The 57,671-nt window shown below is 41.1% G+C and carries 45 protein-coding genes (2 of these 45 running past the window's edge); 25 read left to right on the forward strand and 20 right to left on the reverse strand.

Features of this window, described 5'->3' with window-relative positions; all coding sequences use genetic code 11:
* Positions 1–46: the start of a retropepsin-like aspartic protease gene (locus CXF81_RS17105; RefSeq protein ID WP_101182533.1), read on the reverse strand. Its footprint begins 1,136 nt before the window's first position; only the first 46 of its 1,182 coding nucleotides appear in the window; its start codon is at positions 44–46; the stop codon falls past the left edge of the window.
* A 36-nt stretch (positions 47–82) separates the two neighbouring features.
* Positions 83–658, reverse strand: a complete 576-nt coding sequence (locus CXF81_RS17110) for a thioesterase family protein (protein ID WP_101182534.1) — start codon at positions 656–658, stop codon at positions 83–85.
* A 36-nt stretch (positions 659–694) separates the two neighbouring features.
* Here CXF81_RS17110 and CXF81_RS17115 point away from each other — a divergent pair, with 36 nt between their 5' ends.
* From CXF81_RS17115 to CXF81_RS17140, 6 genes are all read left to right on the forward strand, one after another.
* Positions 695–1,282, forward strand: a complete 588-nt coding sequence (locus CXF81_RS17115) for an elongation factor P hydroxylase (protein ID WP_101182535.1) — start codon at positions 695–697, stop codon at positions 1,280–1,282.
* A complete protein-coding gene (locus CXF81_RS17120; protein WP_101182536.1) occupies positions 1,279–2,412 on the forward strand; it encodes an ATP-NAD kinase family protein in 1,134 nt (377 codons plus the stop codon). Before CXF81_RS17115 ends, CXF81_RS17120 begins: the two co-directional genes overlap by 4 nt.
* 159 nt (positions 2,413–2,571) lie before the next feature.
* A complete protein-coding gene (locus tag CXF81_RS17125) occupies positions 2,572–2,865 on the forward strand; it encodes a YfcL family protein (protein ID WP_232771978.1) in 294 nt (97 codons plus the stop codon).
* A gap of 95 nt (positions 2,866–2,960) precedes the next feature.
* Positions 2,961–3,602: a FlgO family outer membrane protein gene (locus CXF81_RS17130; RefSeq protein WP_101182537.1), complete on the forward strand. Its 642-nt coding sequence runs from the start codon at positions 2,961–2,963 to the stop codon at positions 3,600–3,602.
* Positions 3,599–4,348: a FlgO family outer membrane protein gene (locus CXF81_RS17135; protein WP_101182538.1), complete on the forward strand. Its 750-nt coding sequence runs from the start codon at positions 3,599–3,601 to the stop codon at positions 4,346–4,348. Before CXF81_RS17130 ends, CXF81_RS17135 begins: the two co-directional genes overlap by 4 nt.
* Before the next feature lies 1 nt (position 4,349).
* Positions 4,350–5,126 carry a FlgO family outer membrane protein gene (locus tag CXF81_RS17140; protein ID WP_101182539.1) on the forward strand — a complete coding sequence of 259 codons (777 nt, stop codon included), beginning with the start codon at positions 4,350–4,352 and terminating at the stop codon, positions 5,124–5,126.
* On the opposite strand, the gene mnmC is transcribed toward CXF81_RS17140, so the two are convergent.
* Positions 5,109–7,202: a bifunctional tRNA (5-methylaminomethyl-2-thiouridine)(34)-methyltransferase MnmD/FAD-dependent 5-carboxymethylaminomethyl-2-thiouridine(34) oxidoreductase MnmC gene (mnmC, locus tag CXF81_RS17145; RefSeq protein WP_101182540.1), complete on the reverse strand. Its 2,094-nt coding sequence runs from the start codon at positions 7,200–7,202 to the stop codon at positions 5,109–5,111. The genes CXF81_RS17140 and mnmC overlap by 18 nt on opposite strands.
* 524 nt (positions 7,203–7,726) lie before the next feature.
* Here mnmC and fabB point away from each other — a divergent pair.
* The 5 genes from fabB to CXF81_RS17170 all read left to right on the forward strand — a co-directional run bounded on the left by fabB (position 7,727) and on the right by CXF81_RS17170 (position 15,823).
* Positions 7,727–8,941 (forward strand): beta-ketoacyl-ACP synthase I, encoded by a 1,215-nt coding sequence (fabB, locus tag CXF81_RS17150; RefSeq protein ID WP_101182541.1) that lies wholly within the window; start codon positions 7,727–7,729, stop codon positions 8,939–8,941.
* Positions 8,942–9,097: 156 nt separating this feature from the next.
* Positions 9,098–10,246: a 4-phosphoerythronate dehydrogenase gene (locus tag CXF81_RS17155; RefSeq protein WP_101182542.1), complete on the forward strand. Its 1,149-nt coding sequence runs from the start codon at positions 9,098–9,100 to the stop codon at positions 10,244–10,246.
* Positions 10,247–10,294: 48 nt separating this feature from the next.
* Complete coding sequence (locus CXF81_RS17160; protein ID WP_101182543.1) at positions 10,295–11,311, forward strand: aspartate-semialdehyde dehydrogenase; 1,017 nt, start codon at positions 10,295–10,297, stop codon at positions 11,309–11,311.
* Positions 11,312–11,466: 155 nt separating this feature from the next.
* Positions 11,467–14,706, forward strand: coding sequence for a FimV/HubP family polar landmark protein (locus CXF81_RS17165; RefSeq protein ID WP_101182544.1), 3,240 nt, complete (start codon positions 11,467–11,469; stop codon positions 14,704–14,706).
* 28 nt (positions 14,707–14,734) lie between these two features.
* Positions 14,735–15,823: a GGDEF domain-containing protein gene (locus CXF81_RS17170; protein WP_157825582.1), complete on the forward strand. Its 1,089-nt coding sequence runs from the start codon at positions 14,735–14,737 to the stop codon at positions 15,821–15,823.
* A 7-nt stretch (positions 15,824–15,830) separates the two neighbouring features.
* Here CXF81_RS17170 and CXF81_RS17175 read toward each other — a convergent pair whose 3' ends face one another.
* Positions 15,831–16,187, reverse strand: coding sequence for an outer membrane protein assembly factor BamE (locus CXF81_RS17175; RefSeq protein WP_101182546.1), 357 nt, complete (start codon positions 16,185–16,187; stop codon positions 15,831–15,833).
* A 110-nt stretch (positions 16,188–16,297) separates the two neighbouring features.
* A complete protein-coding gene (recN, locus tag CXF81_RS17180) occupies positions 16,298–17,971 on the reverse strand; it encodes a DNA repair protein RecN (protein WP_101182547.1) in 1,674 nt (557 codons plus the stop codon).
* A 638-nt stretch (positions 17,972–18,609) separates the two neighbouring features.
* Here recN and purT point away from each other — a divergent pair.
* Entirely contained in the window at positions 18,610–19,800 is a 1,191-nt protein-coding gene (purT, locus tag CXF81_RS17185) for a formate-dependent phosphoribosylglycinamide formyltransferase (RefSeq protein WP_101182548.1), read from the forward strand.
* Positions 19,801–20,251: 451 nt separating this feature from the next.
* Complete coding sequence (gene nei / locus CXF81_RS17190; RefSeq protein WP_101182549.1) at positions 20,252–21,094, forward strand: endonuclease VIII; 843 nt, start codon at positions 20,252–20,254, stop codon at positions 21,092–21,094.
* Between the two features lie 140 nt (positions 21,095–21,234).
* On the opposite strand, the gene CXF81_RS17195 is transcribed toward nei, so the two are convergent.
* The 6 genes from CXF81_RS17195 to CXF81_RS17220 form a co-directional block, all read right to left on the reverse strand.
* Positions 21,235–22,422 (reverse strand): anhydro-N-acetylmuramic acid kinase, encoded by a 1,188-nt coding sequence (locus CXF81_RS17195; protein WP_101182551.1) that lies wholly within the window; start codon positions 22,420–22,422, stop codon positions 21,235–21,237.
* On the reverse strand, positions 22,422–23,297 hold the full coding sequence (gene nadK, locus CXF81_RS17200; RefSeq protein WP_101182553.1) for an NAD(+) kinase: 876 nt from the start codon (positions 23,295–23,297) through the stop codon (positions 22,422–22,424). Before nadK ends, CXF81_RS17195 begins: the two co-directional genes overlap by 1 nt.
* Positions 23,298–23,393: 96 nt before the next feature.
* Complete coding sequence (locus CXF81_RS17205) at positions 23,394–24,173, reverse strand: 3-hydroxybutyrate dehydrogenase (protein ID WP_101182555.1); 780 nt, start codon at positions 24,171–24,173, stop codon at positions 23,394–23,396.
* Positions 24,174–24,330: 157 nt separating this feature from the next.
* Positions 24,331–25,371 (reverse strand): PHB depolymerase family esterase, encoded by a 1,041-nt coding sequence (locus tag CXF81_RS17210; protein WP_101182557.1) that lies wholly within the window; start codon positions 25,369–25,371, stop codon positions 24,331–24,333.
* A 13-nt stretch (positions 25,372–25,384) separates the two neighbouring features.
* Positions 25,385–26,680 (reverse strand): homoserine O-acetyltransferase, encoded by a 1,296-nt coding sequence (locus CXF81_RS17215; protein WP_101182559.1) that lies wholly within the window; start codon positions 26,678–26,680, stop codon positions 25,385–25,387.
* Between the two features lie 12 nt (positions 26,681–26,692).
* Positions 26,693–27,988 (reverse strand): GntP family permease, encoded by a 1,296-nt coding sequence (locus CXF81_RS17220; RefSeq protein ID WP_101182561.1) that lies wholly within the window; start codon positions 27,986–27,988, stop codon positions 26,693–26,695.
* 220 nt (positions 27,989–28,208) lie between these two features.
* On the opposite strand from CXF81_RS17220, the gene CXF81_RS17225 reads away from it, so the two are divergent.
* The 4 genes from CXF81_RS17225 (at position 28,209) to CXF81_RS17240 (ending at position 32,817) form a co-directional block, all read left to right on the forward strand.
* Positions 28,209–30,500 (forward strand): TonB-dependent receptor, encoded by a 2,292-nt coding sequence (locus tag CXF81_RS17225; protein WP_369828722.1) that lies wholly within the window; start codon positions 28,209–28,211, stop codon positions 30,498–30,500.
* 148 nt (positions 30,501–30,648) lie between these two features.
* A complete protein-coding gene (locus CXF81_RS17230; RefSeq protein ID WP_006010478.1) occupies positions 30,649–31,290 on the forward strand; it encodes a response regulator transcription factor in 642 nt (213 codons plus the stop codon).
* A gap of 122 nt (positions 31,291–31,412) precedes the next feature.
* A complete protein-coding gene (locus CXF81_RS17235) occupies positions 31,413–32,102 on the forward strand; it encodes a crotonase/enoyl-CoA hydratase family protein (protein WP_101182564.1) in 690 nt (229 codons plus the stop codon).
* 160 nt (positions 32,103–32,262) lie between these two features.
* Positions 32,263–32,817, forward strand: coding sequence for a DUF1439 domain-containing protein (locus tag CXF81_RS17240; RefSeq protein WP_101183106.1), 555 nt, complete (start codon positions 32,263–32,265; stop codon positions 32,815–32,817).
* A gap of 90 nt (positions 32,818–32,907) precedes the next feature.
* Here CXF81_RS17240 and CXF81_RS17245 read toward each other — a convergent pair whose 3' ends face one another.
* Both CXF81_RS17245 and CXF81_RS17250 read right to left on the reverse strand, forming a co-directional pair.
* Complete coding sequence (locus CXF81_RS17245) at positions 32,908–33,813, reverse strand: GGDEF domain-containing protein (protein WP_198556423.1); 906 nt, start codon at positions 33,811–33,813, stop codon at positions 32,908–32,910.
* A gap of 263 nt (positions 33,814–34,076) precedes the next feature.
* Positions 34,077–37,487, reverse strand: a complete 3,411-nt coding sequence (locus tag CXF81_RS17250) for a PAS-domain containing protein (RefSeq protein WP_101182567.1) — start codon at positions 37,485–37,487, stop codon at positions 34,077–34,079.
* A 237-nt stretch (positions 37,488–37,724) separates the two neighbouring features.
* Here CXF81_RS17250 and grpE point away from each other — a divergent pair, with 237 nt between their 5' ends.
* The 4 genes from grpE (at position 37,725) to CXF81_RS17270 (ending at position 42,499) form a co-directional block, all read left to right on the forward strand.
* Complete coding sequence (gene grpE, locus CXF81_RS17255; RefSeq protein WP_101182569.1) at positions 37,725–38,348, forward strand: nucleotide exchange factor GrpE; 624 nt, start codon at positions 37,725–37,727, stop codon at positions 38,346–38,348.
* A gap of 213 nt (positions 38,349–38,561) precedes the next feature.
* Positions 38,562–40,487: a molecular chaperone DnaK gene (dnaK, locus tag CXF81_RS17260; RefSeq protein WP_101182571.1), complete on the forward strand. Its 1,926-nt coding sequence runs from the start codon at positions 38,562–38,564 to the stop codon at positions 40,485–40,487.
* Positions 40,488–40,611: 124 nt separating this feature from the next.
* Positions 40,612–41,730: a molecular chaperone DnaJ gene (gene dnaJ / locus CXF81_RS17265; protein ID WP_101182573.1), complete on the forward strand. Its 1,119-nt coding sequence runs from the start codon at positions 40,612–40,614 to the stop codon at positions 41,728–41,730.
* A 301-nt stretch (positions 41,731–42,031) separates the two neighbouring features.
* Positions 42,032–42,499 carry a cytochrome c gene (locus CXF81_RS17270; protein ID WP_101182575.1) on the forward strand — a complete coding sequence of 156 codons (468 nt, stop codon included), beginning with the start codon at positions 42,032–42,034 and terminating at the stop codon, positions 42,497–42,499.
* 627 nt (positions 42,500–43,126) lie between these two features.
* Here the strand turns inward: CXF81_RS17270 and CXF81_RS17275 are convergent.
* The gene (locus CXF81_RS17275) at positions 43,127–43,816 is read right to left on the reverse strand and encodes a cytochrome b/b6 domain-containing protein (RefSeq protein ID WP_101182577.1); all 690 of its coding nucleotides are present in this window, start codon (positions 43,814–43,816) and stop codon (positions 43,127–43,129) included.
* 210 nt (positions 43,817–44,026) lie between these two features.
* On the opposite strand from CXF81_RS17275, the gene dapB reads away from it, so the two are divergent.
* The 4 genes from dapB to greA all read left to right on the forward strand — a co-directional run bounded on the left by dapB (position 44,027) and on the right by greA (position 50,286).
* Entirely contained in the window at positions 44,027–44,830 is an 804-nt protein-coding gene (gene dapB, locus CXF81_RS17280; RefSeq protein WP_101182579.1) for a 4-hydroxy-tetrahydrodipicolinate reductase, read from the forward strand.
* Positions 44,831–45,212: 382 nt separating this feature from the next.
* Positions 45,213–46,355 carry a glutamine-hydrolyzing carbamoyl-phosphate synthase small subunit gene (gene carA / locus CXF81_RS17285; RefSeq protein WP_101182581.1) on the forward strand — a complete coding sequence of 381 codons (1,143 nt, stop codon included), beginning with the start codon at positions 45,213–45,215 and terminating at the stop codon, positions 46,353–46,355.
* 14 nt (positions 46,356–46,369) lie between these two features.
* On the forward strand, positions 46,370–49,600 hold the full coding sequence (carB, locus tag CXF81_RS17290; protein WP_101182583.1) for a carbamoyl-phosphate synthase large subunit: 3,231 nt from the start codon (positions 46,370–46,372) through the stop codon (positions 49,598–49,600).
* 209 nt (positions 49,601–49,809) lie between these two features.
* Positions 49,810–50,286 carry a transcription elongation factor GreA gene (gene greA, locus CXF81_RS17295; RefSeq protein WP_101182585.1) on the forward strand — a complete coding sequence of 159 codons (477 nt, stop codon included), beginning with the start codon at positions 49,810–49,812 and terminating at the stop codon, positions 50,284–50,286.
* A gap of 115 nt (positions 50,287–50,401) precedes the next feature.
* On the opposite strand, the gene CXF81_RS17300 is transcribed toward greA, so the two are convergent.
* From CXF81_RS17300 to miaB, 6 genes are all read right to left on the reverse strand, one after another.
* Positions 50,402–52,093 (reverse strand): SulP family inorganic anion transporter, encoded by a 1,692-nt coding sequence (locus CXF81_RS17300; protein ID WP_101182587.1) that lies wholly within the window; start codon positions 52,091–52,093, stop codon positions 50,402–50,404.
* 99 nt (positions 52,094–52,192) lie between these two features.
* Positions 52,193–53,722 carry an apolipoprotein N-acyltransferase gene (lnt, locus tag CXF81_RS17305; RefSeq protein WP_101182589.1) on the reverse strand — a complete coding sequence of 510 codons (1,530 nt, stop codon included), beginning with the start codon at positions 53,720–53,722 and terminating at the stop codon, positions 52,193–52,195.
* A gap of 9 nt (positions 53,723–53,731) precedes the next feature.
* On the reverse strand, positions 53,732–54,592 hold the full coding sequence (gene corC, locus CXF81_RS17310) for a CNNM family magnesium/cobalt transport protein CorC (protein ID WP_101182591.1): 861 nt from the start codon (positions 54,590–54,592) through the stop codon (positions 53,732–53,734).
* 33 nt (positions 54,593–54,625) lie between these two features.
* On the reverse strand, positions 54,626–55,192 hold the full coding sequence (gene ybeY / locus CXF81_RS17315; RefSeq protein WP_232771979.1) for an rRNA maturation RNase YbeY: 567 nt from the start codon (positions 55,190–55,192) through the stop codon (positions 54,626–54,628).
* On the reverse strand, positions 55,176–56,282 hold the full coding sequence (locus tag CXF81_RS17320) for a PhoH family protein (RefSeq protein ID WP_101182593.1): 1,107 nt from the start codon (positions 56,280–56,282) through the stop codon (positions 55,176–55,178). Before CXF81_RS17320 ends, ybeY begins: the two co-directional genes overlap by 17 nt.
* A 94-nt stretch (positions 56,283–56,376) precedes the next feature.
* On the reverse strand, positions 56,377–57,671 hold the 3' portion of the coding sequence (gene miaB / locus CXF81_RS17325; RefSeq protein WP_101182595.1) for a tRNA (N6-isopentenyl adenosine(37)-C2)-methylthiotransferase MiaB. It continues 133 nt past the right edge of the window; only the last 1,295 of its 1,428 coding nucleotides appear in the window; the start codon falls outside the window, past its right edge — the gene reads right to left on this strand; the stop codon is at positions 56,377–56,379.

Genomic DNA, 57,671 nt, shown 5'->3' on the forward strand with positions numbered 1-57,671 from the left:
TTAAACTTAAAGAGAGCATCAATATGACAGCAAAGAATTTTTGCATTACTTTGTATCCTATTCCTTTAGTACGTTAACCACATTAGCCTAATTGATGAGCAGATACAGCATTACCGTATATTGCCATAAACTCTCGAGGCATCTTTTTGGGAGAGCCGGTTGAGAGGGCTACGCAAACAAAATGAGTTTGTGCCGTAAATACGGTCTTCTGAGTCCGTATTGAAATAAACTGAAATTCACGGCTTAATCTACATTTGTTGTCACACGACACTATCCAAGTGGCGCAGGCAATTTCATCATGCAAATGCGAAGCCCGTTGATAATTCAATACATGTTGTTGAATAACCATGCCTCGGTCGAGACTTTTATATTCTTGCATGCGCAAACCCAAATAATTGGAATGCTGCCAAGCCAGCGTTTCAAGTTGAGAGACATATGCGACGTTGTTTACATGCTTATACTGATCGATGTGTTGTTGTTGAATATGCCACGTGTTAACAAACGGCAGGTTTCGTTGCCATGCTAGTGCAGATAAGCGCTCGTCGCTGGCATTTTGTATTTGTTGTACCGGTTTGTTCAATTTTGCTTCCTGTTGCTGGATAAAAATTTGCAATCCAGTGCCCAGATTAACTCGATTTACCGTACAATAGGAATTCATTTGTGAACATTCTGTGAATTCAATGAGTTTGTATTTTTGAAAGATCTACTTTTTCCGGTTAATTGCAGCACGATTAAACAAGCCAACGATTTAGTTAAGCTATTTCATTATTGTTTTGCACATACACAAAATACAATTTTGGTTGGCGACGCTGAAGAGCCAATGTATAAACCGAGTAATGACGATTGTCAGTATAATCAGGTAATTTTTACACGTGATTATTTTTCCAGTGCTCTGCATGAAATTGCACATTGGTGTTTAGCCGGAACACAGCGGCGAACCCAAATTGATTATGGTTATTGGTATCTTCCAGATGGTCGCGACCCTAGCCAACAAGCACAATTTGAAACTGTTGAAGTAAAACCACAGGCGGTGGAATACGCCTTTTCACTGGCCTCGAATATTACATTTCGGGTAAGTATAGATAATCTGAAAGGCGGGCAAACGTCTAGCGAAAAATTTGAACGTGCGGTAGAACAACAATTGGCAAGGTTTGTTCAATCGGGCTTTAACGCAAGGACTCAACGGTTTTTAGAGGCACTTCATTACTTTTATGCGACGGCCTCTTTGACTACTCAACAAATTCCTGAACATAAAAAGATCGACTATGGAGCACAAGGTTGAAACGATTATTTAAACTAGGCTTAATAATTAACCCCTATTCAGGCATTGGCGGAGCACTTGCATTAAAAGGCAGTGATGGTGCTGATATTCGCCAACAGGCGTTGATCGGAGGTGCTGAAAAGTTATCAGGCAAAAGAATGGCAATTGCGCTACAAGCGTTATTGCCGCTCAAAAACGAACTTTGTATTTATACTGCATCTGGTGAAATGGGAGAAGATATTCTTGCTTCAATGGGCTTTAATCATGTGGTTGTCTATCAACATCAAGCGCAACAAACTGAATCGGCTGACACAAAAGCGGCCGCACTTGAATTAATCGCGCAATCGGTTGATTTAATTTTATTTGCTGGGGGCGACGGGACTGCCAGAAACATTTGCGAAGTTGTTGAAAATCATTGCCCTGTTGTAGGCGTGCCTGCAGGGTGCAAAATACACAGCGGTGTTTATGCTATTACGCCAAAAGCGGCAGGTAAAGTTGCTGCACAAGTGATCCAAGGCGAACTAGTCAGTTTAATGTCAGGTGAAGTTAAAGACATTGATGAAACTGAATTTAGGGCCGGTAGAGTCATCGCAAAACACTATGGTGAAATGCTGGTGCCTGAAGAATTAAGTTATATTCAAGCAGTAAAAATGGGCGGCAGAGAGTCAGACGAGCTCGTATTGTCAGACATTGCAGCGCATGTGATTGAATTGATGGACGATGAGCCTGATACATTGTTTATCATGGGGTCTGGTTCGACGGTGGATAGCATTATGCAGGAAATAGGCCTTCCAAATACGCTACTTGGCATCGACTTAGTGCAGGGCCAGCAGTTGCTCGCGAACGATCTGACCGCCGCGTCGTTACTAGGTCAGTGTGCAAATAAGCCGGTTAAAATAGTACTTACCCTGATTGGTGGGCAAGGTCATATTCTTGGGCGCGGTAATCAGCAACTATCACCTGAGCTAATTAAAATGGTAAGTAAGCAAAATATCTTAGTCGTTGCTACAAAATCAAAATTACAAAGTTTACAGGGTCGACCTTTAGTTTCTGACTCAGGGGATACTGCACTGGATGAAATGCTAGTAGGTCCAATTCCTGTTATTACGGGTTTTCATGACTTAGTATTATATTCAGTAGGCTCGGTATAAAACTCGAATATGTGCTTTACGGTTATCTATTGCAGTTTGACACTGGATGCCAGAACCTGTTTACCTTGCAAGCGTTGTACATAAGTTTTAGCATCAACAATTACTGACAGGTAAGCTAAATTCACGCACAAAATCCGTTAATATAAAAAGGAGTAAGTTTTGAGTCAAGATTCGATTTTCATCGACAAAGCCGATAAAATGCAAGCACATTTAGATTCATTCATCGTGGACGGTAGCGATCATGAGTTATTCATAGCAAGTTACTTGCATGGCCATTTTGATGTCGCTGTTGCGAATGTTGAAAAATTAATCGAACAGGGCGAAAATAATCCTATTTCAACCTTGCGAGTGACCCTTGATAAACAATTACAAAATGCGTTTGAGAATAATGAACTCAGCACTCCAGATGCTGAACAAGTCAATACCTTGTTCAATTCATTATTCCAATTATAAGTTTTTTCAGTTATAAAATAAATTTCTGCAAAGTGGAACCCTTCTTGCAAACCTGCAAACAAATACAAGAGTTTGCCACTTTGTGAGAAATCGTTTTGAAAAATTCATTTACACCTTATGCCATTTTTATTCTCAGCATGTTAAGTCTGCTGTTGCTGCTAAGTTTGTCGGGCTGTTCGATGATCAATCCCGCGGATACAGAGGCTAAAAACCCAACACCAAGAGCGCTTGGAAATGTTGAATATCATACCAATCAATTGGCAAATGAGCTATTTGCTACCTTGAGACCTGACCGCAACTATCGCTTCGCGGTCGCTGGTTTTGTTCCTGTGGACACATTTAAATCCAATCACAAACTTCAAGAACCGCTTATGCTACTTGGCCAACAGCTGGAGCAAGGCCTAATGACTGAAGCCGTGAAGCGTGGATTTGTTACTCAGGATTACAAAGCGGCAAATACCATCACCATTACGGAAAATTCTGACCGCATTTTGTCTCGTGATGTCGATAAGTTAACCGCAGTGCAACGCGTGGATTTCTTTATTACCGGCACAATCACACAGCAACAACAAGGCGCTGTGGTCAATGCCAGAATTATTAACGCAAGAAGTAAAAATGTGGTTGCCGCTGCAACAAAGTTCTTTCCAGGAGACATGTTTTGGGAAACAGAGCAAGTAACGACTCGCGGTGGAAAACTATACAGAATCGAAAATCAATCTAACGGAGCAGCCCTATGAAGCTTTTAATCACCACTCTTGCACTTGTGACTCTATCAGGTTGTTCAGTGTTGCCAGACATTAGTCTTTTTCGCGGCAACACTAATAAAGATGTGACTGTATCTGAAACCCAAAACGGTATTATTAATATTCAAGGTATAGAAAATACATTAGTAGCTCAAGAGACTCAAGAACAAGGTATTGACGACTTTGGAGCGATTGTAAAACCCACGGTCTATTCTAGCGCGAATGGCGCTTACAAAAGCCGTCCGTTGGCTAAGAATATCGGTGATTATGTGCGTAATATGGCGCAAGACCTAGTATCAAATATGGAATACGTAACGGAACGCACTCCTGTGGCTGTGACGCATTTTTCATTAATTGACAGTGACCTAAAAGAAACCAACCTTTTGGGTTATCAAATTGCCGAATCGTTTGCTCATGAATTTCATAAATTTAGAATGCCTGTAGTGGAGTTTAAAGCGACCCAGTTTATTCGAGTTACTGATAGCGGTGATTTTGTATTATCACGTGATTTTCTTGACCTAACTAGCGCAACACCGATTCAGTATGTATTAACAGGCACAATGACTAAGCATCAGGGCGGTTACATCGTGAATGCAAAAATGCTGGGCATGGAGTCTAGCGTGATCGTGGCAAGTTCACAGATGTTCATTCCATTTTATGTTGTTGACGCCTTGATACCAAGTGAATCAAGTAAGGCGACTCAAATTATTGATGGCGTTAGATTGATAAAAGGTGAGTAATATGACTATCAATAAAAAATTGATTCTAGCAGCAGCGAGTATTGTGTTCTTAAATGGTTGTGCTGTGAGTAAAATGCTAATGGCGGGTTATACGCCACCGCGAACTATCGCTGATCTTTTGCTTGAACAAGAGGGAGGTGAACTGCAATTAAAAGACGATATGCTGTCCAAAGGACGTTTGGGTATTTCACTCGAAAATTATAATGGGGATGCCGGATCATCAATGAACAATGGTATAATAGACGATATGGGTAAAGCAGATTATATGCAGCCATGGCAGGCACCTTCTACGTTGTTTCGCCCTAGTTTTTCGCACAAGTCACTTGCAGATTATGCAGGTCAACTATCCATGCAATTATTGCGCAATAGCGCCGGCATGAAAAAAGATGACTTAATTGGCGTCGCTTCATTTGTGCGTTTAGACAGAAGTTTACAACAAACCAATATTTTGGGTAACCAACTTGCTGAATACTTTATATCGGAAATGCAGAAATTTGGTTTAGCGGTGGTTGATTTTAAGATGACAAGTACAGTTAATATTACGCAACGCGGCGATTTTGTATTTTCGCGAGATTCACTCGCACTCGCCAAAAACATGAAAATGGACCATATGTTGTCAGGTACTATGATTGATAAGTCAAAAGGAGTTCAGATAAATGCCCGGATTATCGCAATTGAGAATGGACGCGTCGTAGCTAGTGCGTCAGTGCTAATTCCGCACTTTATTGCACAAAGCCTGCGTCCCGACCATATTACACGACTACCTGCGACGGATTAAATCCCGCACTACAAAGCGGTTAGGATTAATTGCATTGAGCAATCGATTATCTAGCGGCAACGGCGCTGAACACAGCTGACTTACCAGTATTTCAGCCATTAGTGGGGCGGTTGTTAAGCCCCTTGAACCTAAGCCTGTGAGTAAGTAAACGTTAGACTGTACCGAAGGGATTGGATAGTAATCATCGGCTTTTGCTTTATATAGTTCGCCTAATTCGGTCTTTTGTTTTTCAATTAGCGGAAAAGCCCCAACTACGGGTAGATGATCAGGAAGGCTGCAGCGAATAGCGGCTCTGCCGCGTAAATCATTATCCGGTAAATCATGGCTTAAATTATCGTCACTGACCGCTTTATTTAATGCGAGCTTATTTGACCAAGAAGTATTATTTAAGGCTTGCTGGTGCATGCGTAAATTTAACTCACCTTCACTCTCTCTATACTCAGTATTCATATCATTTTTTACATAAGTTGAGCCCATTGCATGGTGCTCATTATGTGCGGGCGTCATATAACCCTTGTGACATAAAACGGTACTGAGGCCCGACAAACTTGTGTTGGTTGGAACACGTTCTACTTGTCCGCGAGTCATACGAAATGGCAAATCCAGACCGCTTAATAGATGTGATTCGGCTCCGCAAGCAAGTACAACAACATCTGCTGTTGTATCTACAGTAGCCTCAGAGTTATCTTCAAGGTGCTTAAATATCAGTTGCTTCTCCAGTTGGCTCTCAGTTTCCACGATACTGACGAGTCGATGCTGCAGGTAAAGGTTAAAATCACCTTTACCTGCAGCATCGATGCACGCACTCACTAAATCCGGTGGTGATAACCATCCGCCTAATGGCAAATACAAGCTGGGGCTAGTAATGGGTAAATTAGCAATGCTTGAGGCTTGCTCTGGTTCGACCCAATCGACAAGGGATTGAGGCCAAGTCTGTTTGCGCATCATATTTTGATAACGTGCAGTCACACTATCACTGAAGCATAACTGCAAAACCCCGCACCATTGATGTCCAAAGCAATAGCCTTCTAACAATAACTGGTCGTAAAACTGACGAGCATATAAAAAGCTATGGGCATGAATTTGACTGGCAATGCCGGCTTCAGCATTAAGTTGCGGGTAAAAACCGCCTTGTTCATTCCCTGAAGCGCCTTGGGCTAGGGTTTTGTCAGCACAAAATAAACTCACTTTTTTGCCGGCTCTAATGAGTTTTAAGGCACAAATAGCAGCAGCGATACCACCGCCAATGATGGCAACATGTTGTTGTTTTAAGGATTCAGTGCCGGCTGTTGGCGGGTGGCGATGGAATACGGGCGTTTGTCTTGGAGTAACTTGCTCGTTCTTTTCAAGCGTTAAACTACCAACTAGCATTTCCGGTTTGGTGGCAAGCCCTTTGCGTTTTTGTAAAGCAAAACCAACATCTTTGAAGCCTTGTTTGACAATCTCTGTAGTGGCTAATGTCGCAAAAGTCGCCTCGTTTCTACTCAATCGCTTAATTTGTTTAAAAAAAGAAGGTTGCCACATCGATTCGTTATTACTAGGGGCAAAGTCATCTAAAAACCACGCATCAATACGACCTTCTTGGTGTGCATGGGCATGCGTAAATCCTTCAGTGGCATCACCTAACCATAAATCTAAGACAACTTGATTAGCAAACAAGTGGATCCGATGCAAGCCAGATAACGGCATAGGGTAAAGGGCGACCAATGACTCACTTAATGTTGCTAGTTCAGGCCATAACGCCAACGTTGTTTTTAAATCTGCCTTGGTTAAAGGGTATTTCTCAGTGCTAAAAAAATACAGTTGGCTTAGTTGCGACGCGGGATGGTTTTTTCTAAATGTGATGAACTGTTGCGCGGCAACTAGAAAATTGAGCCCTGCACCAAAACCGGTTTCACCGATGTGAAAGCTAGGAAGAGAAGAAGCAGTCCAACGTTCGTTTAGTTTGTTGCTTTCTATAAATACGTGCTGAGTTTCTTGGGTACCGTTTTTACCCGAAAAGCAGACGTCGTTTATTTTACTAGGGGCCGAGGCTCCTTTCTTGTTAACAGCAATGTTGGCATTGGATATTTTCAAAAAATACTTCTCACTCGTCAAATAGAACGGATAGGTTGGTGTTAGATAACGTTAAATTGAATAAATTTCGTTCTTAATTCAGTAAGTCCACCTTTAACTTTCCATATGAATTGCAGGTGTATCCTCGGCGTAGTCAAGCATTAAGAGTATACCATGTCAAAACTTCCTGACACAGTCATGCAGACGACTTAAACCAGCAAAGACGGCACGCCATAAACAGGTTACACTGACTGATGAAGATAATGTTATCGGCTCGTCGCTAGGGCCGTTGTAGCATATGTGACCCTTTTATTTAAGCGATGTTAGTCGAAGGAGCACCGGAAGTTGTAAATATCGGACCAGTTTAGCCACTAAAACCGTTACTATAGCTGACAAAGTAGTGACTACGCTAAATCAAAGTTTACAGATTAACGTCTTCACAGCACAACAAGGCGCGCGAGTTGATTTTAGATGCAGGCTTGCGAAAACTTGCACCGCGCAGTATAAAAATAATAATGAGTTTGCAACAATAAATTAGGTGAAAAATGAGAAGAGCAGTGATTACTGGCCTTGGCATCGTATCGAGCATAGGCAATAACAAACAAGAAGTGACCGATTCATTAAGAGCTGGTCGTTCGGGTATTACCTTTTCCCAACAGTTCGCTGATATGGGGCTTCGTAGCCAAGTTTGGGGAGACCTTAAAATAGATTTGTCCGAGCACATTGACCGTAAAGCTCTGCGCTTCATGGGCGACGCTGCAAGCTATGCGTATATAGCGATGAAGCAAGCGATAGAAGATGCCGGATTGACAGAAGAGCAGTATTCCGATGAACGAGTGGGTATCATTGCCGGTTCTGGTGGAGCATCTTCTGAAAATCAAGTGATATCAGCAGATATCTTGCGTGAGAAAAGTGTAAAACGCATTGGCCCTTACATGGTAACTCGTTGCATGGGCAGCACAGTTTCAGCTTGTTTGGCAACTCCCTTTAAGATCAAAGGCGTGAACTACAGTATTTCTTCTGCCTGTGCAACAAGTGCACATTGTATTGGTAATGCGCTAGAAATGATTCAGTTAGGCAAGCAAGACATGGTTTTTGCGGGTGGTGGAGAAGAATTGCATTGGGCTCTATCAAGCCAGTTTGACGCAATGGGTGCGCTATCAACTAAATATAATGATGATCCAACAAAGGCATCGCGAACATACGACGCTGAGCGCGATGGTTTTGTCAGTTCTGGTGGCGGTGGTATGGTCGTTGTGGAAGAGTTAGAGCATGCATTGGCGCGCGGTGCAAAGATATATGCTGAAGTTGTAGGCTACGGTGCTACATCTGACGGTCATGATATGGTTGCACCATCCGGTGAGGGTGCTGTTAGATGCATGAAACAAGCATTGCAAGGCATTGACCAACCAGTAGATTATTTGAATACTCACGGCACATCGACACCCGTTGGAGATGTAAAAGAGTTAGAAGCAATTCAGACCTTGTTTGGCGAAAATAGTCCGCCGATGAGTGCAACAAAATCACTCACCGGTCATGCATTAGGGGCTGCGGGTGTAAACGAAGCTATTTATAGTATGCTGATGATGGAAAACGACTTTATCGCACCTTCAATTAACATTGAAAACTTAGACGAAGCTGCAAAAGGGTTGGACATTGTGACCCAAACTAGGGAAGCAAAGTTAGAGCTTGTTATGTCTAATAGCTTTGGTTTTGGTGGCACTAATGCTACCTTGGTATTTAGAAAATATCACGCTTAACTGCCTTTTAGCCTGCTCGCACACTTTGGGCATGTTTAAACAATGAATAAAAAAACCATTCAATATTGAATGGTTTTTTTATATCATTTTTAGTTGGCAATTTTTACCAACCGTAAGCATTATTTTTATTAATGTATAAAGCATGGAGAATAGTAATTGAAGATCTTGTACGATACAGCAATGCCCTATGCCGATGCTTTTTATTCCAGCTTAGGCGAAGCAAAAGCGTTTGAATCAGGCAGCTTAACGTCCGAAATGCTGGTTGATATTGATGCCTTATTTGTGCGTTCAACAACCAAAGTGGATGCTGAATTATTACAAAAAGCCAATAAATTAACATTTGTCGCGACCGCAACAGCAGGTTTCAATCACCTAGATATTGATTATCTAGAGCAAAATAATGTGAAATGGTATGCGGCGGGTGGTTGCAACGCGACGGCCGTAGCGGAGTATGTAATGAGCGCTATTTTTCAGCTTGCGTCTGAAGATAAATTCGATCCGTTTATTAAAAAAGTAGCTATTATTGGGGCCGGAAATGTAGGAACAGCGCTAGCTGATATCTTAAAGGGCTTGCAGATAAACTGTGTTTTGTGTGATCCACCTTTACAAAAAACGGGTGACCAAAGGTCATTTATAAATTTTGAAGCTGCAATGCAGGCCGATATTATTTGCTTGCACACCCCACTTGTAACGAAAGGTGATTTTTCTACCTTGCATATGTTCGGTAATGACGAATTATTAACGCTATCTGCGCATCAATATCTTATTAATGCTTGTCGAGGTGAAGTCATTGATAATGACGCGTTGTTAAGCTGTTTTGAAATGGGTAAAAAATTAAATGTTGTCCTCGATGTGTGGGAAAATGAACCCTTAATCAAACATGAATTAATCCCTCATGTTCGCATAGCAACAGCGCATATTGCTGGGCATACCTTGGAAGGTAAAGCGAGAGGGACATCAATGGTTTATGACGCATTTTGTCGTCACGTCAATAAACAAAATGTGCTTAAACTAGAACAATTCCTACCTGATTTCAAAAAGAACCTGTGCGTGGATCCATCATTTTCAACTTTTAAACAATTATTTCAGATGGTTAAGTATATGTATGACATCAAAAAGGATGATGGTATTTTCCGCGCTCGCATGGCAAAATCAGAGGCGTTTGCTGACATTCGAAAACATTATCCAATGAGACGAGAATTTAGCGCAGCACAGACTGAGTTTACTGCTGGTATAGGACAAAAAAAGAATAACAAGAACGTGGCACAAATAGCTGCGTCAATAGGGTTTAAAATAGCCAACTAACGATACTCGTTTAATCTAGTCATAATTTTATTTTGGAGATATTTACTCATGCCGCAAGCGTTCGACGTTGCTGTTTTAGGTGCCACCGGTTTAGTTGGTCAAATAATGATAGAGCTGTTGGAAGAACGAAATTTTCCTATCAATAAACTATATCCGCTTGCTAGCGAACGTTCAGCAGGTGGTAGCATTAAATTTAAAGGCGAAAAAATAACGGTTTTAAATGCTGATGAATTTGATTGGTCAACAGTTCAATTCGGATTTTTTTCTGCTGGAGGTAGTGTTTCTGCAAAATACGCGCCTATAGCCGCTGAAGCAGGTTGTGTTGTTATCGACAATACTTCTGAGTTTCGCTACGAAGCCGACATTCCGCTAGTTGTGCCAGAAGTCAATCCACATGCTCTAGCTGACTTTAGAAATCGAAATATTATCGCTAACCCTAACTGTTCAACTATTCAAATGATGGTTGCATTAAAACCGATCCATGATGCAGTTGGTATAGAGCGTATTAACGTGTGTACATATCAATCTGTTTCCGGTGCGGGAAAAAGTGCCATGGAAGCGTTGGCTAAACAAACTGCAGAGTTGTTAAATGCAAAAGCCATTACGGGAGACGACTTTTCCCGTCAAATCGCGTTTAATGTTATTCCGCAAATTGATGTTTTTTTAGATAATGGCTACACCAAAGAAGAAATGAAAATGGTGTGGGAAACGCAAAAAATTATGGGTGATGACAGTATCTTAGTCAATGCGACGGCTGTGCGAGTGCCTGTATTTTATGGCCATGGTGAAGCTATTCATATTGAAACACGTCAACAAATTGATGCTGAAGCAGTGAAAGACTTACTGCGCAATGCGCCGGGTGTCACATTGTATGACAAACCTGAAGATTTTCCGACTCAAGTTTCATCAGCAAGTGGCAATGATTCAGTGCACGTGGGCCGGGTTAGAAATGATATTTCCCATTCACATGGAATTAATCTTTGGGTTGTCTCTGACAACATTAGAAAAGGTGCTGCGACTAACAGTGTGCAGATAGCAGAGACATTAATTAGGGATTATCTGTAAATTTAAGTAATTAGATGCCGATAGGTTATTGTGGTTATATCAATAGTTAATCGTGTTATTGGTACAATAATTTTCTTTGTCAGTTACTGAGTAGTATTTATTAACTGGACGCATTTGGTATACCAGCCTTAATTTGGAGAGTGGAAACAATTACTATGAAGTGGTCTTTATTACTCATTCGTGCAATTTTTGTTGCTGTTTTATGTTTTACAGCAGCATCAAATGCAGTCGCTCAAGGAACCCAAATCCAAGGTCCTCGTGACGCCGCTGATGTTTATTCAGGGGTTGTTTATGGTCCCATAGACCGCTCGGATACATTATGGGCTATTTCCAGTCAATATCGAAAAAGTCAGCAGTTCACTGTTTATCAGGTGATGCTAGCCATCTATGAACTAAATCCTCAGGGATTTGTAAATCGTAACTTTAATACGATGGTCAATGGCACAACGTTACAACTTCCGACCGACCGTTATATTGCTAGAATCGATCCTCAACGAGCAAGAGTAAAAGCACAGCAAGATGACCTTGCATTTACGCAATCTGCAGGTCGCCAAGGACAAAACACAGATAACACGTCTGGCGCTCAGCCTGAACCAACCAACTTAAAGCCTGATGTACCTCTAGTTAATAAAAAAGAGTTAGATGCGGCAGAAAAACAATTTCAACTGCAAATAAATTCACTTAAGCGACAACAAGCAGGCATTGTTAATGATTTTAAACAACAGCTTGAACAATCAATACAAGCGACCCAAAGTATTGTAGATGAAAACAAACTGGTGCTTGGAGAGTTAGCTAAAAAAGATGAAGAATTCATTGCGCTTAAAACTGAACTATCCGAAAGTTTTCAAGCAAAATTAGATGACCAGGCGGCACAAATTCAAGAATTACGTGAATTTGTAGCGTCAGCAAAAAGGCAAGATAAAGCGGAACAAGAAGATTCATTTGGCACGCTAATAAGAAAACCCATTTTTATTATTATCGCCACTACAGTGGCCTTTTTTCTTGTCTTTGTATTGGTGGCATTATTACTTCTACGTAAGCCAAAAAATGAAAATGTAGACACTGAAGAAAAAGATGCGGAGAAGATCTCATTAGATGATCCAGTATCAAAAGATGCCGATGAATTACTGGCAATATTAAATGGAGATGATATTTCTGATGATGACTTATTAGACGATATTTTATCTGATGAGTTAGAAGAATCTATTGATGAAGTTGCGCTAGATTCGAATGATTTCGGCGAAATTGATGATAAAATGTTGGTGCCTAATCAAAGAACTAAAAAGTCACAAGACGAACTTAATGATGCACTATCAGACCTCGCCAGTGACGACATAAGCCTTGATGGTGACATGCTCAATGAGTTAGATGTCGATGACATTGACCTCGATAGTCGCGACAGCAGCATTGATGAATCAGCCGCTTTTGATGGCTTAGACGATGAGCCTAACGAAGTTGATATTGACAGTATACTTGAAGAACAGAATGTTGATATTAGCCAAGTTGAGGCGGATGCGAGTAAACAGCTCCGTGAAGGTGATGATCTATCTGACGACGGTACGTCATTTGCTGAAAATTTAGCAGAAGCGGATTTGCTGCCAATACAAGATGATGATGAGCAGTCTGAAATTGATATTGATGATTTGTTAGAACAGTCTGCGCTAGATGGAGACGTGCCTAGAGGTCTATCACTAGGACGTTCCGGTGAGATAGACGAAAAAGTTATCGAGCAAATTGAAGCTGAAATTGCAGAAAAAAATATTGAACTCAATACGTTAACCGAGAGTTTTGATGAAGAGTTAGCGAACAATGATTTTGTGGATGACGAATCTGATATAGACGATGATGACCTTGAGTTGAATATCACAGGCGCATCGAATTCTGATACCCAAAAAGCAATAAGGCCATTAGACGAACTTACTAAAGGACTTGAGGAAGATATAGCGGACGCGATTGCGAATCAAGACGACGATTTGGTTGAGGTCTTGGATAGCCAAAATCTTGATGATCCGCTAAGTGACGAACTACTTATAAACCTAGGCGCTGAACTATCTGACGACGATATAGACGCAGATATTGAACATTTATTAACTCAGCCTCTTGCAGATGAAATCGATGACGTAGATATCGATTCAGCTTCAGTATTAGAAGATAGTCTAAATGAGTTGCAAACAGGCACGATTGATTTTGAGCAACACGAAGAATTAACTGATGATCTCGACGATGCCTTGTTAGATGAAAATAGTCGATTAGCTAGCGACTCGGCTGTTCTTGAATTGACCGACGATGAAGACGAAGATCCAGAAGATATCGATATTGATTCGGTGCTAGATGACAGTTTAAATGACTTGATTAATAACCAACTCGAAGACAGTGACATTGATTTAGACGCGGATGACAGCTTTAAGCTTGATGAGTTAAAATCAGAGTCAGAGTCAGAAGCTAAACATAATCACCATCTTGATTCTGAGCGCGCACTTGAAGATCCCATCGCTAAGGTTGAAAGTAGAGAAGATAAGCATCAAGAACTAGATGACTTCTCGCCCGATATGCTGACGGAATTAGACTCAGCTGATGCTTTAGATGAAATTGACTTAGATGATATTGAATTAGATGATATCGAATTAGACAATTTACCTGATTTAACTATACCTGATTTATCCTTAATTGAAGCAGATGAATCAGAGTCTGAAAATGGCCTTGGCCTTGATGATATTCCTAGTTTTGCTAATGCAGAAACGTCATTTGACCCTGAACAGGGGAATGCTTCTACTGGATCCGACGACGGTTTGTTAGATTTACCGGGGCTAGATGATTGGCTCGAAGATGGCGACGGTGATGACGAGCTTGCGCAAGCATTGGATAAGTTCAAGGAAACAGATTCAGAAGAGGACGTTTTGCGTGAGATTGAAGATTCGGATTTTGACTCATTATTGGCAGAAATGGGCAATTTTTCTGACCAAAAAACTGCTGCTGAAATAGATAAGCGGATTGATGAAGATCCCATTGAAGCCGGCACGGACAAGATAAAGACTGATACAATAGATAATCCGGATCTAGATTTGACGGCCCTGTTTGATGAATCGACTGTTGATAATTCAAAGGACTTTATTGATGTAGACAGCCTGTTACAAGAAAGTGAGCACTTAACGCCAGCAACAGATGATGAGTTAGCACTTGATCTCGATATGTCACTGGACAAATTTTTAAATAAAGAACCCGAAATTGATGTTGATTTAGATGCTGATCAATCGAGTAATCTAGACTTAGCTCGAGTTTATATCGATATGGAAGATAATGAAGCTGCTATAGAAGTCTTAGAAGAAGTCTTGCAAAAGGGTAATGAGGAGCAAAAGGAAGAAGCTCAAGGACTATTGCAACGGCTGACGGACTAATTAAGTGGTTACTGGAGTATCAAATAGCGTGATCACTCATAGCCCTGATTTAGAACTAGATATCTTTTTAGCAAAGTCGACTTTAGTATTCAAGAAATGGTCGTTTCTGATGAGTTTGATTATTTATTGCGGCTTTACTGCAATGGATCTGTTTCGATTTCCACCCGAAATTTTTATGACAACCATTCCGGTTAGGTTTTTGTTTGTTATTATTCCCCTCACTATTGCCGTTTTTGTTCACTGGACTAAGCCCATATTAAGAACCCGAGATTACCTTGGTCTAAATTTAACTGTTTATCTAAATGCAGGTGTGGTGCATATTTTCGTGTTTGCCTTAGTAAGAGCAAATATAGACACTCAGTATTCTGAATTAGGCTTCGTGTTATTGATTTTATTTGGCTGCTTGATGGCTGCACTGCCACTTGTACCGACCGCAATAGTGAGTACCTTGTTGCTAATAATTATGTTTTTAGTTAACTCCCAAGGTAATGGAATAGCATTAGAAGTTGGTTTTCAAGTTGCTGTTTATGCGAGTGTCATTGTCATGTGCCTGATTATTAATGCCAGCTTGAAACGTCTGTTGACAGATAATTACAATGTTATCCAGCAATTTTATGGTGACTCGATAACTGACGGGCTTACCGGCCTAAAAAATAATCGCTACTTTGTAAAACAAACACTGCTTCTCATACAGCAAGCGAAAACAGCAAATAAAGAAGTGTCGCTAGTTATCATTGATATCGATAATTTTAAAGACATAAATGATAAATACGGGCACGCTTATGGTGACGACTGCTTATCAAACCTGGGTATTATATTAGGCTCAGTGTGCAATAGGAAATATGACTTTCCATGCCGCCTCGCGGGCGATGAGTTTACGATTGTCATGTACGATGCAACGCAAGAAGACATTAAGAAAGTGTGTCAAGATATATTAACTGATATTCAACTTCACGATGTGGAGGTGTCAATTGGCACTGCAACCACACTTATTACCGATGACATGCCTGCCATAGCGATTAAAGATATTTTATTTGAACAAGCAGACAGGGCGCTTTATAGAGCCAAGGACAATGGCCGAAATATGTTTTTTTCGGCCGCTGATTTGGTGACTTAATTATTACTTAGGCATCAAGGGGTATGTCGAATTCTTCGGATAGCTCAAAATCACCTTCAACCTTAACTAGTTTCCCGTCTATAAAATCAATAATCAGGTCTTTTTTGAAGTCTTCTCCACGCACGCTCATGCCACGCTTCATTTCATACACATAATACCAAGTGTTTTTATCAAAGGAGTCTTCAACAACAGGGCGTCCCAATACATATATTACCTGTTCTTTTGTCATACTGATCCTGAGCTTTTTTACGTCTCTATCATCAAGATAATTACCCTGAGGTATATCGATCCGATATATCCAGTTTTTACAAGCAGAGGTAGTCAATATCATTGCAATGATAATCAGTAGTTGTGTTAACTTCATTTAATAATCCGAATTAGTAGTACTTTTATATTGGAAGGCAGATGCCCAAATTCATAGGCACAGATGCTACCCACTAATATGAGACCATTCAACTTTTAATTAGTTCTTATTTACAATTTTAAAAGATCTTTAGCGTTTGCAATAGCGGTATCGGTTAATTTATCACCAGCGAGTAGTCGTGCTATCTCATTTACACGGTCATGTTCAGTTAACCTCAACATTTTTGTTTCGGTAGTATCACCGTCGGTTAACTTAGTAACAAACAATTGATTATGACCATGCGCAGCAACTTGAGGTAAATGTGTTACGCAAACAACCTGAGATACTTCTCCGAGTTTTCGCAATAAACGCCCAACAATAGACGCGGTCGGTCCACTGATACCAGTATCAACCTCATCAAATATCATTGTAGGAACCTGATTGCCGCTTGATGTAATAACTTGGATCGCTAAACCAATTCGAGAAAGCTCGCCACCAGATACCACTTTGTCTAATGCATCAGCCGGTTGGCCAGGGTTAGTGGTTACCTTAATTAGCACGTCGTCCTTGCCGTTGGGGCTAGGTGTTGCGGTTTCGTCATAATCAACATCAATAAATATTTTTGCGTGCTGCATGTTCATGTCTTTCACATGAGATTCAATCTTACTGGCAAGGCCCTTCGCGCTCTCTGTTCTGGACTCATGTAACTTGCGAGCCGCCGCTTCATATTCTTGGCGCTGTGCCTCGCAGTCTTTGCTTAATGCAGACAAGTTATTTTCGTCTTTAAGCAGTTCAGCATACTCTTTAGCTAGTTGCATGTGCGTATTGTATAAATTCTCTGGTTTAACATGATGCTTTCTGGATAGGTCCATTGCTTCAGAATAGCGCTGCTCAACCTGTTGTAATTTCATTGGATCTATTTCTAACTGATCACAATATTGGCGAATTTCCTGAGATGCTTCTTCAATTTGAATAGCCGCCTCGCTGAGCATTTCTACAATGGGACCGAGTGTTGGATCGTGTTCCTGTAACTCAGATAAATTATCAACGCTGCTTTGTATTGCTGAAAGTGCGTTGAAGTCCTCGTTTTCATATAATTGATAGAAACTGATTTGGGCTTGCTCTAACAAGGTTTGACTGTTGCTGAGGCGCTTATGCTCTAGTTCTAGTTGCGAAAACTCTTCTTCGCCAATGCTATATTCGTCCAATTCTTGAACCTGATACTCAAGTAAATTTTTACGGTCGGTTCGTTGCTTCTGCGCAGAGACCAATTGTTTTAATAACTGCTGTTTTTGCTTTAAGTTATCGTAAGCCATACTGACGTCAGTTAAGAGCGGTTTGTGCCCCGCGAAATTGTCTACTAGCTTGCGTTGATTATCCGGTTTTAACAACTGGTAATGCGCATTTTGTCCATGAATACTGACCAAATACTGACCAAGCGACTTGAGTTGATTTAAAGAAACGGCGACACCGTTTATGAATGCTTTTGAACGACCTTCGTTGCTCACTAGTCGCCGAATAAAACATTCGTTCGGATTGTCTTCTTGAAGTAATTCATTTTCTTCTAGCCAAGCTTTCGCTAATGGTACTTTCTTAATGTCAAAATGCACGACAACTTCTGCTTTTTCAGCTCCTTTTCTTACAGATGCAGCGTCCGCGCGATCCCCAAGACAGAGGCTTAAGGCATCTATTGCAATTGATTTACCCGCACCGGTTTCGCCAGTAATGACGGTCAAACCGTGCGCGACATCGATCCCAATTTGTTTCACAACGGCGAAGTTTTTAACTGAAATATGAGCAAGCATTTTAAATATACCTAAAAGAATAAACACTGGTAATATATACAGTGTTTTGAGCAGTGTAAAGACCAGTTTATCTGTGGGCACCGAATTAAGTTTGCGAGTGGAGAATAAAGTTTTTGAATCGAATGAAGTTTGTGAATAGAATCAAGGGTGCCCATTCATTTTCAAGGTTTTCGCATCAGTAATATATTACTGTTTAACTTATATTATTTGAAAAATAAACTGTCAAGCAATCCAGCCGATGGTATGCCTGTTTTTTGAGTTTTTAATAATGGAGTCGCCTTTATTGCATTGTTTTGTGCTTCATTCCAATGGCTAAAACCTATATTAAACTCAGATTAATAAGCTAACGCTTCAATTGCATTTTGCATGTAACTATTTTTTATATGTATCGATTGATGTTTGTCATATTTCGATTGCTTCGGCACTTTTGCAAACGCACGCCACACGCTACTGTGACGGATATACCGGCAAAATTGGTTTTTTTGAGAGGGGGGTGAGCTTATCCGCACGCCATCGACATCTGAGTCCTTAATAACACCAAAGGCCAGATAGGCCTTTTTTCACCAACCCGTCCTTCCTTTTCTGATATTATGTTGTCGTGAATAATCCCTTTTAATGTCAACAATGAGTTCCATATCATGAGTGTATCTATTTTCGGTAGTGCAAAATCAAATAGCGCAACAAAAGCCCTTTTATTAGGGTCCGGCGAACTTGGTAAAGAAATTGCCATTGAATTACAACGACTGGGCATTGAAGTGATTGCTGCAGATAGCTATGCAAATGCACCTGCAATGCAGATAGCACACTCTTCATATGTACTGAATATGCTTGATGGGGAGCGCTTAGAAGAAATTATTCGTAAAGAACAGCCTGATTTTATTATTCCTGAAGTTGAAGCGATTGCGACACCGTCGTTAATAAAATTAGAGGCCGAGGGCTTTAATATCGTGCCGAGTGCGCGTGCAACAAAGCTAACAATGGATAGAGAAGGTATCCGGCGCTTGGTCGCCGAAACACTGGTGGTGAAAACATCCCCTTATGTCTTTACTGACAGCAAAGAAGAATATCTGCGAGCCGTTAAAGAGCTTGGTATTCCCTGCGTTATTAAACCGGTAATGAGTAGTTCAGGCAAAGGTCAAAGCGTTATTAAGTCAGAAGCTGATTTAGAGTCCGCGTGGACTTATTCTCAAGAAGGTGGTCGCAGCGGCGCTGGACGTGTCATTGTAGAAGGTTTTGTACCCTTTGATTATGAAATTACATTACTAACCGTCAGTGCTGTTGATGGCATTCATTTTTGCGCTCCTATTGGCCATCGTCAAGAAAATGGTGATTACCGTGAATCGTGGCAACCACAAATAATGTCTCAATTGGCACTGCAAAAAGTACAACAAATCGCTGCAAAAGTAGTTAAAGAACTCGGTGGCTATGGCCTCTTTGGTATGGAGTTTTTTGTCAAAGATAATGAAGTCTACTTTAATGAAGTTTCACCACGTCCCCACGACACAGGCTTAGTTACACTGGTATCTCAAGATCTATCGGAGTTTGCCTTGCATGTCCGAGCTATTTTAGGTTTGCCAATAGGCGCTATCAAGCAATATGGCCCAACAGCGTCAAGTGTCATTTTAGGTAATGGTAAATCTCAAGATATTAAGTTTGCTCAATTAAGCCAAGCGTTAGGTTTAGTGGCCGGTTCTCAGGTACGTTTATTTGCGAAACCAAATATCAACGGCACACGCCGCTTAGGTGTGGCTATTGCGCGCGGCGAAAACACAGAACAAGCGATAGAAAATGCTAAATTAGTATCAAGTAAAATTGAAGTGCTTTATTAAGGTTAAACTTCAACCGCAGCTGAGCAATTCACTTTAGTGAATAGTAAAAATCTGATGAGCATTGATTTTGCGTCGCAATGGTCTTAATAACTCCCCTCAAGCTAAATGAAGGCGATGCTGCCATTATTCGATAATTTTTACCGAGTGTCTCTCAATAATGATAGTGTATATTAAACAAAATCAATGCGACACCTTCGAGTTAGAAAGTGCGGATCACCTATATTTTCGACTTTGAAAGGGGGGCGGCATTATGTTCGAAAACCCAATGGATATCTAGGCTAAACAATGATGATAATGTAAAATATAGCATTCAAAATAAGCACTGTTGGAAAGAACTGATCGCGGTAAGGTCAATATCGTATATAGCTATTAAGCGGTTTACGGTCGACGTTTTTCTAGTAATGCCGATACGTCGGTTTACTTATCTTTTTGAATTATTAAAGGAATCAATATGCCAGAAGGTCCTGAAATACGCCTTGCCGCTGATAAAATAGCAAAGGTCATTGAGGGCAAAGTAATTGAAGATATTGAAGTAGGTTTGCCTCGTCTTCTTGAACCTTCACAAAAACTGAAGGGAATCAAAGTTGAAAAGGTTGAAACTCGTGGCAAAGCCATGTTGATACATTTTGCTAATGGGCTCACAATTTACTCCCACAATCAGCTTTACGGTGTTTGGAAAACAGCCAAGCGTGGTCATCTTCCCAAAACTAATCGCTCCCTGCGTTTGGCTTTACATACAAAGCAAAAAAGCGCCTTGCTATACAGTGCCTCCGATATCGCAGTATATGATCAAAGTGAACTGGTGCAACACCCCTTTTTGAGTAAAATTGGGCCTGATATTTTGAACAGTGGACTACGATGGGAAGTCGTTGCCGAGCGCTTGCTGCAGAGCCGCTTCTGCAATAGAGGTTTAAGTGCATTGTATTTGGACCAGCACTTTATCGCGGGAATTGGCAATTACTTGCGTACTGAAATATTGTTTGCTGCCGGCGTCCACCCTGACTTTAAACCCAAGCAACTTGACTCAAAACAAATCGAAAGCCTTGCTAGGCAAACGTTAATTATTGGTAAGCGTGCCTACGATACAAAAGGGCACACCTTATTGCCAACTTTGAGCAAAAAACTGGCTAAAACAAAAGGCAGCTATGAAAGCGTCCGTTTTATGGCCTTTAACCGTGAAGGTTTGCCTTGTCGTTATTGCGTGCAGCCTATTGTAAAGGCGAAGCGCAATGGTAGACGAATATATTGGTGTGAGAGTTGTCAGCTCACAGTGTCACTTGGTATCAAAGTTTGAACCTGTATTGGACCCCCAGACCTTGAAAATGGGCGTTTGAAAATCCCAAATTATCGCCAGTTGTTGAGCGTTGTGGTAACGACAGATGTTTTTATCAGATTATTCAGTGGCGTAGGACAAGTTGACGTGCTTACTTCAGTTTAGGAAGGGAAAGAAACTTTACCCATACTTACATTGGGCTGATTGCTTTTATTACTTAAAAAGGCACGTTCATTGCCAGCGACACATTCGTTTGCAATGACGGCAAACAGGATTGCTTCTTTTGCATCTGTATTAATACCTAATTTGTTGGTTGAAAATACAGGCCTAGCAAGTAACTCAGAAATATTCTCTAACAAAAGCGGATTGTGTATGCCACCGCCGCTGATATAAACCGTTGATAATTCAGGTAATTGATTAATTGTATTGACAATAGAATGGGCAGTAAAGGCATTTAATGTCGCCATTTGATTGGGCACACTGAGGTCCTCCAAATGCAGCGATTTTAGCTGAAAAGTAAACCAATCGAGATTAAACGTTTCTGGGCCAGTGGTTTTAGGCAAAGGTAAATTAATAAAGGGATGCTGCAATAGCTGCGTTAGCAATAACTTATTTACGTTTCCTTGCTTGGCAATTTTTGCGTCCTTATCGAAATCATGGTCGCTATATTCTCTGGCAAGGGCATCCATTAAGGTATTGCCGGGACCAATATCCGAACAGATAACATTATCAAAAGAAGCGTTTGAGGGCAGGTAAGTGATATTTGCAATACCACCTATATTCAACAGCGTGCGATGTTCTTGCTCACTACTTAACAGTAAATAGTCGCCATATATTGCAAGAGGCGCCCCTTCGCCGCCATGGGCGATGTGCTTTTGGCGAAAGTCACTGATTGTTATTATCCTGGTACTAGCTGCAATATGATCGCCATCGCCAATCTGTAAGGTGCTGTTAGGCTGGTTTTTGATTTGATGCAAGGATGATGGTCGATGGTAAATAGTTTGGCCATGACTGGCGATCAAGTCGACGCTGTCATTGGGTACTTTCCAGTTAAGTAAGGCTTGATTAATCATCTTTCCATGCAAATGACCAATTTGAGCGTTCAGCAAACAAAGTGAGTCCAAGGACACACTTTGTTTAGCAAATACTTGCTGGATTGCGCTTTTCAACTCTTTGCTATAACCAATGGTGGTGTATTCTTCACACCGCAATGTCGCCGATTTTCCGTTCCCAGTTATTCTGCACAGAGCAATATCGAGGCCATCCAGCGATGTGCCGCTCATCAAACCAATAATTAGACGCTCAGGCGCCGTCGCTATATTTTTAAGCTTTTCAATATGCTGCAGCATTAGTAGAGTTTACTGCCCCAATTAAGTTTGGTGCGCAATACATTAAAATAATTATAGTCAGGTGGATGCACCAAATGGAGTTTATCTGGGCTTTTGCGAATACGTACTTCATCTCCCGGCATCAATGAAATAACGCTGTGACTATCACAACTTACTTGCAGATTATCCGTATTAACACCCGATACTTTTAAGGTTATTTCGCTATTAGCATCGACAACAATAGGTCGACTACTCAGGGTATGTGGAAACATAGGAACAAGCGTAAGCGCATCTAACTGCGGCATTAGAATAGGACCACCACCAGATAATGAATACGCAGTTGACCCCGTGGGCGTGGCTATAATTATGCCGTCTGAGCGTTGACTAAAAACAAACTGGTCGTCTACATAAAGCTCAAACTCCATCATGTGGGCCACTTTGCCATGATGCAGCACTATCTCATTTACTGCGGAATTTGTATCTTGATGCTCATCATTTCTAAACACGTTAGCTTCTAATAGAAAGCGCGCTTCTCTATATACCTTGCCTTCGAAAATATGCGCAATTTGACGGCTAATATCTTCTGGATTAATGTCGGTAAGGAAACCCAAATTTCCACGGTTCACACCAACAACATCAGTGTCAAATTTGGCTAATACACGAGCAGCACCAAGCATATAGCCGTCACCACCAACCACAATAGCCAGTTCGGCACGTTCACCGATAGTATTAAGCGCGCAGATTTCCAAAGAACGATCGTCGAGTTCTTCTTTTATGCTTGCCTCTACCAAAATAGTACAGTTTCTTTTTTTTAGTTCGCCAACAAGTACATTGAGACTTACCCGGCTGCCTTCATGGTCTGCTTTACCAATTAAGCCAACGGTTGAATAACTCATTAATTGTTCTCTGGTAATTATTATGCTTGTGTGACGTAACTTTTACTTAATTGGCAGTGACTTGCAAGCCTAAATTTACAATCTTGCCTAACTTGCTTACCTTGCTGTCCAGCCGCCATCCAATATTAGCGCTTGTCCTGTAATATTCTTTGCTGCACTGCCCATTAAAAAGTGTGCAGTTTGCGCTAATTCTTCAATTTCTATAAAGGCTTTTTTAGGCATAGGTTCTAACATTATTTTATTGATAACGTCTTCTTCAGACATATTGTTTTCAATAGCTTGAGCTGTAATTTGTTTTTCAACCAACGGAGTTTTCACGTAAGCAGGGCACAGAGTGTTAATCGTTACATCAACATCTCCGGTCTCCAGTGCTATGGTCTTTGCGAATCCAAGCAAGCCGTGCTTAGCTGAGACATAAGCTGATTTAAAAGGTGAGGCAACAACTGAATGAATAGAACCCACATTTATAATTCGGCCAAAGTTTTGAACTCGCATGTGTGGTAAAAATGCCTGTGTCAGCAATGCAGGTCCTACAAGCATAACGTTGATGAGCATTTGCCATTTTTCGGCAGGAAAATCCTCTAGTTTACTGACGTGTTGAATGCCCGCATTATTGATCAAAATATCTACGGGCGTGCTGCTTAGCGCTGCAGGTAAAGCGGCAACTTGCTGCGCATCACACACATTTATTTGTATCGATTGCGCGGACAAACCTAAGTTATTGAGGGTTTTTGCTGCATTATCAGCAGCGTCTTCATTAATGTCAGCAACGATGACATGATGACCAAGTTGTGCCAAATATTTAGCGATACCATAGCCGATACCACTTGCACCGCCGGTTACAAATACATTCAAAGACTTAGCTTCAGCAGTCATACTTTTTCCTTATTTTCCAGTTGTTTTTCAAACGATTTTATCTCTTTTTAGTGCAATTTCAGTTGCGATCTATTGTTACAAACTGACGTTACCAAGGTGATTCCATGTTTTTAAATTGTGTATTAAATGTCCTTATTATGAATATTAAAATAATACGCTATTTTGTATTCGAAATAATAGTAGGAATATTATCCACTAAGGACATGACAGCCTTGATTTGTTTTCCGTCTTTATTGGCGTAGTTTGCGCCTGTATAACCCCACCAATCCCAGCAAGCTTGAGGGTTTAAAGGCATAAAAGCAGACTTCTTAGTTTGTGGATAAAGTACAATTAAATTATTGGTGTCAGCCCATGCATTAAAGCCCGCATTTTTGGCATATTCATTGCCAATGGCTTCGGCATTTTGGTTACAACCATGAAAGCTAATATGAATATCGCAACTCCTGTTGTCTTTACAACTTTGGGGAATAAAAAGGTAAGCGTTTTCGCCAAGCGTCTCAGCATATTCGCCTGCGTATTCGCTTTGTTTAAATGTCAGTAGTTGCTGGCTTAATTGGTCATTACTTTTAGTCGATTTAGGCTTTGTAAGTTGTGTTACGTATTTAAGTAATTCGCCAGCGGCGTCATAATTACAATTGCCAATGAAAGGGGATACAGACTCAATGCAAGGCTTACCACTATCTAGTGTTGGCATTACATGAGCAAATGCTTGTTGGCTAACATATTCCACATTTTCAGGCACAAAAAGAGTATCAATTTGAGCGGCTAGTTGGTCTGCAACTACGCGATTAATTCGAGTGTCCAGAGTGCCGTGTAGCAACCAAACCTTATCGTCTTGGTTATATTTTGAATCTGCTAATAGACCACTTGCTTGATAATCATCGATAGTTGCAGCAAGCGCGGCTAAGTCTATTATGGCATCAGAATTTGCTACGCAGTTTTGCAGTGCCATAGATATGCTTCCTTGAGCACAAAAATAGGGACCTCCTGCAATGAGACCGGAACCAATGACTTGTTCGGAAAATGATAAGTGAAATTGCATTGCCATATACGCTCCAGAAGATAAGCCAGAAACACTAATAACAGGATCATCTTTTTGAACACTGGGTTTTGCGCCATTACTAGGGCTACCGCAAGCGGCAAGCATTATTGATGTTATTGATACAATGCTGGCCTGTTTTAATGTTAAGTTTCTCATGTAACCCTCCTGATTATTCAGCTAAAAATGCAGCGATGGTTGCGCTGTGTTTATGAATGTTCAGTACGCCTTCCAAATGTCCTAAATGACCTTGGATCTCAGCAATCTTAGTGTCTTTGTTCATCTCTTTTAGTTCTTTGTAGGTGTTGCGTGCATTGTACGGCATCAGCAATAAGTCTGTCGTAGCGGGCAAAAACAGCGATTTGGCTGTCATTTGCTTTAGGCCGGTGCGTAGATCGTTTTTTTGTCCAGCCATGAAGAGTTGGCAGGCTCTCACCAAATACAGCAAGCTATTAGCATCCATGTTTTCAGCCCGCTCTTTTGCTCTATTGTACAACCAATCATTAATACCATGACGCGCCTGGATATCCATCAGTGGGTTCGCCTCCAGTGGTTGATGCTTTATGTCCACACCAACTCGATTAACGTAATCAGGCGTGAGTGCTATTTGGGTAATAAACATGAGTGCAGCCGTCAATCCTTCGGTCGGTGGCTGGGATTTGTAATAGTTACCTTGTTGCCAATATTGATCGAGCTTAATCGGTATTGCCCATTGTTCAAGTGCAGCGGTTGTCCAAGCATCACTAAACGACGAACCTATGACTGATATAAGTCGCTCGACCCGATCAGGATAAGCCGTAGCCCATTCAATTGCCTGCATGGATCCCATTGAAGGGCCTGCTACCGCATATAGTTTTTGAATCCCAAATGACTCCAGTAATGACTTTTGCGTATTGACCATATCCCGCATAGTAATGACCGGAAACGTGAGGCCATAAGGATCGCCTGTGGCAGGATTAATGCTGGCTGGACCGGTTGTGATTACATTTTTGTCTTTTACATTTAGATTTGCCAAGCTGTCCATACTGACAACAAAAAACTTATTAGTATCTATGGCTTTGTTAGGCCCAATAATACTATCCCAATAACCACTTGTGGCATCGGATGCGGCATATTTACCTGCCGCATGAGAAGTCCCTGTGAAGTAATGTGTTATCAGAATTGCGTTTGATTTATCGGCGTTTAATTCACCGTAACTTTCCCATCCTAATCTCACCTCTTTGATACTTTGGCCATTGAATGTTGTAAAGTCTGCAATACGGTGTACTTGTTTTTGGGTTAATAATTGTGGCTGCGTATTCGAATTTTCCTGTGCTATCGCGGATCGGCTTATCGACATAACCGTAAGCGAAAAACCAAGCAGAAAAAGCAATGCTGCCTTTCTCGCTATGCTTTGCTGGTGCAAAGTGAAATTAAGGCGCTTGCCTAGTATTTTTACTAACCGGCTTTTTGAAACGTGATTTTGCATACGGGGTAATTCCTAGAATATGATGAATAGAGCAATGGCAATGGTTAAACCAATAAGCGGCACAGCAACAGTTAAGGCTGCCATTGGGCCATATGCTCGCTGGTGCGTTTCATGGCATATTGCACGAATGGTAGTGACAACATAACCGTTATGCGGTAAAGAATCCAAAGCACCAGAGGCTATTGCGACAATTCGATGTAATTCTTCTGGATCCACGCCCTGATCTAAATAATGTGGTCCAACTAGAGGTAGTGCAATTGCTTGTCCACCTGAAGCAGAACCTGTTAGGCCGGCAATAACGCTAACGGCAATTGCTGCACCGATTAGTTCATTACCCGGAATTTGTGTCATTACTTGAACGGTTTCTTGAAATGCGGTGGTGGTTTTTGCAATCGCACCAAAACCAACCACTGCAGAGGTATTGCCGATAGCAAGTAGGGCACCTGTGGTACCCAAATTAACCGCTTTGCCTAGGTTTTGAAAATACTTAAAATTAATTATCATTAGGGTCAATACACCGCCTCCTAGTGCGACTATTAGGGCAAGTTGAGCTAACGATTTATGCAAAAAGAATGACAATAGAAGAACAACTAAAAGCGGAATAAACCCCGTAATCGGATGAGGATAGATACGCTCTTTTATTTCAGGATCTTCCGGTTTTGCTTCAAATACTTCCCCCGCTAATACTGCTTTATCTACCATACGCTTCAGCCACCAATAGCCAAAAAGTGCCATGAATATGGCAACGACCAAACTCACTTCCCACGCTGCGAAAGGAGAAGTACCTAAATATTTTATTGGGATCCAATTTTGAATTTCAGGGGAACCCGCCGATGTCATGGTAAAAGTGACAGACCCGAAGGCCATTGTCGCGGGTATGAAGCGTCGAGGTAAGTTTGCATCTTTAAATAAACTCAAGGCCATCGGATAAACCGAAAAAGCCACTACAAATACACTCACACCGCCATAGGTGAGAATAGCGCATGCGGCAACCACAGCAAAAACCGCTTGTTTGTAACCTAACTTGCTGACAATCCATTTGGATAACGCATCTGCGGCACCGGTGTCCTCCATAAATTTACCAAACAGTGCACCCAATAAAAACATGAAAAACCAAGACGCAATAAAGCCAGTAAATCCTGACATGTATGTTTCTACAAAGTTACTTTCGCCACTAAATACTGGGAGCCCACTAGTCAGTCCAACAACCAATGCACACAAAGGAGCTGCTATAAATAGGTTCATCCCACGGATCGTAAGCCATATTAGTAGACCCAAACCACCTACCAAGCCAATTAAACTTATCATTATTTTTTTCCTAATTGCCGAGTGAAAAATCTGTGACCGCAGATTGCGTAGCTACAACAAATTGGTGAGACGCAAGTTTGATACATAAGGGCTGCATTGCCCATAGTACGATGGTACTAGTTACCTTTTTGCTTTTTTGCCCTAGATTAGTAATAGACCGCTACTGCTAGCAAGAATAATTAGTTAACGCTACCGACAGAAATACCTTTAAGGGGATAGAATGAAAACAATAATGAATAAAAAGCCTCAACTTGCACTGTGCGCATTAGCGGTAAGTGCCGCTTTATCGATAGGGCCGCAAGTTCAAGCGCAAGAAACACAGGAAGTTAGAGAAAGTAACCTAGAAAGAATTGAAGTAACAGCGCGTAAAACGTCTGAAAATTTGCAGGAAGTGCCTATCGCAGTCACTTCAATTGGAGCAAAGGAACTCAGTGAAAAGGGTATTTCTGTTATCACTGAAATACAACAGTTTTCGCCTAACACAACATTGCAAACAAGCCGAGGCACTAACTCAACGTTAACCGCTTTTATCCGTGGTGTAGGCCAACAGGACCCGTTATGGGGCTATGAGCCAGGTGTGGGTATTTATATTGATGATGTCTATATGGCTCGCCCACAAGGTGCTGTATTGGACTTAATTGACGTTGAAAGAATTGAAGTGCTACGTGGTCCTCAAGGCACTCTGTATGGCAAAAATACGATTGGTGGTGCCATTAAATATGTCACTAAAGAAATGACCGGTGGCACAGAATTTAATGCACAAACAACTTTAGGAAGTTACTCTCAGCGTGATCTTAAGTTAACTGGGCAGTTACCTGTAATTGATGACAAACTTTATGTTGGCTTCGGTTTTGCAGAATTGACCCGCGACGGTTTTGGCGAATATTTACAATCAGCATTGCCGAATCAAGATCGCGAGAACTACAACAAAGATTTGTGGGCCGCTCGGGTAGATGTCGAGTTTAGAGCGTCTGATGATCTCTTTGTGAAGTTCAATTGGGATAAAACCAGAGACACGTCAAACGCAAAAGGAGGTTACCGCCTGCTGCCAAGTTTGTTGACCAATGCACCCGTGCCAGACAGTGTTTACGATTCATATACCAGCTTGCCTACATCAAACTTAGTTGAGTTGGAAGGTTACAGCTTAATGATCCGCTACGACTTCAGTGATGCGATGGAATTTAAATACATTGGTTCGTCTCGTGAAGGTTATTCACCAACTAACATTGATTTTGATAATACAGCCTTAGATATATTCGACGTACCCGCTGAGTATAAAGATGAAAATAGTACCCACGAACTGCAAATGAACTACGTCGCAGACAGCGTCAATATTGTCAGTGGCTTATATTTATATGACGGTGAATCGTGCGGTAATTTTGATGCCATTCTTGGTTTCTTAGGTCGCGCTGCTTTTAGCACTCCGGGCTTGACCCGAGAGGTAACTGGGTGCAACAACTCTGAGAGCTGGGCTATTTACTCTCAAGCGACGTTGCAAATAACGGATGAGTTGTCGATGACAGTAGGCGGTAGATATACAGATGAAGACAAGACCGCCATTGTCAACAACGGTTTGATATTTGATAATGCGTATCCTCGGTCTAACTGGATCCCAGGCTATACTAGACCTGATGGTCAGCTAGTTCCAACAGTACTAGGCAGTGATAGTGACGATGATGGCATACTCGATGCACCAAAAACTGAAAATTGGACCCGTTTTACGCCGCGTTTAGGTATAGAGTATCAAGCTGCTGATAACATGATGCTGTTTGCAAGCTTCTCGCAAGGTTTCAAGTCAGGTACCTTTAACCCAAGAGCGACAACTAACGAAGATGGCGTTAACCCTGAAATTGTTGATTCATATGAAGTCGGTTTAAAAGCAGATTGGAATGACAATTTTAGAACCAACGTAACGTTGTTTTCACTTGATCATAAAGACCGTCAATATGTCGGTATTGGCGAAGGAAGCAGCGCTACCGATTTACTGCAGGTATTACGAAACGTCGCGGCAACCTCGGCAAAAGGTCTTGAAGCTGAAGTGACGTATGTTGCTAGTGACTATCTTACTTTCAATCTCGCGTATGGTTATATTGATGAGAAGATTGAGAAAAACAACTCGGTTCCACCATTGATTGGCTTAGCAAATACACCTAGCCAGACGGTTAATTTATCAGCCAACTACGTCATTGAATCGGATATAGGTGATTTTACGATGAACGCAGGGTACTACCACAGAGGCGACTATCTGTTATTTGAAACTAGCACACTGTTAAAGCAAGAAGCATATGGCCTATTTAATGTGAGTATCAATTGGCAGAGTGTTGAAGGTGATTGGTATGCCAGTTTACATGGCAAAAACCTCACCGATGAAGAGTACTTAGTGGGTGGCTATGATTTTGTTGGTGTCGCAGATGATGGCTCTCTACTGCCTGGTTTAGGTGGTGATTTAACCCTAATTGGTTATTATGGTGACCCAAGAACAATTCACCTGACAGTAGGTTATAGATTCTAGAATTCATGTGTCCTTTAGGGGCTTGCGCCCCTTTTTTTATGAATGACGAGCACACACCAGAGTAAAACTTTACCTCTTTGCAAATTGACTCTTAATTTAACACCCTCTATTATTCATACTCCAGCGTACAAAGGCACTAATTTTCCACATGGACAAAATCAAAGCATTAATTGCTGATGATCATCCCTTATTTAGAAACGCACTCAAACAGGCGTTAAGCGACTTATTAGGTGATGGCTTACTAGAATCTGCCGATTTTCATTCCACTATTAAACAGCTCAACTTGCATGATGATATTGACTTACTTTTCCTTGATTTAAAAATGCCGGGTAACTCAGGATTGGCTGGCTTAAGTCAAATTCGTGCTGAATTTCCAAACATTTTGATTGTGGTTGTGTCGGCTGAAGAAACGCCGTCACTTATTGTCAAAGCCTTACAATTAGGAGCCAGTGCATTTATTCCAAAATCGACTTCGTTAGAGTTGATCAATGAAGCTGTATCCGATGTTCTTAATGGCAATGAGTGGTTACCTGAAAACTTAACCCATTTGGGTGAGCATGCGTCGATTGATGGTAATGATGCCTTGCAACGTATTGAACAATTAACGCCGCATCAATTAAAGGTACTGAGGATGATGGCTGACGGATTGTTAAATAAGCAGATAGCTTATGAGTTAGATATTTCAGAAAGTACAGTCAAACAGCATGCTTCGGCTTGTTTGCGAAAGTTGAATGTAAACAATCGAACTCAGGCAGGGGTTATTTTTAAACAACTAATGTCATTTGAATAACACATACCTTTGGCTATGACAGCCTGAAAAGATAACATGTTGCTTGCGGCTAATTTTTGCTAGTCTTGGCAGAAATTACATTGTTAAATTAAACCCAAAGAAGTAACCATTAGGAGAAACACGTGACTGACCTTGTTGCTATTCAAATTGAAAAAAAAGTTGCCACTATTACCATTCAAAATGGCAAAGTAAATGCGATTTCGCATCAAGTTATTGATGAAATGAATAACGCGCTTGACCAGGCGGAACAAGCTGAAGCGGTTGTTGTGATCACAGGTAAACAAGGCATGCTATCCGGTGGATATGACTTAAACGTAATGCGGGAAAGCATGAGCGTAGCGATGCAGTTGGTAGAGAAAGGCTCGACCTTATCTCGACGACTGCTTTCATTCCCGTTTCCGGTGCTGGTTGCTTGCCCTGGTCATGCTGTTGCAAAGGGGGCTTTTTTATTACTTTCTGCTGACTACAGAATAGGTGTTGAAGGCAATTTTAAAATAGGTTTGAACGAAGTGGCTATTGGCATGAGCATGCATGATGCCGGTGTTGAATTAGCCCGAGGTCGATTAGCTCCGGTATTCTTCAACCGTAGTGTTATATTAGCTGAAATGGTGTCGCCGCAGGACGCTATTACAGCGGGGTTTTTAGACAAAGTGGTGAGTGAATCTGAATTTTTGCCTACGGTCGCTTTTGTTGCTCAAGCGATGACGAAGTTAGACATGAAGGCTCACTATAATACCAAGTTAAAAGCCAGAGCTGGTTTGTTGCAAAGGTTAGATGCGGCAATAGAAAAGGATAAGGGGGGAAGTTTGTAATTAGGTCCTGCTTTGTATGATGTGGCTGAAACTGAGTTTACAACTGCAGATATATTGTTGAGTGTGTGAAAACAATCAAACATTGGCTATTATTAGATCCGCACAGGCCGATTTTGTGGGCGGCTATAATGGTCGTTACTTATATAATACAAAGGTTTTCATGAGAATTTTACTTATTTTAGGCACCTTGTTTTTAACTGCATGCAGCAGCACCCCAGGCATATCTGTTTATTCATTTACAAACTCACAAATCGAAGCTGCATTGGACCAACAAATACCAAGATTAAGAGAAGAAATAAGCTTAATGGGTCTGCCGGTGCAGGTTGAAGTAACTAACTTGAACGTAAATATCGGTCCGAATAATCGGGATGTGGTGTCGCTAAGTGTTGATTCAAGCGCTAAGATCAATGCCTTTTTGTTACACTATTCCATACGTTTAATTTTGCAGATAGAAGGCAGCCCTTTTTATGATAGTGAGAAAAAAGCTATTTTCTTACGCAATGTAAAATTACTCGACTCCAATATTAATGCGGGTGGATTCAATGGTAATTTGGCCTTACTTGATGGCAACGTTATGCAAATAATAAATACCTTTTTGGCAGTTAACCCAGTATACAAGTTGGACACAAGCATTCCTAAAGTCGCCTTATTAAGCAAGTTGCCACTAAATATGAAGGTAGTTGAAGGCGCTATTAAGCTTTTTCCACGATTTTAATAAAGCGCCAGTTTTGTTGCATAATAAACGGTGATGTTAATTATTAAATATGCAAGCTGACCTGCTCAAATAAATCATTTTTGACATTGCTTACTGAGCATTAATAATTCGATCTTTACCCAGTTTTTTCGCTTTGTACATACTCAGGTCGGCACGTTTAATTGTATCTTCAAATTTTTCATCATCTTTGGCTTTGGCTACGCCAAAACTGAGCGTAGTCACGCGGTCACTCAGTCCTTCTGTGATTATTTGATAACGAATGTTTTTGCGAATTTTTTCGATTAATATCTGTGAGTTATCAGGCTCTATATTCATAAGAATAATAAGGAACTGTTCTCCTCCCCAGCGCGCAACAATGTCTGTTTCTCTCACCGCCGTGACTAAATAAGTAGATACCGCTTTAATCACTTCGTCACCTACTATATGTCCCATAGATTCATTAATTTCCTTGAAATTATCGATATCAGTAAGGACTAGCGTATAGTCCAATGACCTTAAATTGCGCCTTTCGCTGAAGGTTTGCTTCATTAATTGATAAACAAATTGACGATTGAAAGCCCCAGTTAAGCCATCCTTATTAGCTATTTCATATAAACGTTTTTCTTTTTTGGTGTTGTTATCCTGCGAACTCATCATAACAATAACAAACCCCAGCGCGGCAAGGATTGTGTTAGTCAATAGTACAACGTCAGTTATTGCCGGGAATGCATACTGATATGTAATATCTTTTGCGTAAACACTGAGTGCGCCGTATAAAAGAATGACACTAAAACCCATGAGCATTGATTTTTTTGTTGAAAATGAATTACTGACCATAATTAGCAACGCGACAGGCCATAAAAAATAGTGAAAACCCATACTTAAACCCAAAAAATGCGTGGCTAAAGCAGCATGCACAATGGTTTCAATTGTTGCCATGAGAGTGGCTAATATATAGCGTCCACTCTGATTCTGATACATCGCAATTAGCCAAATAATGACGCTAAAAATATTCAATACTGAAAGCCACAGAGAGCCAATACTCAGGAAAAAGAAAATAAACAAGATGTGTATAACAGCGCCTAAAAAACACACTTTTTTGAGAATGGAATACAGGCGATTATTTTTGTGATCGCTATGTAAAATAGCAAAACTTGAGTCCAGCGGGGTTTGATTTCTTTCTGTTTCTAAGTTCGGCAATGGGGGGCGCACAATACGTCTCAACTTTGTGTTAATTACTTAATGAGTATACCTCAAAAATTATTCTAAATAATACCGGCTCAAGGTTTAGTTTTTTGTAGAAGCCTTTTCAATGCCATGGGTTTTAATGGTTTTGGTAGATAAATCATATTGTATACGTCTGCTTGCTCTCTTATTGCTTGGCTACGATCCGCCGTACTTAACAATAATAAGGGCGTATTTAGTTTATGTTCTTGTCTGTAGGCGATGATTGACTGGCAAACGTCAATACCGTTATCGCCATTATCTAAGTGATAATCTGCGATAACGTAGTTAATGCAAGCTTGTTGCTGAAATTGTTTAACGCTTTTGCCATCGTGAGCGACATGAACGAAAGCTCCCCAGCCCTGCAATAAAGTGGTCATAGCGTTGGCTATTAAGGCTTGATTCTCTATTAATAAAACAGTTTTATGTTGCATAAACGTTTGGCTGTTAACATTGTCTTCTCTCTCGACGGCGGGCGCAGTGCCGCGCTTACTGCGCTGCAATCGTACGGAAAACTGCGTACCTTTACCCACAATCGACTGTACTTTAACATCATGGTTTAAGAGTTGACTCATTTTTTCTACAATGGTTAAACCAAGGCCTATACCTTCATTATTACCTTTATTATCCAATTGTTTAAATTCATCAAATATTAATCTCTTTTGATCATCAGCAATCCCTCTACCCGTATCTAATACGCAAATTTCTATTTTGTTTTCGTTTCTTCTTCTAACACCTACTAATATCCGACCTGATTCAGTATATCTAACGGCATTACTAATTAAGTTTTGGATAATCCTATTTAACAAACGACGGTCACTGTGCACCCAAACGCTGGTTTCAATATAATCGATGCTCAAGTGTTTTTGTTGTGCAACAACAGCGTACTCGTTCACCAAGTTTTTGAGTAATGGATTTAAACCGAATGGATGCATGTCAGGCTTAAACAAACCTGATTCAAGCTTTGTCATATCCAGTAGCATTGAAAGTAATTGATCGGCATTTTCTAGCGCATTGACAAGTCCTTGTGTCAACTCTTTGTCATCTGCACTTTTTAATCGTTGGTGCAGCATTGATGCAAATAATGAGGCGGCGTTAAAAGGTTGCATTAGGTCATGACCCGCTGCGGCCAAAAATTTTGTTTTACTTGTATTTGCCATTTCAGCATCTAATTTCGCTGAGTTTAATTCAGCCGTGCGCTGCTTTACTCTAGTCTCTAGCTCTAATTTTGATTCTTCCAACTGTCTTTGAATATGAATATATTCACTAATATCATTGTATGTTGTTACAAATCCACCGCCGGGAAGTGGGCTACCTGCTATTTCAATCACTCTGCCATTTTTATTATCGCGAATGAATTTATAGGCGCTTCCAGAAAGGGTATAAGCAATGCGTCTTTCAATCAGTTCTGCTGACGATAAATCACTATCTGGTTGCTTCATTAATCCGCGTGACGCATTAAATTGAAGAATTTCACGTAAATGCATGCCCACTCTTAAAAAGTGTTTTGGGTAATCAAATAACTCAATATATTTTTGATTCCAGGCAATTAAACTCATGTCCGAGCCTATAACACTTATCCCTTGAGGGATATGCGCAACTGAGGATTGCAATAATTCATGATTGAATTGAAAGGTTTGTGAGGCTTGTTCAATCCATTCAGTGAGTTCGTTAATATCTTCCTTTTTATTGATTGAAATTGCGGCAAGAAGAATACGCGCACTGGCGTTTCCTACGTGCGATGATAGCAGCCTCTCTGCGTGAGCAAGCACCGATGGCTCGACATAAGCTAAATTGGCGGCATCTGATAAAGACACTCGATCAGAAAAGGCCTTGGCGAGTTTTTTAGGAATAACACGGTTAATGAGAGCGAGCAGGTCATTTGTCGGGATTTGAAAGTTAATTTTACTTTCATTCACAGAACGGGTCAACGAACCCTGAGAATTGACTCTTTTTACCACTTGGTTTTTACTATTTGAATATTTATTTTTAGCTAAATTAAATAATGAAATGAGCACAAAAATAATGGTGTTACTAATAAACGAAATATAAAAACCTAACGCGAGTTCATGGTCAGTTATAGCGTCTGCAAAGTAATAGCTGGATAGAATGCTAGGATATAAAATGAAGTAAGCCCAGCATCCTGCGCCCACTAGAGTGCCAAATATAGCACTCAATTTAGTCGCGCTTTTCCAATATACACCAAGGATAATAGTGGGAAACATTTGTGCTAGTAGCGACAAGGCGATAAAACCGCTTTTCACCAATGGCGCAGTTTGGCTAATGTTTAAGTGATACCAGTAAGCGATACTTAAGACCAAAATGACTGTGAATTGTCTTATTCGTAGAATATTTGCAGGTGCTAGGTTCTTCTTCAAGTGCGGTGACACTTGAGTTGACAGCCAAAGAGGAGTAACAAAGCTATTGGCTACCATAATGCCCATTGTGAGCGTAGCAACAATAACCATACTGGTAGCACCGGATAGCCCGCCTATGTAAGAGGTAACAGAAACCCACTCATTGCCCATACTGACAGGAATAGATAAAGCAAAACTATCGGTGGAAAACTGGGTTGTATCTAAAAGAATATTACCCGCCAATGCGATTGGTAATACGAAGATAGTCATGCACACCAAAAATAATGGAAACAGCCACCTTGCTAGTAGTAGTTCATTTTCATTATTGTTTTCAATGAACGCGATATGAAATTGGCGAGGTAAGCAAAACATGGAGCAAACACCGAGTAAAACGTGACTAGCAAAAACCCAAATTGAAAAATCAGATTGCAGTATTTGAATACTCGCTTCATGTTTTGATGCTTGCATAAATAGGTCAAAAACACCATCGAATAAACTATAACAAACATATATGCCGACGATGACAAGTCCAGCCAGCTTCGTCAAGGATTCAAAGGCGATGGTGTACATTAAACCTGTGTGTTTTTCGGTTAAGTCTAAAGTTCTGGTACCGAAAATAATGGCAAACAACGCCATCAGTCCAACGACATAAAAACCGATGCTGGGTGTTAAGCTCTCGCTGTTCTTAGTCATCAGGTTGAGCATTAGAGTGATAGCGTCGAGTTGTAATGCAATGTAAGGAACAACACCGATAAAACAAATGAGGGTAATCATGCCTGCAATAATATGGCTATGTTGATAGCGCATGCCAATAAAATCGGCGAGTGAACTGATGTTATGTTGGCGGCATAATTTTGCAACTTTGCAGATAACAGGGAAAGCGAACAGCATCACTACAATAACACCTAAGTACGTAGGCACGAATGCCCAGCCAAACTGAGAAGCTTGTGTTGTGGTGCCGAAGAATGCCCAAGAAGTGCAGTGAATACCCAGTGCCAATGAATATACGACAGGAGAGGCTGCTCGCTTTTTATTTCCGTAAAATGCAATAGCAAATAGCACACCTAAATAAACAAGTGTTATCACGCCAATGGTGTAGATCGAAAACAAGTAAAACTCCTGCTAAAACAACAAAGCGAGTGTGAGTATATTAGTTACTAGACTAATGCCTTTTGTACAAAAAAGGTATCAGACTTTCGTTATGCAAGTGGCAAATTGAAAAAAAATGTATTTAATCTGTCATTCTCCCTTGAAGCCATTAAAAGTAACCCCATTAACAGCCCATGCGAAAGTTTTGGTGCCATTACCTGAACGAAGGAAGTAAGAGAAAGGTCCACGGAGAATATAATGAGTGACGAACAGAATAAACCGGTGAACGAACAAGAATTAGAAGCTGAATTGGGTGTTGACAAAGAACAGACGATGACTGCAGACGATCTAGAGCAAGCGATGAACGAAGATGAAAGTATGGATCGTGTCGCACAGCTTGAAGCCGCTCTTGAAGTAGCCAACAGTACAATAGAAGGTCAAAAAGATGCTGTATTGCGTGCCAGAGCCGACATGGAAAATGCAAGACGTCGTGCTGAACAGGAAGTGGATAAAGCGCGTAAATTTGCGCTAGAAAGGTTTGCGGGCGAATTACTACCTGTACTCGACAACTTAGAACGCGCAATACAAGGCGCGGATGCCGAGAATGAAGCCATAAAGCCCGTTGTTGAAGGCGTCGATTTAACGCTCAAATCTTTTATTAACGTGGTTGAAAAGTTTGGAATGGTAATTGTTGATCCGCAAGGCGAAGCGTTTAATCCAGAATTACATCAAGCCATGTCGATGCAAGAAACAGCCGACTTTGCGCCTAATACAGTGATGGCGGTGATGCAAAAAGGCTATACCTTAAACGGACGTTTATTACGTCCTGCGATGGTCATGGTATCGCGCGCAGCCAGTGGTGGTGTCGATACACAAGTTTAGTAACGCAAAGCCATGAAGTAGGGTGAGAACCTTTGTTGATGAGGTTTTTTTAGCCAAGGCTCTGACCCCACTTCATGGTTGCAATAGCACCGTTAGCGTAGGTGTAAGAAGATAAAAAAATTAATTTTTTTTAAAACACATATTGAAAACAGGGGTATTAGCCCCACTTATTATTTCATATAAAACAACAAATCATATTTTGGAGACACACAAATGGGTAGAATCATTGGTATCGATTTAGGTACAACAAATTCATGTGTCGCAGTGCTAGACGGCGACAAAGCAAAAGTTATCGAAAATTCAGAGGGTGATCGCACTACACCCTCTGTCATCGCTTATAGTTCAGAAGGTGAGACGCTTGTTGGTCAACCAGCAAAGCGTCAAGCTGTGACTAATCCAGAAAATACGCTGTACGCGATTAAGCGCCTGATTGGTCGTCGTTTTGAAGACGAAGAAGTACAGCGCGATATAGACATCATGCCTTTTAAAATTGTTAAAGCTGATAACGGTGATGCTTGGGTTCAAGCAAATGGCGAGAAAATGGCACCACCACAAATTTCTGCTGAAATTTTGAAAAAGATGAAAAAAACAGCAGAAGACTATTTAGGCGAAGAAGTCACTGCAGCTGTTATTACAGTACCTGCATACTTCAACGATGCGCAGCGTCAAGCCACTAAAGATGCTGGTCGAATTGCTGGTTTAGAAGTAAAACGTATTATTAATGAACCAACTGCGGCTGCTCTAGCATATGGAATGGACAAGAAGAAAGGTGACAGTATTATTGCTGTGTACGACCTAGGTGGTGGTACATTTGACATTTCAATTATTGAAATCGATGATGCTGACGGCGAGACTACTTTTGAAGTTTTGGCGACCAATGGTGACACTCACCTAGGTGGCGAAGATTTCGATAACCGCATGATCAACTATTTGGTTGAAGAATTTAAGAAAGACCAAGGTTTCGACCTGCGTAAAGACCCTTTAGCAATGCAGCGTTTAAAGGAAGCAGGCGAAAAAGCAAAAATTGAGCTTTCTTCTGCACAGCAAACCGAAGTTAACTTGCCGTACATTACAGCTGATGCCTCTGGTCCTAAGCATTTAGTTATTAAAGTAACTCGTGCAAAATTAGAATCACTGGTTGAAGATCTGGTGAAAAAGTCACTCGTGCCATTGAAGCAAGCGCTAGCTGATTCTGAGTTATCAGTGAGCGAGATCAACGATATCATCCTCGTTGGTGGCCAGACACGTATGCCATTAGTACAAAAGTACGTGACAGAGTTTTTCGGCAAAGAGCCACGTAAAGATGTAAACCCTGATGAAGCTGTTGCTGTTGGTGCTGCGATTCAAGGTGGCGTATTATCAGGCGAAGTCAAAGACGTATTGTTACTTGACGTTTCACCATTGTCATTGGGCATTGAGACCATGGGTGGCGTAATGACAACGCTAATCGAAAAGAACACGACGGTACCAACCAAAAAGTCTCAAACCTTTTCAACAGCTGAAGATAATCAAGCTGCGGTAACTGTTCATGTCCTACAAGGTGAGCGTAAGCAAGCCCAAGGGAACAAGTCATTAGGCCAATTTAACTTAGAGGGTATTCGCCCAGCATCACGTGGTGCTCCTCAAATTGAAGTGACTTTCGACATTGATGCTGATGGCATTTTGCATGTGTCAGCGAAAGATAAAGACACAGGTAAAGAGCAGAAGATTACCATTAAAGCTAACTCAGGTTTGAGCGATGAAGAAATCGAACAAATGGTTCAAGACGCAGTAGCAAACAAAGATGCTGATGCCAAGTTTGAAGAGTTAGTTAAAGTTCGTAATCAAGCTGACGGTATGGCACATAGTACGCGTACGCAAATCGAAGAAGCGGGTGAAGCATTACCTGAAGAAGATAAAAAGACAATTGAAGAAGCTATAGATGCTTTAGAAACAGCAAGTAAAGGCGACGATAAAGCTGAAATTGAAGCTAAAACGCAAGCCTTAATTGAAGCGTCAGCTAAGCTAATGGAAATAGCGCAAGCGAAAGCGGCAGCAGAATCCGAAGGCGCGCCAGAGGGTGGTGAAGCGAAGTCTGGTAATGCAGACGACGATGTTGTTGATGCAGAGTTCGAAGAAGTCAAAGACGACAAAAAATAGTTGTTGTTGATTAACTAAGCTAATACGTTGGGCGCAACTGATAAATTCAGATTGCGCCCTGTTTGTATTCAAGCTGAATCACTTCATATATAACAAAGCAAACAATGCGGGAAATGTTGATCTTATGTCCAAACGAGACTACTACGAAGTATTAGGTGTAGAACGCGGTGCCGATGAGCGTACCATCAAGAAAGCCTATAAGAAGCTCGCCATGAAATATCATCCTGACCGTACTCAGGGCGACAAGGGTATGGAAGAAAAGTTTAAAGAAGCGCAAGAGGCGCATGAAATCTTGACTGATGCCAAAAAACGCCCTGCTTATGACCAATATGGTCACGCTGGAGTTGATCAAAATCGTGGCGGTGGTCATGGTCAGGGTGCCGAATTTGGTGATATCTTTGGTGATGTTTTTGGTGATATTTTCGGCGGTGGACGTGGCAGACAATCGCGTGCTCGTCAAGGCTCTGACCTGCGTTACAATCTTGAGATGTCATTGGAAGAGGCCGTTCGCGGCAAGGACGTTGAAATTCGTGTGCCTACATTGGTTGAATGTGAAATTTGCCATGGCTCAGGAGCGAATAAAGGTTCATCACCGACAATCTGCCCAACTTGTAAAGGGAACGGTCAGGTACAAATGCGCCAAGGCTTTTTTGCTGTGCAGCAGACCTGTCCGACTTGCTCAGGTAACGGCAAAATTATTAGTGACCCATGTACACCATGTCGTGGCCAAGGTCGCACTGAGAAAACCAAAACCTTATCTGTAAAGGTGCCTGCGGGCGTTGATACTGGTGACAGGATCCGTCTGACCGGTGAAGGCGAAGCAGGTGAGAATGGTGCTCCTGCGGGCGACTTATATGTTCAGGTTAATATTCGAGAGCATGAGATTTTTGCTCGCGATGGTAATAATCTATACTGTGAAGTGCCATTGGGCTTCGCTAGAGCGGCATTGGGCGGTGAAATCGAAGTTCCCACGCTAGATGGCAAAGTAAAGCTGAAAATTACCCTGGAGACGCAAACAGGTAAAATGTTCCGTCTTAGAGGTAAAGGCGTTAAATCGGTTCGCAGTGGCAGTGTCGGTGATTTGATGTGTAAAGTGGTGATTGAAACGCCAGTTAATCTATCACCCAAGCAAAGAGAAATGTTAGAAGAATTTGATGCCTCTCTTGGTGGCGGTAAACATCGCCCAAAAGAACAGGGCTTCTTTGACGGTGTGAAGCGCTTCTTTGACGATTTAACTAAGTAATTTGTAGGCAGTGCGATCCTAAAAACTATGTTTAAGTTGGCTGTAGTCAAAACTTAAAAACGCTCAATAGAATTGAGCGTTTTTTTTTGAGCCGAATTTACTCTAGATGTTGTTTTTAAAACATAAATCAGACTACAATCTTAATTGTTTGGGTTAATTACTCAAATTCGATCTATCCTTATTAAGGAAAGAAATTAATTGGATTCAAGATACTCGTCTTTTTGATAAACCGTAAATATATGCTCTTACGGCTAGTAACAGCCCCTTAATACTAAATAAAATGCTAATACAGGAATACAACATGAAGAAGACGCTCATCTCATTGGCTTTGTTCGCGACTCTAGTAACCCCGCTAGTTTATGCAAAAGAAGCAAGCTCAGAAAAGCAGGCCAACACTGCCGTTGATTTTAGGAAAGCAGTGTTGCAATTGGTTCGAAGCAACATGGGTCCCCTTGGTGGCATGGCAAAAGGTCAAATTGACTATGATTCAGAAGTAATAAAAACCAATGCATTACGTATACAGCAGTTAAGCCTAATGATGGCAGATTACTTTGCATTGGATACCAGAAAGTTTCCAGTAAAAACACATGCTCTAGATATTATCTGGGAAGAAATGGATGATTTTAAGAGTAAAACACAAGACCTTGTGGACGCTGCAACAAATCTACAAAAATTAGCATTGGCAGAAGATGAAGATAATTATCGCAAAGCTATCGGTGCGCTAGGTGCAACTTGTAAAGCCTGTCACGACAAGTTTAAGATGGATTAATTTATATAGGTCTGCATCTATGTATACCTAGAACGCAGATAATTTGTATGAAAATTAAGCACTGACGGGCGCCTCTTTAATAATAATTTAAACGCGCCTATTTTGTTAAGCTTATGAAATTAAATGTAATTTCAGTTTCCTAAAAATAATAATACGAGTAAGCAATAAAATTAGTCAAAAGTGGTATTTCATTGGTGTAATTTTTGTGTAATATTAATGTTAACGACGATATGTTTTGGGAGAAACCTGTCGTTCGTATCAGTGCTATAATTGCTTAATTTAGCAATTACAATGATTGTAGAGAAGAGTCCTCAGTACCCTTTGAGGTTTCTATGGAAACAACGGAAGTTACTAGCGCTAAATCCTGAATAAGAACAAAAAAAGGATTGGCCATTATGTCAAAAGATACGCTAAAACAAACGGCAGTTGCCGTGGGACTAACCATTCTTTATGGATTGACAATTTCTCAAGCAAACGCTTTTTTCTGAATTAAATCGTTAGTGTAGAGTTTATAAGCAAAAGAGCTAAGATAATTGTCTTGGCTCTTTTTTTATGTGCAATGTTTGGCTTTGAGGCAAGCATAATAAAAGCCAGCCGAATGATACTGCAGGGCTGCGATCAAAGCACTCAGAAATAAAACTCATCAATAATTTCTGGTGCAAAAGTCACTACAATTAGATACACGATAATTGCTGATAAGCCGGCAAAAACCATAAATTTTAGCCAATGATTTTGTGCTGCAGGAGCGCCTATCTGATTTTTATGCTGCTTGTATCCTGTTATCATACTGACCACTAGATTTTGCTTTTTAGCAAATTTGTAAACAAGCATGGCGCCAATATGCAAAGCAAGAAAAAACCAGATTGCAGTAAATCCTTGATGATGGAGCCAATTCATTACATTTTGTGTGTCAACTGCGACGGCGTTGTAATAAGGGCCGCTATGAAAAATGTCATCAGTAATAAATAAACCACTAATGGCTTGGGTCAACAATACCGTCAGAATGAAAATTATCGAATAGGCGCCTAAAGGATTGTGACCGAGGCTTGGCTTGTAATTACTTTTTGTGAATGTCGTTGAATATAGCCATGCGCGTTGTGGCGAGACTACAAATTGTGAGAACTTGGCGTAATAAGACCCCCAAAAGCCCCAGAGTACTCGAAAAATCAGTAAGCCTAAAATAAAATAACCACCGTAAAAATGCCACTGCATAGCATCATCAAGTAGTTCCGCCGTAACGTACTGCGAAGAAATAGCAATGACCAAAAGCCAATGAAATAGGCGAGTTGGGAAGTCCCATATATATAATTGTTGCATCACTGTTCCGTATTTTCAGATACTAATAAATTGAACTACCACGCTTCAGCAATGTTGCTATTTTTGAGGTATGTAAACCGGTTTTAAAAAGTTAGAAGGTAAAAAAGACAGTCCTGTAATCATTTCGTAATTATTATAAATTTAAATCAAGCTTTAGCTTTTTCTCTTATTCGGGCAATATATCATAAACGTAAAAAAGATAGAGTTTATATGACTAAAATAGGTGTTTTGGGAGCTAATGGCCGTATGGGGCGAGTGTTAATTGACGCTTGCTACCAGCATACCGAAGTTGCCCTCGGATTTGCTAGTGTGCGCAGCGGTTCTTCATTAATTGGTATTGACGCTGGTGAATTAGCTGGAGTTGCTAAACAATATATTACCGTTTGCGATACTCAGCAGCAACCAACAGATATTGCCGATGTCATTATTGACTTTACGTTGCCTCAGGCCTTGCAGTCTAATATCGAATGGTGTGTAGAAAATAAGCAAGCAATGGTCATAGGTACAACAGGGCTTTCAACTCTCGAGTTAAGCATAATTGACCAAGCAGCTAAGTCAATTCCGATTGTGTTTGCAGCTAATTACAGTGTTGGCGTAAATTTATTGCTTAGCTTAGTAAGGCAAACAAGTGCGGTAATGGGAAAAGATGCTGACATTGAAATAGTCGAGGCACATCACCGATTTAAAAAAGATGCACCTTCGGGAACAGCGGTTGCTATTGGCGAGGCAATTGCAGATGAATTAGGCCGTGATCTGTCTAAATGTGCGGTTTATGGCAGGCAAGGTGATACCGGTGAGCGCGATCAACAAACCATTGGTTTTTGTACTATTCGCGCAGGTGACATTGTTGGCGAACATACCGCTATATTCGCAACAATTGGTGAAAGGATAGAATTGACACATAAGGCATCAAGTCGCCTGACGTTTGCGAACGGGGCATTAACCGCGGCTATTTGGCTTAAAGATAAGCCCGCAGGTTTATATAGCATGCAACAAGTGCTGAATTTACAGTAACTTAAAATTAACTTAAGAAAGCACTTAAAAGCTAAATACGGATTCTTATATTTGTTCTTTTTGATGCTTTCGTGGTCAGAATTTGCCTTAGCGCTTATTTTTCCTTATTTTCTACTTTAATTTAAGAAACAAATAGATCATTTACTAGCATTAATATATAATCAGCGGAATTTGCCACAAACTTGCAATTTCGCGCTAAGCGCAAGCATGAATCTTTGGCAAGAAAAGCCATATGATTGAGCTGGCGCTCATGTGTTGAAAATGTGAAGATTCGCGAAGAAGCTACTTAAAAGGCCGTTTTGTACCGCTTTTTATGTATTTTTCGGAAATATAAGTGTTTCGCTTGTATTTCCCTTGTTACCTTTAATTTTAGGAGGTTGACTTGGCTATTTCTGCTCTTTTAGTGCTAGAAGATGGTTCTGTTTTCAATGGTACATCCATAGGTTGTGCGGGTCATAGTGTTGGAGAGGTCGTCTTCAATACATCAATGACCGGCTATCAAGAAATTCTTACCGATCCATCATACGCTGAACAAATCATCACACTCACATATCCTCACATTGGTAACACCGGAATAAACTCCGAAGATGTTGAATCCGATAAAATACGAGCCAAAGGCCTAATAATTCGAGACCTTCCTATTGTCGCTAGCAGTTTTAGAAGCGAGCAATCTCTTTCTGAATACCTCGTTGCCAATAATATCGTTGCTATAGCTGACATTGACACACGACGTCTGACCCGTATTTTACGTGACAAAGGGGCTCAACGCGGTTGTATTGTGACCGCTGATGCGTTGACACAAGAACAAGCTTTGGCTGCTGCGAATGCATTTCCTGGCCTAAAAGGAATGGATTTAGCTAAAGTGGTATCGAGATCAGAACCAACAACGTGGATCGATGGTTCATGGCAGCTTGGTAAAGGCTATGATACCAACAAGCAAAATCTGCCTTATCACGTCGTTGCTTATGATTTTGGTGCGAAAAATAACATTTTGAGAATGTTAGTAGACCGCGGCTGTAAACTCACCTTAGTGCCTGCGCAAACGTCTGCAAAAGAGGTATTAGCGCTCAATCCAGATGGTATTTTCTTATCCAACGGTCCGGGTGACCCAGAACCTTGTACATATGCAATTGAAGCAATTAAAGTATTCTTGGATAAATCGATTCCAATTTTTGGTATTTGTCTTGGCCATCAACTACTCGCAATAGCGAGTGGTGCAAAAACCCAAAAAATGAAATTTGGACATCACGGGGCAAACCATCCAGTCAAGGATCTAGCACGAAATGTGGTCATGATAACGAGCCAAAATCATGGTTTTGCAGTTGATGAGTTATCTCTACCAGATAACCTGAGAGTCACTCATGTGTCTCTATTCGACAAGTCGTTGCAAGGTATTGAGCGTATAGATAAACCTGCGTTCAGCTTTCAAGGTCACCCTGAAGCAAGTCCAGGTCCGCATGATGCAGCGCCGTTATTCGATAAATTTATTGAACAAATCGTTCACTCTCAAAAACAAGCTAAATAGTAGGAAATTAGACTATGCCAAAACGTACCGACCTCAAGAGTATCTTAATTCTTGGTGCTGGGCCTATCGTGATCGGTCAAGCTTGTGAGTTTGATTATTCCGGGGCGCAAGCTTGCAAAGCATTACGTGAAGAAGGTTATCGAGTGATTCTTGTCAACTCTAACCCAGCCACAATTATGACAGACCCAGATATGGCTGATGCAACATACATTGAGCCGATTCATTGGGAAGTTGTGCGCAATATCATTGCTAAAGAACGACCTGATGCCATATTACCCACCATGGGTGGTCAAACAGCACTAAACTGTGCCTTGGACTTAAACAAATACGGCGTATTGGACGAGTTCAATGTTGAATTAATTGGTGCATCGGCGGATGCTATCGACAAAGCAGAAGACCGAGAACGTTTCGATAAGGCGATGAAGTCGATTGGTTTAGAGTGTCCAAGAGCTGAAATAGCACATAGTTTGGAACAAGCTTATGACGTATCGACCCGCATCGGCTTTCCATGCATTATTCGTCCTTCATTCACCATGGGCGGAAGCGGCGGCGGTATTGCCTACAATAAAGATGAATTCACTGAAATTTGTACTCGCGGCCTTGACCTATCGCCGACCACGGAGCTGCTTATTGATGAATCATTGATCGGCTGGAAAGAATATGAGATGGAAGTGGTGCGCGATAAAGCAGATAACTGCATCATTGTTTGTACCATTGAAAACTTCGATCCGATGGGTGTGCATACGGGTGACTCAATTACGGTCGCACCAGCACAAACACTAACCGACAAAGAATATCAAATTATGCGTAATGCAGCCATGGCTGTATTACGTGAAATTGGCGTGGAAACCGGTGGTTCAAACGTGCAGTTCGGAATTTGTCCAGAAACAGGGCGCATGGTCATCATTGAAATGAACCCACGCGTATCTCGTTCATCGGCATTAGCGTCTAAAGCGACAGGTTTCCCAATTGCTAAAATTGCGGCAAAACTTGCAATTGGTTATACATTAGATGAGTTGGCAAATGATATTACAGGTGGTTTAACACCAGCTTCGTTTGAGCCAGCCATTGATTATGTTGTGACGAAAATCCCTCGTTTTAACTTTGAAAAATTCGCCGGCGCTAACGATCGCCTGACAACTCAAATGAAGTCGGTCGGTGAAGTAATGGCAATTGGCCGCAACATGCAAGAATCCCTTCAAAAAGCCTTGCGTGGACTTGAAGTTGGGGTCTCTGGATTAAACCCCATTCTTGACTTGAACGATCCAGAAGCTAAAAACAAGTTGATTTACGAACTTCGTGAACCTGGCGCTGAACGCATTTGGTATATTGGTGATGCGTTCAGAATGGGCATGTCAGTAGATGAAGTTAATACACTTACTAATATTGACCGTTGGTACTTAGTGCAAATTGAAGAAATTGTGCAATTAGAACAACTCGTCGAGCGCATTGGTTTATCAGAAATTGACAAAAATTTGATGAGAACACTCAAGCGCAAAGGTTTTGCTGACGCAAGGTTAGCTGAGTTAACCAATGTGGCTGAAGATGATGTGCGTGATACGCGCAGAAAATTCGATGTATTCCCAGTTTATAAACGCGTTGACACCTGTGCAGCTGAATTCAGCACATCAACCGCATATATGTATAGTACCTATGATGAAGAGTGCGAGTCGAATCCCTCTGATAGAGATAAAATAATGGTACTTGGTGGTGGTCCAAACCGCATAGGCCAAGGCATTGAATTTGATTATTGTTGTGTCCATGCGGCATTAGCTATGCGCGAAGATGGCTATGAAACGATCATGGTTAATTGTAACCCTGAAACCGTTTCAACCGATTACGATACATCAGACCGTTTATACTTTGAGCCAGTCACATTGGAAGACGTGCTAGAGATTGTGCGTGTTGAAAAGCCAGTAGGCGTTATTGTTCAGTACGGTGGTCAAACTCCGCTTAAGTTAGCGCGCGCATTGAAAGAGAACGGGGTGCCTATTATTGGTACATCACCGGATGCAATTGACCGAGCTGAGGACCGTGAACGCTTCCAGCATATGGTCAACAAATTAGGTTTGAAGCAACCGGCTAACTCAACAGTGAGTAATATGGAAGAGGCTCTGACGCAGGCTGAGATTATTGGTTTCCCATTGGTTGTGCGTCCGTCTTACGTATTAGGTGGTCGTGCGATGGAAATCGTATATGACCTGCAAGATCTGCGTCGTTATCTGAATGAAGCAGTGAAAGTCTCAAATGACAGCCCTGTATTGCTTGACCGTTTCTTGGATGACGCTATTGAGGTCGATGTAGACGCAATCTGTGATGGTGAGCAAGTGGTCATTTGCGGGATTATGGAACATATTGAGCAAGCTGGTGTGCATTCAGGAGATTCAGCATGCAGCTTACCTCCTTACACTTTGTCTAATGAAATTCAGGATGTGATGCGCAAGCAAGTGACGCAAATGGCTCTAGAGCTTGAAGTCGTTGGCTTAATGAATACCCAATTTGCAGTAAAAGACAATGAAGTTTACCTGATTGAAGTAAACCCTAGAGCAGCTAGAACCGTGCCTTTTGTGTCAAAAGCAACGGGTGCTCCGATAGCTAAAATTGCAGCGAGAGTGATGGCTGGGACTAGCTTGGCTAAACAAAATTTTACCAAAGAAATTATTCCTCCTTACTTCTCAGTAAAAGAAGTGGTACTGCCTTTTGCTAAGTTCCAAGGCGTTGACCCACTATTAGGGCCTGAAATGCGTTCAACAGGGGAAGTCATGGGCGTTGGTGATGGTTTCGACGAAGCCTATGCTAAAGCTAACTTAGGTGCGTCGGCACCGCTGCCTGTTGAAGGTAAAGTGCTGCTATCAGTTCGTAATAATGATAAGCAACGATTAATTGGATTGGCAAAAGAAATGTTAGAGCAAGGCTTCACTGTAGAAGCAACCAAAGGAACGGCTCAGTTCTTAGGCGAACATGGTGTTGCATGCGGCACGGTAAACAAGTTATCGGAAGGTCGTCCAAACATTGTAGATGCTATTAAGAATGGTGAATATTGCTACGTTGTAAACACCACAGAAGGAAGACAGGCAATAAACGATTCTGTTTATATTCGTCGTGAAGCTTTGCTGAGTAAAACCAGTTACACTACGACAATCAATGCTGCTTTTGCAACCATTAGAGCTAGGACAGCTGACGCGAAAACGAATGTGACCTCGGTTCAAGAACTGCATAAGCGATTGAACGCAACAAGAACTTGACTAAAATTGTATTGAAGGCAATTATCGGGCTTTAGTCAATTGGAAAATAGTATATAATCAATTTAATGATTGAAAATGAAATGCGCCTTAGATGGCGCATTTTTGTCTAATATGGACAGCTGAAAGGATCAGGTAGGGCTGGCTGTGATAAAAATATTAGCTTCATTCTTTCCGTTTCAGACAATAAAAACAAATTAAAGAGTAGATACATGACTACATACCCCATGACTGCGCATGGCGCCCAAATGCTACAAAAAGAATTGCTTGAATTAAAAACCGTGAAGCGTCCAGAAATCATTAAATCGATTGCCACGGCTCGCGAACATGGTGATTTGAAAGAAAACGCTGAATATCATGCTGCGCGTGATCAGCAAAGCTTTTGTGAAGGACGCATTCAAGATATCGAAGGTAAATTATCGAACGCGCAAATTATTGACGTAACTAAAATAACGAATAACGGTAAAGTCATATTTGGTACCACGGTTACCGTAATGAATTGCAAAACAGAAGAAGAAATCACCTATAAAATTGTTGGTGATGACGAGTCCGATATCAAGAGGCTACTTATTTCAGTCAATTCACCAATTGCTAGAGGTTTTATTGGTAAAATGGCTGATGACGTCGTTAATATTCAAACCCCAGCTGGCAAAGTTGAATTTGAAATTATTGAAGTGAAGTACATCTAGTTTTCAAGTCTTTGACATCCTCATGTCCTGATTAAAGAAAAATGAGTTGGTCTAATACCAGCTCATCCTTTTAATATTGCAAGCGTAAACCCATTTCCATCAAAGTAAGTGCCGTTCACTTCGCTTGTTGTACTTTAGTGCTGTGAGTTTTCACCAATTCTTGTATATTCAACCAATCAGTAGCCTTAGTTAATGCTTCAGTACGATTACTTACGAATGCATCTGGCGGTAAAATTTCAGTAAAACCCATTTTCTGAAATTTTTTCTTCGAACTGGGTTGCTTGACTAACATGAGGATATGTTTATCCAGCTGGTTTGCATCTTTTATTAAGTTTTCAATTGCCAGAGCAATAGTATCGTCAAGGAATGAAACGTCGCTCAAATCGATAATAATTACTTTATGCTCAGTCATGCTGCTTAATTCTCGTGACAATGCTTTTGATACACCAAATATCATGGTGCCACTTAAATAGAAAAATAAAATCTGACCATTGGCTTTATTGAGTAATTCTCGTTGTTCACTCGTAAGCGGCAAGCGCCCGTCAACATCACTAATTGCTTTTATATTTTTAGCTTGGGAGGCGCTGAGTTTTTCAATTGTAATGATATTAGCAATGAAAACACCAATACCAACAGCAACCACTAGATCGACAAATACCGTCAATAATAAAACCGCATACATGATTAGTGACGATTGCTTAGACACCTTGTGAGCGCGTTTGATAAAGCTCCAATCGAGTATATCGATACCGACTTTCACGGCGATGCCGGCTAATACCGCGATAGGGATAACAGAAATTAATGTAGAAGCGCCAAAGATGGCAACCACCAATACTAGAACACGGATCAAGCCAGAGAGCGCAGTTTTGGCTCCAGCTTGAATATTAACCACCGTTCCCATGGTTGCGCCTGCGCCAGGTAAACCACCTAGTAAGCCCGACATCATATTACCGATACCTTGGCCTATGAGTTCCTTATCTGACTTGTGCTCGCTGCGTGTCAGATTATCGGCAATGACAGACGTTAGCATTGAATCAATACAGCCGAGCATACCAAGTACAATGCCATCGAGGATCATGGTTCTAATTTGATCTTGCGTAAACTCGGGAAAAATAATGGAAGGCAAGCTTACGTTTATTTCACCGATCCTCCTGATATCTACAGTTTGAAAGAACAAGACCGAAATAAGCGATATCATAATCAATGCAATGAGTTGGGGAGGCACAATATTTTTGAGCTTTTTAGGGGTTAAAAAGAGGATCAAAATAGTGGCGATTGCCATACCAAATTCAGTAAAGCTGACATTTTTAATAATCTGCGGCAGTGAAGTCAGTGTGCCCATTACGCCGCCAGCAGGCGCAGCCGATCCCAGAGCCGGAGCGAGCTGCATTACGATTAAAATACAGCCGATACCAGACATAAATCCGCTAATAACGCTGTAGGGCATCATCGTTATATATTTACCCAGTTTCAAAACACCAAAGATAATTTGGGTAAAACCGGCAATCATGACGACAGTGAATGCCATCGCTAAGCCGCTATCAGGATTATCGGCAACAAGTGTAGTAACAACAGCCGCCATAATAACTGTCATTGGTCCGGTAGGTTCTGATATTAAGGTAGGTGTGCCACCAAACAAGGCAGCAAATAGTCCGATAATTATTGCGCCGTATAAACCGGCCTCAGGTCCAACACCGGATGCAACACCAAAGGTTAACGCCAATGGCAGTGACACAATAGCTGCGGTGACGCCACCCAGAATATCGCCGCGCAGATTGCTTTTATTAATAGTATTGAAAATTTGCAAAACTGACCACCTTAATCAACACATTATCTACGCTCTGATAATGCGTGTTCTTATTATTTTGTGTCAAGCAGACTTGTGTTCTTGTTTACCGGCAATGACTTACTTTATCTTTACTTTACGTTGAAGTAGAGCGCCAATGATGAATAAAACAAAGAAAAACAGATAAGAAGGCCAGTTTCCAAGCTCTCTATACGGCGTTTTTCCGTTCACAAGCCTAACGTCCTGAGTTAGCACCGTATCTTCAAACTGTGGGGCAATTGCACTGATGATACCGCGATGGTCGACAAATGCAGTAACACCTGTATTTGTCGAGCGTAATACCGGTAATCCAAATTCTTTTGCGCGTATTTGTGCTATTTCTAAATGTTGATGTGGCCCATGTGAATCACCAAACCAGGCATCATTACTGACGGTTATAATGGCGTCCGTATTGTCATTTAGGTTGGCTCTGATTTGATTAGGAAAAGCGATTTCAAAACAAATGGCTGGTGCGAGTTTCATTCCATTCGCTACTAAGTTTGCTTGCACATAATCACCTCTGGTAAAGGAAGACATTGGCAAATCAAATATAGGGGCAAGTTTCCGTAGAATAGACTCAAATGGCACAAATTCGCCAATCGGCAATAAATGATGTTTGGCGAAACGGTTTTTGTGTCCATATGTGTAAGGGATTGAGTTTTGGCCTAATTCATCATTTCCTAAACTAACTAAATTATTGTAGATTTTTTGCGTACTATAATTAACGTCGACAATACCCGTGATGAGTGCAGTATCGGTTTGTGTTGCTTTTTCATCGAGTAACTCAAGATAGTCAGTTGCAGCAATTTCAAGTTTAGGAATAGCTGCTTCGGGCCAGATAATGAGATCAGAATCCCAATGTCCACTGGTTAAATTCCAATACTTTTGCATGGTGGGGCTGTCTTGTTCAGGTAACCATCGAATGGTTTGTTCAATGTTGCCCTGAACCATAGTGACTCGTTTTATTTCACCGCTTGGCTGTGTCCAACTGATCAGATTTAATACCAAACCAGAGACACAAAAAATAACGCCGACACTAACTGATTGAAGCCCGTTGATACGCCAAGATAGTTGCTCTTGTATCAACTTTAGGGTTAAGCCTAGATTGACCGTTATTAGGATTAATACTGCACTAACACCAATTTCACCAATAATAGGGAGCCAACCACCCAGCGGTCCATTTAGCTGGCTGTAACCAATCGATAACCAAGGAAATCCAGTCATAAAGTGTGCACGCGCAAATTCTAAGGCTAACCAAAATAAAGGAAGTGAAAAAGGCCAATATTGCTTCGCGAAGTAACGATTTGTTAACCAAATTGCGATAGATGGGAATAAGGCTAGGTAGGCACAAAGAATAGCCATCATGCCAATAGAGGCAATTAAGGGCAGACCGCCGTGGTCTGCAATGCTGACATGTATCCAACTGATACCAGCAGCGAAATACCCAAAACTAAAAAGCCATGCCGTTTTAAAACTGTGCTCAGTCAGCGTTGCTTGAACGAAAAACCAAATAGGTAAAACGATAAAAGGCATCCACCACGCATTGAATGGGGCAAAAGCAAACGTTAAACTTGCCCCCAAAACGAAAAGTGAAATTCCTTTTAACCACATGTTCAGGCGTTAATCCTCTGAATCTGGTAGTGTAACTTTTAGTTGCATTATTCGACGTTTGTCAGAGTTGGTGATCTTAAATCCTATGTTTTCGATGGTAATTTCATCATCTGTACCAGGCATATGGCCAAAAGCGCGCAGCACTACACCACCAATAGTATCGGATTCCTCTTCATTTAAGTTGGTCTCAAAGAAGCGGTTAAAGTCTTCGACAGAGGTTAACGCCTTTACTGAATAAGTGTGCTTATTTAATGGCCGAATTTCATCTGTTTCTTTAATATCGTCATCGTATTCATCTTCAATCTCGCCGACGATGAGTTCCAAAATGTCTTCAATGGTAACTAGACCAGATACACCACCATATTCATCCACTACAATAGCCATATGATAACGCTGTTGGCGAAACTCTTTTAGTAAAACGTCAACGCGTTTACTTTCCGGCACAATGATGGCTTGGCGCACAACCTCTTTTAGTTTAAAGTCTCTATTAGGCAAAAACGCATAAGGTAGTAAGTCTTTAGCTAACAGAATACCTTCAATATGGTCTTTATCTTCGGAAATGACTGGATAACGGGAGTGAGCATGGTCGAGCATAATAGGTAGGAATTGCTCAACATCTTGTTCAATATCGATAGTAACCATTTGTGCTCTAGGGATCATAATTTCCCTGACCCGGATTTCACTAACTGTCATCACTCCTTCAATCATTTCTTTGGTTTGAGGATCAATTAGATCACGCTGTTCGGCGTCTGAAATAACTTCAGAAAGCTCTTCTCTGCTTCTCGGTTCCCCCTTAAAAGAATAGGCTAAGCGATTTAGCCAGCTTCTATTTGAGGAACCGCTGGTAGAGTGTGGGTTGTCGTCGCTCATGATATTTTCGCTTATTTCCTAGTCACTTTTTAGTTAATTATCTTGGTAAGGATCGCCAATGTTCAATTTGCTAAGTATCGCAGTTTCAATACCTTCCATTTCTTGCGCTTCACTTTCGTGCATGTGGTCATACCCTAACAAATGCAATAAACCATGAATACATAGATGCGCCCAATGATCTATGATTTGCTTGTTTTGTTCTTGAGCTTCTTGTTCAACGACAGCTGCACATACGACTAAGTCACCTAAAAATGGCATATCAATATGCTCAGGTGCTTCGAATGGGAAGGATAACACATTTGTTGGTTTATCTTTTTCTCTATAGTCTGCATTGAGTTGTCGGGACTCAACTGTATCCACTATACGAAGGGTAACTTCAAAAGCCGTTTGTTGAATATTCTGTATTTCGGTATCAGTAACACGATTACCCAGCGCAGTGCTTGCGTCAGACGCTAATTTAACATTTTTTGGTATCGAGGAGGGTGAGCGCAAGGCGTCAATAGTCGCGTTTAGCCATTCTTCAATTTGCTGTATTGTGGGTAAAGAGTGGATGAGCTTATCGTGCTCAACCACGCTTTGTAAATCAACGCTGATCGTCATTACTAGGCTGTTTATTTGTCTGCGCTTGACGTGAATTTTGCTCGTCGATATGTTGGCTAGAGTGGCGAATTTGCTCCTCTCTTAGTTGTTTCTTTGCTTCTAATTCAATTTCTTTTTTTGCTTCATATTCTTCATAAGCTTGCACAATACGTGCAACAATTGGATGCCTCACAACATCCTGTGCAGTGAAGAAATTAAAAGAAATATCGTTAACATCACTTAATACTTCTATTGCGTGACGCAAGCCTGATTTAGCCCCTCTAGGCAAATCAATTTGTGTAATATCGCCGGTAATTACCGCTTGAGAGTTAAAACCAATGCGTGTTAAAAACATTTTCATTTGCTCTACAGTGGTATTTTGACCTTCATCCAGAATGATAAAAGCGTCATTCAACGTGCGACCGCGCATATAGGCTAATGGTGCAACTTCAATTACGTTACGCTCAATGAGTTTTTCAACTTTTTCAAAGCCTAACATTTCAAATAAGGCATCGTACAAAGGACGTAAATAAGGGTCGACCTTTTGCGATAAGTCACCGGGAAGGAAACCTAGTTTCTCTCCCGCTTCTACCGCTGGACGCGTTAACAAAATGCGTCTTACATCTTGACGTTCAAGTGCATCAACTGCACAGGCAACAGCAAGATAAGTTTTACCTGTTCCGGCCGGGCCAATACCAAAAGTAATGTCATGACTTAAGATATTAGAAACGTACTTTGACTGGTTCGGGTTGCGCGGTTTGATAACGCCTCGTTTGGTTGTTATATGGACTTCTTTACCATAGTCACCAGCCTCGGCGCGTTCCAAACATTTGACTTCTTGAATAGCTAGATGCACTTGGTTAGGTTCTAAGTTAGGAACACTGCCTTTTACGGGCTGAGTTTCTATGTACAACAATTTTAACAGCTCGCTTGCACCATTCGCTTGTTGCAGTTCTCCCAACACCTTAAACTCGTTTGAACGGTAGGTTATTTCGACACCTAAGCGACGCTCAATCTGTTTTATATTGTCGTCTAATGGACCACAAAGACTCGATAAACGTTTATTGTCTTGTGGCTGTAATACAATCTCGTTGCTGACTAACTTGCTCAATATAACCTCTTTTATTTAGGACTCTCAGTTATTCTACTACGGTACATACTGGATTCAAGCTCGCTTTTTCAAACTGCGTATTATTGTGATGCCATTACGCAGGAACGAATTGAGTCACACCCACATTATCAGGTTGCGGCTTTTTGGCCATGATGCTGTGCGGTGATACTGCAACACGCAATCCCATTTCTTTTTCACGTCTAACGACTGTACCACGCAGTGAATTACTGTAAACTGCTGTAATTTCAACGTCAACAAATTCACCAATCATATCAGGAGAACCTTCGAAATTAACCACACGGTTATTTTCCGTTCTACCAGTTAACTCCATGACGTTTTTCTTAGAAGGCCCTTCAACCAAAATGCGTTGAGTTGTTTCTACCATATTGCGTGCGATGCGCAGGGCATTTTGATTAATACGTTGTTGTAAAATTTGTAAACGCTGCTTTTTGGTAGCATCAGTGACATCGTCAACGATATCAGCTGCAGGCGTGCCAGGTCGTGAGCTATATATAAAACTAAAGCTCATGTCATAATCGATGGCACTAATTAAATCCATTGTTGCTTCAAAGTCGGCATCTGTTTCACCTGGGAAACCAATAATAAAGTCAGACGACATACACAGGTTAGGACGCACTTTCTTCAATTTGCGAATAGTTGACTTATATTCGATAGCTGTGTGGCCACGTTTCATTTGGTTAAGAATACGGTCGGAGCCGCTTTGAACTGGCAAGTGCAAGTGATCAACTAATTCTGGAATATGCTTGTAGGCTTCAACGATATCATCGGTAAATTCGACCGGATGTGATGTTGTATAACGGATACGGTCAATGCCATCGATTGAAGCGACAAGTTCGAGTAACTCAGCAAAACGACAAATACTACCGTCATAATGTGGTCCTCTAAATGCATTCACGTTTTGGCCTAACAAATTAACTTCACGCACGCCCTGCGCCGCTAGTTGAGCGATTTCGAGTAAGACATCATCTACCGGGCGATTAACTTCTTCTCCGCGAGTGTAAGGTACTACACAAAAACTACAATATTTTGAACAGCCTTCCATAATCGATACGAAGGCGGTTGGGCCATCTGCACGTGGTTCCGGCAAACGGTCAAATTTTTCGATTTCGGGGAAGCTAACATCAACAACGGATTTATCACCGCCTTTTATTTGTGTGATCATTTCAGGCAAACGATGCAATGTTTGTGGACCGAACACAATGTCGACATAAGGTGCACGTTTTCTAATTTCGGCACCTTCTTGAGAAGCAACACAACCGCCCACGCCGATAATCAAGTCAGGCTTGTTTTGTTTTAAATTCTTCCAGCGGCCTAATTGATGGAATACCTTCTCCTGTGCTTTTTCGCGAATAGAGCAAGTGTTGAGTA

This window comes from Glaciecola sp. 33A (genome assembly GCF_002836745.1).
In the GTDB taxonomy this organism is placed as follows: Bacteria; Pseudomonadota; Gammaproteobacteria; order Enterobacterales; family Alteromonadaceae; genus Glaciecola.

Excerpts from the sequence above, each read along its gene's own strand:
- CXF81_RS17110 (WP_101182534.1), bottom strand. The coding sequence starts at position 658 with ATGAATTCCTATTGTACGGTAAATCGAGTTAATCTGGGCACTGGATTG.
- CXF81_RS17135 (WP_101182538.1), top strand. The coding sequence starts at position 3,599 with ATGAAGCTTTTAATCACCACTCTTGCACTTGTGACTCTATCAGGTTGT.
- CXF81_RS17140 (WP_101182539.1), top strand. The coding sequence starts at position 4,350 with ATGACTATCAATAAAAAATTGATTCTAGCAGCAGCGAGTATTGTGTTC.
- fabB (WP_101182541.1), top strand. The coding sequence starts at position 7,727 with ATGAGAAGAGCAGTGATTACTGGCCTTGGCATCGTATCGAGCATAGGC.
- CXF81_RS17160 (WP_101182543.1), top strand. The coding sequence starts at position 10,295 with ATGCCGCAAGCGTTCGACGTTGCTGTTTTAGGTGCCACCGGTTTAGTT.
- CXF81_RS17165 (WP_101182544.1), top strand. The coding sequence starts at position 11,467 with ATGAAGTGGTCTTTATTACTCATTCGTGCAATTTTTGTTGCTGTTTTA.
- CXF81_RS17175 (WP_101182546.1), bottom strand. The coding sequence starts at position 16,187 with ATGAAGTTAACACAACTACTGATTATCATTGCAATGATATTGACTACC.
- recN (WP_101182547.1), bottom strand. The coding sequence starts at position 17,971 with ATGCTTGCTCATATTTCAGTTAAAAACTTCGCCGTTGTGAAACAAATT.
- purT (WP_101182548.1), top strand. The coding sequence starts at position 18,610 with ATGAGTGTATCTATTTTCGGTAGTGCAAAATCAAATAGCGCAACAAAA.
- nei (WP_101182549.1), top strand. The coding sequence starts at position 20,252 with ATGCCAGAAGGTCCTGAAATACGCCTTGCCGCTGATAAAATAGCAAAG.
- CXF81_RS17195 (WP_101182551.1), bottom strand. The coding sequence starts at position 22,422 with ATGCTGCAGCATATTGAAAAGCTTAAAAATATAGCGACGGCGCCTGAG.
- nadK (WP_101182553.1), bottom strand. The coding sequence starts at position 23,297 with ATGAGTTATTCAACCGTTGGCTTAATTGGTAAAGCAGACCATGAAGGC.
- CXF81_RS17205 (WP_101182555.1), bottom strand. The coding sequence starts at position 24,173 with ATGACTGCTGAAGCTAAGTCTTTGAATGTATTTGTAACCGGCGGTGCA.
- CXF81_RS17210 (WP_101182557.1), bottom strand. The coding sequence starts at position 25,371 with ATGAGAAACTTAACATTAAAACAGGCCAGCATTGTATCAATAACATCA.
- CXF81_RS17215 (WP_101182559.1), bottom strand. The coding sequence starts at position 26,680 with ATGCAAAATCACGTTTCAAAAAGCCGGTTAGTAAAAATACTAGGCAAG.
- CXF81_RS17220 (WP_101182561.1), bottom strand. The coding sequence starts at position 27,988 with ATGATAAGTTTAATTGGCTTGGTAGGTGGTTTGGGTCTACTAATATGG.
- CXF81_RS17225 (WP_369828722.1), top strand. The coding sequence starts at position 28,209 with ATGAAAACAATAATGAATAAAAAGCCTCAACTTGCACTGTGCGCATTA.
- CXF81_RS17230 (WP_006010478.1), top strand. The coding sequence starts at position 30,649 with ATGGACAAAATCAAAGCATTAATTGCTGATGATCATCCCTTATTTAGA.
- CXF81_RS17240 (WP_101183106.1), top strand. The coding sequence starts at position 32,263 with ATGAGAATTTTACTTATTTTAGGCACCTTGTTTTTAACTGCATGCAGC.
- grpE (WP_101182569.1), top strand. The coding sequence starts at position 37,725 with ATGAGTGACGAACAGAATAAACCGGTGAACGAACAAGAATTAGAAGCT.
- dnaK (WP_101182571.1), top strand. The coding sequence starts at position 38,562 with ATGGGTAGAATCATTGGTATCGATTTAGGTACAACAAATTCATGTGTC.
- dnaJ (WP_101182573.1), top strand. The coding sequence starts at position 40,612 with ATGTCCAAACGAGACTACTACGAAGTATTAGGTGTAGAACGCGGTGCC.
- CXF81_RS17270 (WP_101182575.1), top strand. The coding sequence starts at position 42,032 with ATGAAGAAGACGCTCATCTCATTGGCTTTGTTCGCGACTCTAGTAACC.
- CXF81_RS17275 (WP_101182577.1), bottom strand. The coding sequence starts at position 43,816 with ATGCAACAATTATATATATGGGACTTCCCAACTCGCCTATTTCATTGG.
- dapB (WP_101182579.1), top strand. The coding sequence starts at position 44,027 with ATGACTAAAATAGGTGTTTTGGGAGCTAATGGCCGTATGGGGCGAGTG.
- carB (WP_101182583.1), top strand. The coding sequence starts at position 46,370 with ATGCCAAAACGTACCGACCTCAAGAGTATCTTAATTCTTGGTGCTGGG.
- greA (WP_101182585.1), top strand. The coding sequence starts at position 49,810 with ATGACTACATACCCCATGACTGCGCATGGCGCCCAAATGCTACAAAAA.
- lnt (WP_101182589.1), bottom strand. The coding sequence starts at position 53,722 with ATGTGGTTAAAAGGAATTTCACTTTTCGTTTTGGGGGCAAGTTTAACG.
- corC (WP_101182591.1), bottom strand. The coding sequence starts at position 54,592 with ATGAGCGACGACAACCCACACTCTACCAGCGGTTCCTCAAATAGAAGC.
- ybeY (WP_232771979.1), bottom strand. The coding sequence starts at position 55,192 with ATGACGATCAGCGTTGATTTACAAAGCGTGGTTGAGCACGATAAGCTC.